Source organism: Clostridium sardiniense (genome assembly GCF_019753795.1).
GTDB lineage: Bacteria > Bacillota > Clostridia > Clostridiales > Clostridiaceae > Clostridium > Clostridium sardiniense.
On record NZ_JAIKTU010000005.1, the window covers coordinates 57,672 to 115,342 of the forward strand.

Genomic DNA, 57,671 nt, shown 5'->3' on the forward strand with positions numbered 1-57,671 from the left:
GTCATAGGTTCCACTGCCCCAACTAAAAGTTCACTTTCAATTGCAATTAAAACTGTTGCTACAGCAAGAACTAATATAGATTTTTTAAGTGACCATTTAGCTATTTCTCCATTCTCTTCATGTTCTACTTCATATATATCCTTATGAGTAAAGAATGAAAATACTAAACTTAATATGTAAATTGCAAACATTATAACAGCAACTATGATACTTAATCCTTCATATTTTGTATTTAATAGCTCTGGACTAACTGTATGTGTAAATATAGCTGGTATACTTAATCCTATAACTGAAAATAAAAGCATACTTGAACTTATATCTATAACTTTCTTATTAAATTTTTGAGTCTTAAATTTAAGTCCTCCAACTAACATACTTGCACCTAGAACTAACAGTGTGTTTCCTATTACTGACCCTGCTATTGATGCTTTAACCACATCAAACAAACCACTCTTTAATGCAAAGAACGATATTATAAGCTCAGTTGCATTCCCAAAAGTAGCATTTAAAAATCCACCAAGTTTTGGTCCTGTATAAAATGATATTTCCTCTGTAGCCTCCCCCATAAGTCCAGCAAGCGGAATTATAGCAAGTGCTGCTAATATAAATAATATTGTAGGTGATAAATGCATAAACTCACCAATTATACTTATAGGTATAAATATTAATAAGTACTTCAAAAATTTCATGTTAATACCTCTTTCTTCTTTAGTATATTCTATTTTTTATTATTTTTTTTATTATTATACAATATAATTGTTAAATATATATAAATAGCTTAACTCTCGTATTTACTACGTTTCCCATAATACTTTTAAAATTTATTAACTTAAAAATCTATGTTTCAATGGTATTTAATGCAATTTTTTTAAAATTAATGTTGACACTAAGATTTTATGGAGATATAATGAGTTCAAGCAGTCAAACAAAGCACTGCTAAATAAATTAATAACTAAAGACAATGAAGAGAACAAGTAGGAATACCTAAGCTTAACAGAAAGTTGCCGGGTGATGAGAGGCGCTAAGACATTTATTTTGAATACATCTCGGAGTCATGCATTGAACTCTATTTATTAGATATTAGGTGTTATCGGTTAAGTATCGTTAAAAACTTTTAATGAGGTTATATACTAATTAAAGTATATAATAAATTAAGGTGGTACCACGTGAGTAATCTCGTCCTTATTATGGATGGGGTTTTTTTGTTATATAAAAAGATTTTATACTCACACATTTGAGGCAAAAAAAAACTATATCAAATTAATATTTATAACAATGTATCTAATGTTATAACTTCACTACTTCAATCGTCCAAAAAAGAAGTATAATTAAAAGTTATTAAGCAAATAGTACTTAGTGTCATAAATAAAAATTCGTATAGCAAATAAAAGAGCCCACAAAACTGCATAGTTATTGCTCTTCTACAATATCATTATTTCACACATATATTATATTGTTTTATTTAAAGAAGGTCAATAATTAATGCAAAAAAAATAAAAAATACATTAATTATTGGAGGTTTTAGTAATGGAAAGAAATGTTTTAGATATCCTAAAAGAACGTGGATACATTAAACAGTTTACTCATGAAGAGGAAACAAGAGAATTATTAGGAAAAGAGAAAATTACTTTCTACATTGGATTTGACCCAACAGCTGATAGCTTACATGTTGGTCACTTTATCGCAATGATGTTCATGGCTCACATGCAAAGAGCTGGACATAGACCAATTGTATTAATTGGTGGTGGTACTGTTACTATCGGAGATCCAAGCGGAAAAACTGATATGAGAAAAATGTTAACTGATGAACAAATTCATCATAACGTTGAATCAATAAAGAAACAAATGGAAAGATTTATAGATTTCTCAGATGATAAAGCAATATTAGTAAATAACGCTGATTGGCTTAGAGGATTAAACTACATTGATTTCTTAAGAGAAGTTGGTGGACACTTCACAGTTAATAAGATGTTAGCAGCTGATGCTTTCAAGAAAAGATTTGCTCTTGATAGAGGTTTATCATTCTTAGAATTTAACTACATGTTAATGCAAGCTTACGATTTCTTAGTATTAAATGAAAAGTTCGGTTGTAAAATGGAGCTTGGTGGAGACGACCAATGGTCAAATATGATTGCGGGTGTTGACTTATTAAGAAAGAAAAAAGGCGAAAGCGTATACGCTATGACTTGTAGCTTACTTACTAATAGCGAAGGTGAAAAAATGGGTAAAACTGTTGGAGGAGCTTTATGGCTTGATCCTGAAAGAGTTTCACCATTTGAATTCTTCCAATACTGGAGAAATATAGCTGATGCTGATGTTGAAAAGTGCTTAAAACTTTTAACATTCTTACCAATAGATGAAATAAATGAATTATGTGCTCTTGAAGGCGCAGCAATTAACGAAGCTAAGAAAACTTTAGCTTTCGAAGTTACTAAATTAGTTCATGGTGAAGAGAATGCTCAAAAAGCTTTAGTTGCTTCACAAGCTTTATTCGAAGGTGGCGTTGATTTAGAACACGTTCCAACTATCGAAATAACTGAAACTCATTTAGGTAATAACTTATTAGATGTATTGGTTGAATTTGATGTATTCCCATCAAAATCAGAAGCTAAGAGATTCGTAGCTCAAGGCGGATTAGCAATAAATGATGAAAAAGTTTCTGATATTGCAAAAACTTTAGAAAAAGAACACTTCGAAGAAGGCTTTGCAATGATTAAAAAAGGTAAAAAAGGTTTTACTAAAATAATAGTTAAATAGTGATTTATTAAGTAATAATTTATTTAGGGGATAAATTATTCTGTAATAGATACTATAACAAATAATAATGTTTTAAACGGAAATAGCTAAACAATAATGCTAAAATAATTTTAAAATAAAGATTCGGAAAATTTTAATTTAGTTAATGCTTAATAAATTAAAATAAAAATTTAAATATACACACTGTTCATAAAAGATAATTTAAAATAGATAAATAAATTTTAAAATAATGCTTAAAATAATGTTTAAATAAGTCACTCATTTATAATCAAATAGATAAATAATGCTTAAAAGGGTATCGATGTAATGCTTTGTCGATACCCTTTTATTTTTCATGTTAATAATATATTAATCTTCTCGGCTTCATCAACACTATGTCTATTATAAATGTATAATTATAATGTGTATTAAAATATAACACTGGAGTTGATAAAATTGAATATGACAATAATAAATCAAGTTATAATACTATTTTTAATTATGCTTGTTGGAGTATATGCTAGGAAAAAGAACATAATTTCTGAGGAAAGTAATGAATCTCTTTCTAAGTTTTTATTAAATATAGCACTTCCCTTTTTGATCCTTTCTTCATTTGATTATAATATATCAAAAGAGGAAATATTTAATGCAGAACTTATATTTTTATATTCTACAGTTATACATCTTTTCTTAATCTTTATAACAAAGATATTATGTATTAAGTTTGACAAAGATACTTCAATTGTATCTAGATGTGCTCTTATATTTTCAAATGCAGGCTTTATGGGCTACCCTTTAATGGCTGGTTTATATGGGAAAATTGGAGTATTTTATACAGCAATTTACGGAATTCCTTATAATATAATTCTTTTTACTTACGGAACTATATTATTTAGTAAAACTAATTTAAAGAATAACTATAAAGATGCTTTAAAAAAGATAATTTTAAACCCAGGTATTATAGCGATATTTTTAGGTATAATTCTGCTTATAACTAAATTTAAATTACCTGACCCAATATCCGAGACAATATCATTAATCGGTAACACTACTACTCCACTTGCCATGATTATAGTTGGGGCTATGCTTGGCAATTTAAAACTTAAAGAAATATTCAAAGGAAAAATTATATATTACATAAGTTTTATAAAACTTATATTAATACCTGTAATGGTATTTCTTTTAATAAGCCTTTTTAATGCAAATCATTTTTTAAAAAATATTTGTGTACTACTAGAAGCTACGCCTGCCGCAGTTGTATGTTCTGCATTTGCAGCACAATATAATATACAGAAAGATCTGGCGGCTAAATTAGTCTTTGTAACTACTCTATTTTCAATTATAACTATTCCTATAATTATGAGTATCTTTTAATTATAATTATACTTACTTATATAAAAATAAGGCAACATTATATCAATTATAATGTTGCCTTATTATTTTGTCATTCTTTTACTATATCAAAATAAAAAAAGTAGCAAAGTAATAAACCTTGCTACTTTAATATAATATACTATCTTACATCATAGATTTTATCTAATTTCTTTTGAATAGCTGTGTGAATCTTGTCCATATATTCATTGAATACTTCTTTATCATTTATAAATGGTGAAAGTACACAAGCTCTTAGGATAGTAACCTTTTCTTCTTTATCCCATTCTTTTTCAGTTATTCCACATCTTTTAACAAAGTTAAGTGGGCTATTTCCGTAGTCTGGTACAGCGAAATCAGTATGTGATGTAATGAAGTCATTATTGTATAATCCTCCATCAACATATGAAGCTTCATCATAGAAATCATGATTTAACTTATTCATTTTAGCTAAATCTGTATTTCCTTCTTCATTAAATACAAAGTCTACCATGTTGAAATCTGGTCTTGTTAAATTGTGCATCTTTATAGTTTTATCTCCAACCTTAAATTCTTTTCCTTCAAGGTAAGTATAGAAATTATATGCACCTTCAATACCTGCTCCTATAAGTTTTCCGTATCCTGTAATATTTAATGGTAATATTCTATGTGCAGTCCAAACTGATGCTGCAGTAGCTCCTGCTTTTGATCCTTCAAGCATGAATGCTCCAAGTAATGCAGGAATATCCATTCCTTTTTCAAATACGTAAGTTGCAAAGTATGAAATTGAATCTCTCATTCTCTTATCTTTTATTACTATACCACCAGCTGAATATGGTACATATCCCATTTTATGTGGATCGATTGTTACTGAATCAGCTTCACTTATAGCTTTAAATGCTTCATAAGTATCATCTGAAGGCCATTCAGTTTCTTTATTTAAGAATACTCCATGTTCTAAATATTTTTCTTTTAATTCATCCTTAGCTATGAAATTATAATCTTCATCTAAGAATATTGATCTTGCATATCCACCGTATGCAGCATCAACGTGTACATAGAAATGTATTCCTTCTTTAGCTAACTTATCTCTTACAGCTATGATTTTGTGTATATCATCAACTGCTCCTTCTTCTGTTGAACCAACAACTCCTACAACTCCTAGAGTTGGAATTCCTTGTGCAGCTAATTCTCTGATTTTCTTTTCAAGAACTTCTGTGTTCATTCTAAATTTATCAGTAACTTCTACAGCTTCAACATTGTCTAATCCAAGACCAATGATATCAGCAGCTTTAAGCCATGAATAGTGCTTAGTTTGTGGAACTAACCATTTACCTAATTTTTGAATGTTTTTACCACTTCTTGCTGATTTATCTTTTAAATCATCTAATTTTTCTGGAACCTTAGCTACTAAATCTAAGATTTCTTCAGTTGACATATTTAATAATTCCCATTCAGTTTTTCCGGCTACAAGTTCTGGGCAAACTTCACTCATTGCAAGTGGTAATGATTTTAAGTTTCTTGCATACCAAATACCTTCTAAATTAGCTATTGATCCATCAGCACTGATGTGTCCCCAACCAATTCCATCTTTATATCCCATAAGTCTTGCAAAATCAGCTCCAACTTCTTCTTCCATTTGTGAAGTTCCTGGTGATGATTCATACGCAACGTTGTTACCATTGTATAACATTGCAGCGAAGTATCCTAAAATTGCTGGCATTAAAGTTTCTGAGTTCATGTGTCCTAAGAATCTTGGTGAATGCCATGGTAATGATTTTGATCTAAGTTTAACTGATAATTCTGTTAAAACTTCTTCCATTTTATCTGAAGTCATTCCAAAATCTTTTTCATTCATATCGTTCTTTTTGATTATTGGCATATCTTCTGGATGATAATTTTTTCTCCATTCACTATGATCTTCAAATAACATCTTTAAATACTTTTCGAAAGTTTCTTTGTTTTCTGACTTTGGTCCTAAAAATAATGCTTTTAAGTTTAAATCTTGTCCATTCATTTATATCTTCTCCTTCGTAGACTCAATTAAAACTATATGACCATTTAAAATGAAACTAATGCAATTCATTTTAAATTACCACACGTTTCATTGAGGGCTTTATAATATTTATTAAAATCATATGACATCTAAGATAATGCTAAGACTTAAATGTCATATGATGTTTTACTATATTAATAGTATTTTTAATGCTTTTATTGATAATTTATTATTTTACTTTTTTCCATTCAGGTTTTCTAAAGTGGAATATAATAAGTGGTATTACCACACTTACTATTGTTCCAATTACTTGGAATGCTATATATCCAGGACCTTCACTTGCTGGTAATATTGATGGTGGTATTAAACTTACTAATATAGTAATTGATACACCAATAATTGCAAGTATTGCAACAATCCACATTAATGAATTTCCTTTTGCTCCAAGTCTAAATGGTCTCTTAACATCTGGTCTCTTATATCTTAATACAATTGCTGATATGGCCATTAAGATATATGCAACACAATAAACAATAGTTGTTGTTATTGTAATCATAAAGAATGCACTGTTAACATCTGATGTTACTAAGTAAGTTATTGATATTAATGAAATAACTATAGCTTGTATTAAAACAAATGTTATTGGTACTCCCTTTTTTGTTCTCTTTTGGAAAAATGGTGGTAAATTCCCTTCTTCAGCAACTTTAATCATTGCTTTTGATGGTCCAAGTACCCAAGCACTTAATTGTGCTAGAACACCAATTGCTATCATAGCTGATATTATATTATTAAATATTGATGGTATTCCTAAACCTTCACAGTATATAACAAATGGTTGAGTTATATTTGATAGTTCCATCTTACCCATTGGAACTGCATTTGCAACAGTTAAACCTGCAATTAAGTTAACTATTACTAATAAAATAACTGATGCTATAACAGCTATTGGGTAATTTTTCTTAGGGTTTTCAATATTATTAGCATGTACTGATGATATTTCTACCCCTGCAAATATAAATATAATTCCTGAGAAATATGTTAAAGTTCCGAAATCGTGGAAATTAGGTATAATTTTATCTGCGCTAAATGTTCCTAAATAACTACCTGGTTGAATACCAACTTTAATTGCATATGCTATACCTAATACAACTAATGCTATAAATGGAATATAAACACCTATTAAAGAACCTATATTACCAACAACCTTAACCATGTCAAATTTAAGGTTTAATAAAGTAACACCCCAATAAGAAATAATAATTACTATAAATACGAATATGTGGTTTTGTGCAAGTTTTGCATCACCTACAACATAACCAAGTAAAACTCCAACTGTTGAAGCAACCATTACCATTCCAAAGAACATTTGAACCCATAAAAGCCATGAAGTTACAAATCCCCATCTTTCACCTAGCGCTTCTGTAACCCAAACTTGAGGACCACCTTCTTCTGGCCATCCAGTTGCAAGTTCTGCTGCTATAAGTGATATTGGAATAGCAAATACAATAACTGCTCCTACTAAATAAAAAATTTGAGACCAACCATTAATAGCTAATGTAGGTACACTTCTTACTGTACCAAAGAAAGCCATAGTAATCCCAATAAGTTGGAATAGTGTAAGTTTTTTAACACTGCTCATAAGAATAATTCCTCTCTTTCAATATTAAATTTTTAATCTTACAATCAGTGATTTTTGTTTTATTACCAATGCTTTTAATAAATTTAATGCTTTAATAATCTATATCTGGATTTAACAAAACAATAATCACTAAACTGTCGTAGCTTGGCTACATCTTTATCTTATACCTTAGCGAGTTATTGTCAAATTGCCCAGATTTAATTGCGTATATTTAAAAAAAATTTGTTTACTTTTTAATACTTTGTTGATTTTTTATTCATGCAAAATTTTCCCATATATACATATAATTCATCTTATTGAAAAGATTTTGATTAATAGTTCATATTTGATTAATTTTTCTGTATTAATATGGATAAACATTAATATTTACATGATTACTTTATTAATAATGTGAAAATATAGCTTTGTAAATCAATCTTTTAACATCACTGCCTTAATAATACATTTATTGTATTATTAAGGCAGTGATTATTCTTTACTTATTCTTCTTTAATTCTTCTTCCATTCAGGTCTTCTAAATTTAAATATTAATAATGGAATTATAACACTTACTATTGTTCCAATTATTTGGAATAATATATAGAAAGTATGTTCACTCTCTTTTAATATTGATGGTGGTATTAAACTTACTATTATAGTAAGGATAACTCCGAACAAAGCAAGTAAAACTATTACCCACATAAAGCCATTTCCATGTGAACCTAATCTAAATGGTCTATTAACATTTGGTTCTTTATATCTTAGCAATATAGCAGACACCCCTATTAAAATATATACTATACAATAAAGTATAGTTGTTGTTATTGTAATCATAAAGAATGCACTATTTACATTTGGAATTGCTACATATGCTAATGTAAGAAGAGATACAACTATAGCTTGTATTATTACAAAAGTTATAGGTACTCCCTTATCTGTTCTCTTTTGGAACAATTTTGGTAAATTTCCTTCCTCAGCAACCTTAATCATTGCTTTTGATGGTCCAAGTACCCAAGCACTTATTTGTGCCAATACCCCAATTGCTATCATAGCTGATATTATATTATTAAATATTGCTGGTATTCCAAGTCCTTTGCAATAAATAACAAATGGTTGTGTAATATTTGCAAGTTCCATATGTCCATCAGGAACTGCATTTGCAACAGTAAGTCCTGCAGTTAAATTTAATATTGCAAGTACTATTACTGATAAAATAACTGCTATTGGATAATTCTTCTTTGGATTTTCAATATTATTAGCATGTACTGATGATATTTCTACTCCTGCAAATATAAATATAATTCCTGAGAAATAAGTTAAACTTCCCAAATCATGAAAATCAGGAATTAGTTTGCTTGCACTAAAAGTTCCTAGATAACCATTAGGATTTAATCCAAATTTAATTAAATAAGCTATTCCTAATGCTACAAGTGCTATAAATGGTATGTATACACCTATTACTGCCCCCCAATCACCAACTATCTTAACCATATCAAATTTTAAGTTTAATAATGTAACACCCCAGAATGATATAAGTATACAAAGTGCTACGAAAACATTATTTTGTGATAATGTTGGATTGTTTACAACATATCCAAGTAATACCCCTACTGTAGTTCCTACCATAACCATACCAGTCATCATTTGAACCCATAAAAGCCATGAAGTTACAAAACCCCACTTTTCTCCAAGAGCTTCTTTAACCCAAACTTGTGGTCCTCCTTCCTCTGGCCATCCAGTTGCAAGTTCTGCTGCTATTAATGATATCGGAATAGCAAAAATTACTATAGCTCCAACAAAATAAAATATCTGTGTCCATCCATTAATAGCTAATGTAGGTACACTTCTTACAGTTCCAAAAAACGCCATGGTTATACCAATTAATTGGAAAAGTGTCAGTTTCTTTACACTGCTCATATCTCCTTACTTCCTCTCGTAATACTTTATCTCATATGATAATAAAATCATTAAGGACAAGTACGTATTTTTTAACTTTATGATAAACCTTTAACTTTCATTGTCAAACATAGTATTAATTATCATTTTTTTGTATTTTAACTTTATCTTTATATACTTAAGAAAGTTAAATATTTTTTTATATTTCTCAAAGTCTTTTTATTAATATCTTCTTTTTTTAATCATTAAATTCATATATTATTAACACTAATCTATAGTTTATCTATAGCTACTATTTTTTGTATGAAATTTATCATAATAAACAATTAATAATATTTACTAAAAAAATCCCCCTTGTAATCTTTTTCATAGTATCTATTGGATACTTTATTCCAATAATTATATATTATATATACTTTTTTCCTATTCTATCATTTATCAAGTACCTTTTTTATTAAACTAATAATTCTTCCCAGTATATACCCTTTATTCAAATATTGTTAATTTTTGCACTATATTTACTAAACATCTATTATTTAGTCGTAATAATTCAAGTCAATGTAATTAATATAATAATATTTCTTACATTGGCTATTTTTAAATATATTAAGGAGATGTTTTTAATGGAAAATACTACTGATGTAAATTTAGATGCCCTATTTTTAGGACCAAAATCTGAAAACGAGGATTTTTTCTTAAAAAATCTAACAAAAATGTTTAATCAACATTCTCAATGGAGAAAAAACTTTCATCCAGAAGATGGTGATGTAATACTTAATGATACAATTTCATCTCAAGACTTTATAAATACACAAAATAAAACTGAAAATATATTAGAAGAACTTTCTTCTAAATTAAGATCTAACATGATGCCTTGGCATTCAATGAGATATATAGGTCATATGAATACAGATACACTTATGCCTTCCTTACTTGGATATTTTGCTGCTATGCTTTACAATGGTAACAATTGTGCTTATGAAGGTGCACCTGCAACTACTATTTTAGAAGGTGAAGTTGGTGAAGACTTCTGTACTCTTATGGGAATAAATCCTCAAACAGGTTGGGGACACATAAGTGCTGATGGTACAACTGCAAACTTAGAGGCCTTATGGTATGCAAGAAACTTAAAATCTATCCCACTTGCCCTTAAAGAAGTTTCTCCTGAACTTGTTTCCGGAAAGTCTGAGTGGGAATTATTAAACATGTCAGTTGATGAAATATTAGATTTATTAGAAAAGAATCCTAAGAAACTTGATAAAATAAAATCCAATTCTGCAAGAGCTGTATCTTCTATCATACCAAAACTCGGAAAGTTATTAGTTCCACAAACAAAACATTACTCATGGCTTAAGGCCGCAGATATATTAGGTATTGGCAGTGACAATTTAATTGAAGTTCCAGTAGATAACCATTTCAGGATGGATATAACTGCCCTTGAGAACATAATAAATAATTGTATAAAAAATCAAGTTCCTATTTTAGGCCTTGTTGGTGTGGTTGGGTCTACAGAAGAAGGTGCTGTCGATTATATAGATAAAATAGTGGCCCTAAAAGATAAATTTTCAAAGCAAGGTATTAACTTCTATTTCCATGTAGATGCTGCTTTTGGCGCTTATGCACGTTCAATATTCCTAGATGAAAACTTTAATTTTATAAAAGAATCAGATCTAAAGGAAAAGTTTAAGGAACATAATATATTCCAAAACCCTGATGATGTAGATTGGCCATCTTCTTCAATATATAATGCTTTTAAATCTATGGACAAGGCAGACAGTATAACCATAGATCCTCATAAAATGGGTTATGTTCCTTATGCAGCAGGTGGAATATGCATTAAGGATAAAAGAATGAAAGATTGCATATCATATTTTGCTAATTATGTTTTTGAAAAAGGTATGGATATTCCAGTTTTATTAGGTGCTTTCACTCTAGAAGGTTCTAAAGCTGGTGCATCTGCCGCTGCTGTTTGGGCTGCTCATAAAGTATTACCCCTTAATATCACAGGATATGGTAAATTAATAGGCTCTAGTATAGAGGGTGCTCATAATATTTATAATAGGATAGAGTCTCAAAAAACCTTTGAGGTTCGTGGTAAGAATTTAGTAGTACATGCTTTAGTTAATCCTGACTTTAATATGGTAGATTTTGCTTTTAATATAGAAGGAAATACTGATTTAAAGCTCATGAATGAATTAAATCATAGATTCTATGAGGAAGCTTCCTTCTGTACAAAACTATTTACAAATGATTTTATAACATCTCATACAGTATTTGATTATGTAGATTATGGTGATAGTCTCGTAAATTTTGTAAATAAATTTAATATATCAAAAGATGAATGGGATAAAGTTCATCAAGTAAGTGTATTAAGAGCTACAGCTATGAATCCTTTCTTTGCAGATAGGGAAACCTTCAATACTTATAATGAAAAAATTAGTGAAGCTATAGTTAATGATTTAAAATTAGTCTTAAGTGACCTTGATATAAAATAATATTTAAAGCTAAAAAGGACCTCACAAAATGTGAAGTCCTTTCTTATATAAGAAATTTATATTATCTTACGTCGTAGATATTTTCTAATTTCTTTTGGATTGCTGCATCTACCTTATCCATGTATTCAGCAAATGTTTCTTTGTTGTTTATGAATGGTGAAAGTACGCATGCTCTTAATACAGTAACCTTTTGTACTTCATCCCACTCTTCTCTTGAGAATCCAAGTGATTTAACAAATGGGTATGGGCTGTTTCCGTAGTCTGGTACTGCGAAATCAGTATGTGAAGTGATGAAATCATTATTGTATAATCCACCTCTTACATATGAAGCTTCTTCATAGAAATCGTGGTTTAAGTGATTCATCTTAGTTAAATCAGTGTTTCCTTCTTCATTGAATGCGAAGTCAACCATGTTGAAATCAGGTCTTATTAATGTGTTAAGTATAACCTTCTTGTCTCCAACCATGAATTCTTTTCCGTTGAAGTGGTTGTAAAGGTTGAATGAACCTTCAATTCCAGCTCCGATAAGTTTTCCGTATCCAGTTATGTTTAATGGTAATGTTCTGTGAGCTGTCCAAACTGATGCAGCTGTAGCTCCTGCTTTTGATCCTTCAAGCATGAATGCTCCAAGTAATGCAGGGATGTCCATTCCTTTTTCAAATACGTAAGTTGCAAAGTATGAGATTGATTCTCTCATTCTCTTATCTTTTATAACTATACCACCAGCTGAGTAAGGGATGTATCCCATTTTGTGAGGATCGATAGTTACTGTATCACATTCGCTTATAGCCTTGAATGCTTCATAAGTATCATCTGAAGGCCATTCTGTTTCTTCGTTTAAGAATACTCCATGCTCTAAGTATTTAGCTTTTAATTCATCTTTAGGAATGAAGTTGAAGTTTTCATCTAAGAATATTGATCTAGCATATCCACCGTATGCAGCATCAACGTGTACGTAGAAGTTTATTCCTTCTTTAGCTAATTTATCTCTTACAGCTATGATCTTGTGTATATCATCAACTGCTCCTTCTTCTGTTGAACCAACAACACCAACAACTCCTAGAGTTGGGATTCCTTGTGCAGCTAATTCTCTTATTCTCTTTTCAAGAACTTCTGTATTCATTCTGTATTGTTCGTTAACTTCTACAGCTTCAACTTGGTCTAAACCGATACCGATTATATCAGCTGATTTAAGCCATGAGTAGTGCTTAGTTTGTGGAACAAACCATTTTCCTAATTTTCCTAAGTTTTTACCGCTTCTAGCTGATTTATCTTTTAAATCATCTAACTTTTCTGGTACTCTATCAACTAAGTCTAAGATATCTTTAGTTGACATGTTTAATAATTCCCATTCAGTTTTTCCTTCAACTAATTCAGGTGCTACTTCTCTCATTGCAAGTGGTAATGATTTTATGTTTCTTGCATACCAGATAGCTTCTAAGTTAGCGATTGATCCGTCAGCACAGATGTGTCCCCAACCTATTTCATCTTCGTATCCCATAAGTTTTGCAAAATCTGCTCCAACTTCTTCTTCCATTTCTGAAGTTCCTGGTGATGATTCGTAAGCAACGTTGTTACCATTGTATAACATTGCAGCGAAGTATCCTAATATAGCTGGCATTAAAGTTTCTGAGTTCATATGTCCTAAGAATCTTGGTGAATGCCATGGTAATGATTGTGATCTTAACTTTCTTGATAATTCAGTTAAAACTTCTTCCATTCTGTCAGCAGTCATCATGTAGTCTTCTTCACACATGTCTGCTTTCTTTATTATGTTCTTATCTTCTGGATGGTAGTTTTTTCTCCATTCGCTGTGATCTTCAAATAACATTTTTAAATGTTTTTCAAATGTATCTTTGTTTTCTGACTTTGGTCCTAAAAATAATGCTTTTAAGTTTAAATCTTGTGCGCTCATTTATAAGTCTCCTTTTCATATGCTTTGTAATATATTACAAACCATATGACCATTTAAAATGAAAGATTAACCTCAGTTTAAATAATCATACGTTTCAAATATATTGATTTAATGCTTTTTGTTTTAAATAATGCTTTTTTGTTTTTAAATAATGCTTTTAATTTATAATAAAATAATGCTTAAATTATTTATTATCTACTTTTTTCCATTCTGGTTTCTTACATTTGAATATTATAAGTGGTATTACTACACTTACTATTGTTCCAATTACTTGGAATGCAATATATCCAGTATGTTGTTCTTTTGGTAATATTGATGGTGGTATTAAACTTACTATTATAGTGATTGCTACACCGAATAAAGCAAGTAATGCAACTATCCACATTAATCCATTTCCTGATCCTAATCTGAAAGGTCTTTCAACATTAGGTGCTTTGTATCTTAAAACTATAGCTGAAACTGCAATTAAGATATAAACTACGCAGTAAAGTATAGTAGTAGTTACAGTGATCATAAAGAATGCACTGTTAACATCGTCTGTTACTAAGTAAGTTATTGATATTAATGAAATAACTATAGCTTGTATTAAAACGAATGTTATTGGTACTCCATTTGAAGTTCTCTTTTGGAATACTCTTGGTAAGTTTCCTTCGTCAGCAACTTTAATCATTGCTTTTGATGGTCCAAGTACCCATGCACTTAATTGAACTAATACACCTATTGCTATCATAGCTGATATTATGTTTGAGAATACTGATGGTATTCCAAGACTTGCACAGAATATAACAAATGGTTGAGTTATATTAGCTAATTCCATTTTTCCCATTGGGACTGCATTTGCAACTGTTAAACCAGCTATTAAGTTAAATATAACTAAAAGAATAACTGAACCTATAACAGCTATTGGATAATTTTTCTTTGGGTTTTCAATATTATTAGCATGAACTGATGATATTTCTACCCCTGCAAATATAAATATAATTCCTGAGAAATAAGTTAAACTTCCGAAATCACTGAAGTTTGGTATTAACTTGCTTGCGCTGAATGTTCCTAAGTAACTATCAACTTGGATTCCGTTTTTAAAGAAGTATGCTAAACCTAGTACTACTAATGCTACGAATGGAATATAAACACCAATTATAGCACCCCAGTTACCAACGATCTTAACCATATCGAATTTAAGGTTTAGTAAAGTAACTCCCCAATAAGAAATAAGTATAACGATAAATATAAATACATGGTTACTTGCTAATTCTGCATTTCCTACAACATAGCCAAGTAAAACTCCAACTGTTGAAGCAACCATAACCATTCCGAAGAACATTTGAACCCATAAAAGCCATGATGTTACGAATCCCCATTTTTCTCCTAGGGCTGCTTTAACCCAAACGTGAGGACCTCCTTCTTCTGGCCATCCTGTTGCTAGTTCTGCTGCTATTAATGATATAGGGATAGCAAAAACAACAACTGCTCCTACAAGGTAAAAGATTTGAGTCCAACCGTTTATTGCTAATGTAGGAACACTTCTAACTGTACCAAAGAAGGCCATTGTGATTCCTATAAGTTGGAAAAGTGTAAGTTTTTTAACACTGCTCATAAGACTACTTCCTTTCATGAAAATATTTAATTTTTTAATCTAGAGTAAATTATTTATATGTATAAAGATATATTATAGTTATATAATCTACTCCAAAATTTACTTCATATTAAAACATAATGTGTTTTCTACGAAGCACATACTCTATATTATTCTCTTTTATTTTTTTGTCAAATTACCAAAGAATGTGTCGAACACAGTTTGTTTATATTTTTTACATTTAAGTAATTTTATTTTCATTTTATTCATTTAAAATGCTATTAAATCTAATTTATATTCAGTCTAATAATAGATTTATTTAGTTTTTTTAAATATTTGTTCATAAATTATTGGTGATACCAATATGAATTCGTTTTTATATTTTACCTTTTTATTAACTAAATTTAGTCTTAGTAAACCGTTTTCTCTACTGTTTTATTCATAAAAATAAATAAATATTGTATAAATACTTCTTAAATTAACATAAAATACAATATATAGAAATTTTATTGTAAATATTATTACAAATGTTTTTCAATATTATGCCCATATGTCTATAGTATTTTTTTACATTTTTGAAGGTTTTAGTATATTTGTATAGAATACTAAAATAACATCTTTATTTTGTGGGGAGGGAATTTATGAGTACAAAATCTGATGCTGTTAAAATTAGTTTAGGAATAATCGCGCTGTTTGGCTTTTTAGTAGTGTTTGCTCTTTTCTATCAAAACTTCTTTTTGTAAATTTTAACCAAACAAAAAAGTGCTTTGTTTTAATCAAACAAAGCACTTTTCTTATTATATAATTAACACATAATAAATATATATCATTCTTAAATTATGTATTCAATTCATATTTTTAACATTTTAATAACTATTATAAAATGTATATTTATTAGTTTTATATACCACTTTTATTTATAAAAATTATAGAATCACACTAGTAATATAAAACTAATACATATTTAAGCTTCTTCTTTCTTCTTATTAGTTAAAAATAATGCAAGTACAAATCCAACTGCAGCTATTATTGCTGATGCAATAAATAACTCTGCAAATCCACCATTTAAGGTTTGTTGGAAAGTATTTTCTATTGCAACCCTTGCAGCATCCACTTTAGTTAAATATTCTGCCTTCATTCCATTAAATACTGCATCTACAGTAGTATGTGGTGGTATATGGCCTGCAAGACCTTGTTCTATTGCAGGTTTTGCTTTATCAAACATGAAACTTGCAAACTCTTTCATTACGCCTGTAATACTTGTTACATCAGCATTTTGGAATGAGTTTAGTATATTTTGTGGAACATTTCCCATTGCATGTCCCATATTTGCTGATGCTCCCTGAATTGGTGGCATAACTTCCATAAGTTTTGTTGGCATTTTATCCCCAGCTTCAGCTATAAAGTTTACTAATATATTAGGTGATACTGCAATACCAACACTTTTTATAAGTGATAGTGTTGCCTGTGCTGATCCTGCTTCTTCTTTTGGTACATTTACTTGCATCAAATAATTAAGTGGTGTACCCATTGTTAGTCCCATACCAGCACCCATTATACAAAGAGCTATAATTAATAAAGGTGCATTATCTGACTTTGAGACAAATAAAGCTAAAGTAAGAGTTCCAACTACTGTACACCCAAAACCTACTAACAGTACCGCTTTTGCTGAATATTTATCTATAAACTTACCACCTATAGGTGCTGCTATTCCTGAGAAAATAGCCATTATTGTTATTAGATATCCACCTGAGCCTTGGCTTAATCTTAATGTATTTTCACCAAATTGAGGTATAAATACAACACTCATCATTCCACATCCAACAACTAAACTCATGATTAAAGTTATACATATATTTCTGTTTGTAAAATAACCTAAGTTTATTATTGGATCTTCTGCTCTATTTTCACGATATATAAATATAGGTAATAATACAACAAATACAATTAAGTAAGGATATACATCAATTGACTTTAATGATGCTGAGAAGCTATGGAAATTTAAATTTGTAACTCCATACATTAATGATAAAATCATTATTGCTACAATTATACTTCCCCAAGTATCCATTCTTTTTTTAGTATGCTCTACTTCTACGATCTTTATCTTAAGAGCCATTATAATAACTACTATACATATAGGAACATTTATAAAGAATAATAATCCCCAGTTATCAGCACCAAAGCCTTGTATAATTCCTGATCCTATTGATGGTCCAAGAGTTGTAGCAATACCATAAGTTGCACCAACTAAACCTAGTGCAGCACCTCTTTTTGCTTTTGGGAAACTTTCTCCAATAAACGCTGTAGCTATTGGCATTATTCCACCACCACCAATAGCTTGTATTACTCTAGCTACTAGTAAGAAATTATATCCTCCAACATAATCTGATATACCACATAAGGCTGAACCTATACCAAATAGAGTTATTGAAAATACAAACATCTTCTTCTTTCCATACCTATCTGATAATTTTCCTGAGATAGGCATTACAACTGCATAGGCCAGAGTATATATTGTAATCATCCAAATAGAACTATCTGCACTTACACCTAATGCATCTGCAATAATAGTTCTAGCCGGTGATACAATACCAGAATCCATACCTCCAATAAATATACCAAGTAAAAACATTATCATTAGTGCTTTTTGTGTCTTTTTACTATAGCCATTCTCATTTTCCATTTTTCTTCCTCCTTTGTAACTGTTATTTATATTTTTTATAAAAATAAACTAAATTATTAATTAGAGTATTTAGAGGTTAATATACATATTAAATCTTCAAAAGAAAAGGTTCTACTTTTTATAATAGTAATCATATTGCTAACTATAAACTTACTAAGTACTCTCTCATTTAATGCTGATTGTATATCGCCATTATTTATATGATATACAATAATCTCCTCTGTTATATCGTATAAAGGTCCAAATATACTATCAATGTTATGATTTGGCTTAGACTTCTCTTCCTTATATACTTCAAAAAATATCCCCATATGATTTGAGAAATAATTATCCACAGCATCATATATAATCTTCATTTTTTCTTCGAAGCCTTTATCTAACTTATTAATATCTTTAAGTTTTAAAATAACCTCTTTCCAATCACCCCTAATTATCTCTAGGACTATTGAATGTTTATTTTTAAAATAATTATAAACTGTTCCAAGACCTATCCCGCAACTTTGAGCTAAATTTCTCATACTCAATTTACTATATCCATCTTCTTTAATCATAAATCTAGCTTCGCTTAATATTTTCTCTTTAGGATTATCTAATATCTTTGGCATCTATTAATCACCCTCTTTATGAACCATGTTCAAATTATAATTTTATTCCATCTCTAATTCAATAGACAAAGTATGATATTTCTGTTAATTGATAATTATTATTCAAAACTATCTATAATTTGTTAATATATAATATATTTTTTGTTGCGTAACCCTGAATAATTATCTCCTATTTCCATTAACTAAATTGACCATTAAATTAATTATTATAGTTACCTACCTAATAATTAATTTATCTATTAATCCATTATAATTTATAAATATCCTCTATGAATATATTTCTTTATTTATCATAATATTACTTTTATGGATTTAATTAAATCTCTTTTAGTAACTTTTCAAAAAATTTAACAATATTATTACGGTTTATTTCTTTTATTAGCGAAAAGTTGTTGTATAGTTTTTTTGGGGCTAAAGTTAACTATACTTTTAGGAGGATAAAAAATGAATGAGAATAAAAAACTTAAAGAGATAGAGGAAATCTATGAGAAGATAAGTCCCTTTGAATTTAAGAATGAGTTAATTAAAGTTGCAAAAAAAGAGCTTGATGGAAGTAAGCGTTCATTGCTTGATGCTGGAAGAGGAAATCCTAATTGGACAGCTTCCACTCCTAGACAAGCGTTTTTTACATTTGGACAATTTGCTGTACTTGAAACTCAAAGAGTTTGGCAAGAAGGTGATCTTGCTGGTATGCCTCACCAAAAAGGAATTTATAACAGATTTAAAGAATTTGCTGATGAAAATATAAATGCACCAGGTATGGAGCTTTTAATAAATATAATTGAATATGGAATAAATAAAAAAGGATTTGACCCTGATAGCTATGTATATGAGTTAGCTGATGGAATAATTGGAGATAATTATCCATTTCCTGATAGAATGCTAACTCATACTGAAAGCATAGTTCATGATTACTTAGTAAAAGAAATGTGTTCTGGCGATATTAGTGATGGAAACTTTGATATCTTTGCAGTAGAAGGGGCAACTGCTGCAATGTGCTATATTTTTGATTCATTAAAAGCTAATGAATTATTATGTAAGGGAGATAAAATTGCCATAATGACACCAGTATTTACTCCTTATTTAGAGATTCCAAATATTCCAAGATATAGTTTAGATATAATCCAAATAAAGGCTGAGGAGTATTCAGCCAATGGAACACCTTCATGGAGAGTACCACAAAGCGAATTAGATAAGCTTAAGGATACTACAATAAAAGCTTTATTTATTGTAAATCCAGGTAATCCATCATCAGTTGCATTAACAGATAAAAGTAAACATAGTTTAATTAAAATAGTTAATGAAGATAATCCAAATTTAATTATAATATCAGATGATGTGTATGGAACATTTGTACCTAATTTCCGTTCATTAATGGCTGATCTTCCATATAACACAATTGGAGTTTATTCATTCTCAAAATATTTTGGAGTAACAGGATATAGATTAGGAACAATAGCACTTCAAAAAATTAATGTACTTGATGATTTAATAAAAAATCTTCCTTCTGATAAAAAAGAACTTATACGCTCACGTTATAAAGATTTATGTACTGATTGCGAAAACATACCATTTATAGATAGAATTGTAGCAGATAGTAGACAGGTCGCCCTTAATCATACAGCTGGCCTTTCAACACCTCAACAAATACAAATGGCATTTTTCTGTGCCTTTGCTTTATTAGATACAGATAATAACTATAAAAATCTAACAATAAATATATGTCGTCGTCGTAAGCAATTATTATTTGATGGATTAGGTGCTGAATTAAAAGATGATCCATATAGTGCTTATTACTATACAGAATTTAATATACTTGAATGGGCAAAGATTAGCTTTGGTTCTGATTTCGCAGACTATCTTAAGAATAACTATAGTTTAGTTCATATACTTTATCATCTAGCTAAAGATTGTTCTGTAATATTATTATCTGGAAGTGGTTTTGATGATTCTGAATGGTCACTTAGAGTATCTCTCGCTAATTTAGATGATCGTGAATACTATAGAATAGGTAAGATTATGCGTAATTTAATGATAGATTTAATATCTAGATGGCAAGAATCTGAAAATTCTACTAAGATATCATCTTAGTTAAGTTTTCTATATTTAAATTTGAAATTTATAAAAAGAGCCTAATACTATAAGTATTAAGCTCTTTTTTCTTCAATAATCTTTTTTAGTATAATAAATTTTATTTTATCATAAGAAAACTCTTCTGAAAGTTCATCCTTTATAGGTTTTACTCTATAAAATCCAATCTTATCTACAACTTCTAATACTTTATTCTCTTCTTCATTATTAAATAAATCTGAAAAGTCTATTTTAAAATCTATATCATTTCCTGCATTCATATATTGCTCTATATGAGATATTATTGTTGTTATAGCAAGACCTCTTTCCTCTGATATACAGTTAAAATCCTTCCCCTCTTTTATCATATTGATTGTTATTTCATAAGATTTTTGTTTTCCATTGTTACTTCCTTTAGATTGTTTTTTATCATTACCTTTATCACTTTTTTTATTGTTATCTTTATGGCTCCATTTAACCTCTATATTGTTTTCATCTATATACTCTTTTATCTTATTTAAGAATTTGTCCCCATACTTTTCTATCTTCTTCTCTCCAACTCCACTTATTTCTATAAGCTGAGTATTATTTATAGGCATTCTAACACTCATATCTTTAAGTGTATTATCCCCAAATACTATATATGGAGGTACTCCTTCTTCCATAGCAATATCTCTACGAACATCTTTTAATATAGCAAATAAGTCATTATTCGTATCAAGCTTTTGAATTTTCCTCTCTTCTTTAAATAATACTTTTTCATTCCCTTTTATCACTTCTAATGACTTGGTGTTTTGCTTAACTACAGGATATTCTCCACCATAATTTATATATCCATGAGATATTAATGTATTTATAAAATCCTTTAATTCTTCTTTTGAGTAATCCTTCATTATTCCATACGTAGTAAGTTCATTAAGTTTAAAGTCAATTATCTTTTGATTTTTAGACCCTCTTAAAACATCTACTATCATCCCTATTCCATATGGTCTTTTCATTCTATAAACACATGATATAACCTTTTGTGCATCTATTGTTTTATCAACAACTTCAGCAGTTGATTCACAATTACTACAATTGTTACAATCTTCTTTAAGCTCTTCGCCAAAGTACTCTAATATAAACCTTCTATAGCATCCATTACAATACACTAAATCAGTCATAGTTTGAAGTTTTGATAATTCATTCATTTTTCTCTGTGGATTAAGTGTTCCTGTGTCTATAATATATTTTTGTGTTTGTACATCACCTGGTGAAAATAATAATATACATTCTGATTTTTCTGAATCTCTACCAGCTCTTCCTATCTCTTGATAATATCCTTCTATATTCTTAGGCATATTAAAATGTATTACATATCTTATATTAGGTTTATCAATCCCCATACCAAAGGCATTCGTTGCTATCATCAAGCTGCTTCTATCATATACAAAATCTTCTTGATTTTCTTTTCTCTCTTCATCTGAAAGTCCAGCATGGTATCTTCCAACACTTACACCTTTTGAACTTAAAACCTCATATAATGAATCTACTTCTTTTCTTGTAGCACAGTATATTATTCCTGATTGATCCTTATTTTCTATAACATAATCTAATATATATTGTTTTTTATTAACACCTTTTTCTATAATTATCTTTAAATTTTCTCTATCAAATCCAGCTACAAATACTTTTGGATTATTAAGATTTAAAAGCTTAACTATATCATCTCTTACTTCTTTAGTTGCTGTTGCTGTAAATGCTGATACAACTGGTCTTTTATTTAACAGTTCTATAAATCTACTTATATGTTTATAACTACTTCTAAAATCATGTCCCCAAGTTGACACACAGTGTGCTTCATCTACTGCTACTTGAGATATATTTATATTAGATATTATATTTAAAAATTCCATTGATTCTAATCGTTCAGGAGCAACGTAGAGAATTTTTATGTCTCCATCTTCTATCTTTCTAAAAACATCTCTTATTTCTAAAGTTGAAAGAGATGAATTAATATATGCTGATTCTATTCCAACGCTATTTAAAGCATCTACTTGGTCTTTCATAAGAGATATCAGTGGTGAAATTACAATTGTTATGCCATCCATCATAAGAGCTGGAACTTGGTAACATATAGACTTACCTCCCCCTGTTGGCATTATGGAAACTACATCATTTCCACTTACTATTTCATTTATTATTTCTTCTTGTCCTTTTCTAAAATTACTATATCCAAAATAACTTTTTAAAACCTTTAATGCATTCTTCAAAATTACTCTCCTCTTTATTTAAATCATATTATTATTATAGACCAAATTTTAAACTTATAAAAAGGAATTACAACCTGTAATCCCTTTTTATAAGTTTATTTTAAATAAGTGACTATTCTAAAGAACCACTTATCTATTCTACAACTAACTTTTTAAAATACTCTTCATCTACTGTCTTATTAAGTAAGTACAGATTTCATCTACTACTTCATCTACATTCTTTTCAGATGTATCAAATTTTTCTGTATTCATATCTTTATATAAATCTAAGTAATTAAGACTTCTCTCTAAACAAGCTATATCTCTCTTACCCTCATCTATATCTTTAGAAATTCTTGCTTTTAATGCACTCTTAGAACATATTAAAGTTATCTTTTCAAGATCATATCCTCTATTATTAAGCCCTAATAGAATTTCTTCCATTATAGATTCATCATGAATTACCCAATTAAAAATAATATTTTCTATATTAGAATTATTCATAAAATTATTTAACAGAAATATAATGTTTTCTTTAACCATTTTCTTATTCTCTTCATTTACAATAAAGGGATCCATCATCCAGCACCAATCCCCATCTAACCAAACTGAATTATTTAATCTTTTGTTTAATTCTTTGCAAGTTGCTGTTTTACCAACACCCATTGTCCCATTTATAACAATTAACCTCTTCATAATAAATAATTCCTTTTTATAATATAAATACTATTTTTTATTTACTCTATCTAAAATCTTTTGGTATACATTTTGCATAAATGGTTCTTTCTCTGTATATTTCATAAGATCTTTTATAGGAAGCCATTTAACTCCGCTATTTTCATCTTCCTTCATTCTAATTTCTTCATCTTCATCACCTTCAAAAAGATAAGCAATTGATAAATGTAGATGTGGTGATACAAATTCACCTCTTTTTATATGCCCATTTACAGGAAGAACATCTAATGAAGCTATTCCATTATAAAGAAGTCTTGCATTCTTTAATCCTGTTTCTTCTTCAAGTTCTTTAAAGGCTACTTTTAAAAAGTCTTCATCCCCATCCATATGTCCACCAGTCCAAGCCCATGACTTATAAATATTATGGTAAGCCATAAGTGCTTTATCCTTTTCTTTATTGACTACAAATGCTGAACTTGTTAAATGGCAAACTACATTCTTTCTTGTAAATATATCTTCAAAATTATTTATACACATAAGTATACTTTCTTTATCCTTTACCTCTTGTTCATTTACAGGTATATACTCCTCTATTTCCCTTTTCCAATTCATAAATTGCTCCCCACTCTCTTTAGTTATTCATTTTTTATATGTCATTATATATTTCTTTCCATCATTACTACATCATCCACAGATTCATATTCATTTTTCTTATAAAACCCTTCTGTCTTATCTGTTCTTGATGTAAGTAAATATATATAATTTATACCTTTATCTTTTAATCTATTTGTAAATTCATTTAATACTTTCTTGCCTATTCCTTGTCCTTTTTTACTATGATCTACACAGAATTCTTTTATATTAAAATGCATGGCATCATAATAGTACTCATGATTTCCAAGAATCATTCCTACAGGCTCCTCATCCAAATAACAAACTAAACCATATGATCCTTCACAATTTATCATCTGTGTTAACCTTTTTGTAGCACTTTCTTCTGTCCATCTATCATTCCATGGCTCTGAATTAAATGATTTAATGTAAAAATTAACTACACTTTCTAAATGTTCTAAAGTAATCTCTTCAAACCTCATTTCTATTACTCCTTTTAAATAATATACAAACTTATTAATTACAACTTTACCTCTTAACATTATATCACATTACTTATAATTCTATTTATGCTATAATATAGGATGTATTTCAAAGGGGGACAATATGAAAAAGAAGGATATTTTTTTAATTATGCTTTCTGCATATATAGGACTATTAACTATATCAAATATTAACTTAAAGGAAAATAATGAGGCTTTAAACTCAGAAATAAATAATTTAAATTTATCAATTAACACTATAAATTCACATATAAGTGACATATATTCTAAAATGGAAGTTTTGAGTACTCCAACACATTTATTAAGTAGCTATAATTTTGAAATAAAAGATAAAAAAATATATATAACAGCAGATATAACCTCGCCTTCCAAACCATCTAAAGTAGTGGTTAAATATAAAGATTCTACTAAAGATAACTGGATGGAAAAAGAGATGACTACTACTGAATACCCACACTATTTCACTAGCATTGATTTTGATCCATCAAAGGACTATAATTTTTCTCTATACTTTATAGAGAGCAATAAAGTATATCCATTTAAAATGGATAACTACTCATTTAAAGCTTTAGCTAAATCTTCTATAGTTCATTCTATAAATTTATACTATAACCCTTTTAATAATTCTATAGGCAATGATTTTTATTTTTCAACTAATCTAAGAGGCGATAATACTAATTTGTTTAATGTAGTCGACTTAACCTATAGAATAGTTTATAATGGAAATTTAATTAAAGAATATACTACTAAAGATTTTGACAATAGAAATAATGGAGCAAGCAACACATTTTTACTAAGCTCTACTATTCCTTCAAAAGATATAAATAAAGATATTGATAGTTCTTTACTTAAAGGAGAGTTTGTTGCAAAAGATTTAGCTGGAAACATCTTTAAAGGAACATCTTTAAATAATGATTTAGATATAACATTATCTGATTCTAATAAATAAAAAGCCCACAGAATACTATTAAACTACGATTATTTTAATTTTTAAATTACTATTTATCATTTATATATGATAAATAGTACAATATAGGGTATAAGCATATATGCTTATACCCTATATTTATTATAATCTATCTTATTTTTATTATTTATGTAATATTATACTTATATTTCTATAAATATAATGTTTTAAGATACATGTTCTTTTATTTAAACATCTCTCTAAAACTTTGTTTTTCTTTATTGTTCTCGAATAAATTCAAGAAATCACATATCTCAACTCCAAAATCTATAAATGAATTACCAATTGCAGTTATTACATTACAATCTCTAACTATATCTACATTAACAAAGTTCTCTCTATTAAAAGGATCCTCTTCTCCAAATATAATTTTGTGTCTATTTGACCACTTCTTTATTGGAGTTGTATATTGTACATTATCTAATGCAGTTGATTTAGCTAAGTATACTGTACCAGCCCCACAAATTCCTGCAATTAACTTATTATTATCTTTAAAGTATAATATTAAATCTTGAAGCTCTTCTCTATAGTCCCCATTCCAACCGCCTGGAATTATAAGACCATCAAATTCGTCATACTCAATATCTTTTAATATCATTTCTGGACTATATATAAATCCAGTTTGTCCTTTAATACTTCTCTCTTCATAAGCCACAGTAACAACTTGTATATCTTCTTGAGTATTTAAAAGATGTGATACAAAGGTAACTTCATAATTAGTCATATTTTCAAAAATAAATAATGCTATTTTTATCAAAGTTTTATCCCCCACTATTCGCGTTATATTTTCCCATTTTTTACTATAATTATATCTTAATTCTACTCTAAATAAAATATATTAAAATTAGCTTTTATATTAAATATTTTATCTATTATTTAATTAACTCATTTCTTTTTATATATGGATTTATATATCTATCCTTCTTTAATGTTTTATTGCCTATATTAATTGCTTTGCTTGGACAAATATTTATGCAAGCCATACAATCTATACACTTCCCATTCCATATTGGCTTACTTTCTTTTAATTTCACATTACTTACTGGGCAAATTTTTTCACAAGTTCCACAACCTGTACAATTACTATTCACATTAAATTTCTTATCTTTATTCTTATATTTGTTCTTCCAAAGAGAATGAACAAAATTGCTTACTGCTTGTTTTCTAATCTTTAAATTCTTATCATCTTTATTTTCTATAGATGTTATGAAATCATTAAGCTTACTTTTTTCATCTTCTATAGATTTAATTGCTCTATCTTTTGAAGGATTTCTTCCTGCTCTTATATAGTTAGATATATATTTTATCTCTTCAAAGTTATTAAGTCTAAGCCCCTTAATGTTTAAGATTTCATTTATTCTTACAAAACCATTCTTAGAAGATCCACCTCCTGTAACTTGTACTGCAAAAATATAAGGACTACCTTCTAATTTTAGTTTTTCTAAGAATTCTTCAACAACAGATGGAAGACTAAAGCAATGTAATGGATATATTATCCCCACCATATCACTATCACATATAAGATTTTTCTCTTTCATTGCTCTTGGTATAGGTATTAATTCTACTTCATCTATTTTATTTTTAATTTCCTTTCCAACATACAGACAGTTACCTGTTGATGTGAAATAATATATTTTAATCAAATTTATCACCTACTATAATTTATTAATATATTTTTGTAATCTATAGAAATAATTATAAAGTATACAGTCTTATATTATCTATTAACTTTTTAATTGTATTTTTAAATTAACAATCTAAATTTTAAATATTATCTGTTTATTTAATTTTTTTCAATTACATTATTTTTCATATTTTGTATACTATATTTTTCTAATTTGTGTAATAATTCAAAACAAATTATTTACTACTTAAAATCTTCAATAACTTATTATCTAATAATATTATGAAAGTAAAATGAAAATTTTCTTAAATAATTTTATAACTATAGAATAAAACTTATAAGAGTTAATATTTCAATATATATTTTAATATTTAATACTAAATAAATTATATAAAAAAGTAGTGCATATAAAAATATATACACTACCTAATTTAGTTATTACTTAAATGTCTTCGCCATCAAAACTCTTATATTTTGGAGGATTTTTATCATTACCTACATTATTTTGTTTTTGATGTAATCTTTGTCTTCGTTCACCTTTTTGCATAGGATTTCCAAGGTTATCTTTCTTTGGCATGGCTATCACACTCCCTTCAAATATTATCTTTCTCCTTATCATATTTAAAAATTCATGTAAAAAATAAGATATAAAAGAGTTCCTTAAGGGATTTATTGACCGTATTATGGAGCCTAGTATTAATTTATAATTAAAAAGACATTGAAGTTACTATTCAATGTCTTTAAATGCCTTTTTCTTAATTAAGTTTTGTGTATCTAAAAGAACATCCTTCATAATTAATTATTAAGATATTCCCATTAGTATAGAAAACTGGTGTATCTTTGTAATTATCATCATTCTTATGCTCTTCATCAGTAACTACTACCTTATATACCGGACCTTCTGTATCAAGTCCAAGCAATGCAGGTTTCATTATATATAAATTCTTATCATTATAATCGATGATTTTACCATCTACCTTACTTATTCTATAATAAGGCTCTTTAAAATTTTTATCATAATAAATACTATCAAATATATTAAAGTATCTATGATCTGATATTATAATATTCTTTTTAGCTAACCCAGAATATTTTTCCATATTTTTTTCTGTTGGCTTTGAGTCTAATTTATAACTATACATAACTCCAGTTCCCCATATTCCTTTAATACTTTCTAAAACATTATTACTATCAATAGATCCTTTTTCATTCTTTTCTAGATTATCCTCTTTAACATCATCAATTTTATTATAATTTTGAAGTGCTTGTACCACTTTTTCTTCATCGCCGTTTTTAATGCAATATCTTCCTGCAAAAACTAATAATAATCCAATACCAACCCCTAAAATTGCCCTTCTCACTGGTCCACTCCTTTGATAAAATATATAAATTACTATTAAATATTACTATTTTTATATAAGCACTTCAAGAAAAATAATCTAATATTACAAGATAAATTTTATTATTATCAATAACTAAATTCTCTTTTAAAAATACAGGCGCAATTTCAACTAATTCTTTTCCAGAAATAAGCTGTGATGATATTGATTCTGACATATTTTCGTGTATTTTATCTATACTTTTCCTACTAAAATTATGACATATTATAAGCTTTCCACCTATCTTTAAAAGCTTACTTAAATGACTTAGAAACTTTTCCTTATCTACAAAATGTGGAAATGAATTAAATACTATTATAAAATCCCATTGTCCAGCTTCTATATTGAAAATATCTTCGCATAAATATTTTACTCTTTTATCATTATTTTTCTCTTTAGCTATTTCTATCATATTTTTAGATATGTCTACTCCAAGTACCTCTTTTGGATTATATTGCAATAAATATTCTTCTAATATCCCAGTTCCACAAGCTACATCTAATATTTTTGAATTCTCATGAATATCTATTTTCCTTATTATATATTCTATATATTTATGATTACTCCTTCTATCCCAATCCGATGCTAAATTATCAAAGAACTTCTTTATATCACACATTTATATAATTTCTCCTTTTTAAAAAGTTATATAATATAGGTATTAATATTAATTGAATTATAATTCCAGGGAATGCTGTAACAAAAGCGCCCATTAAAAATGCAGAAAAAGCAAATGTATTTTGTACAACTCCTAAAATAATAAAATTAGCTATACAAGATACTATTCTCCCAACTAAAAGAGTTACAATTAATGATACTATTATAGACCTTCTCTTTAATAAAATTCCTAAAGTTAATCCATAACATCCAAGCTCCAGGCTCATTATTATAGCTACTGGAAATATAGGTGGCATCCCAGTTAAAAATGATGAAAGTATTGGAACAATTAATCCACAAATCCCTCCATATTTTCCTCCACATATAACTGCACATATTAAAATAGGTATATGCATTGGCAAGAATGTATTGCCTGCCATATTAAAAGTATGGAATATAGACGGTAATATTACACCTATTGCAATAAACATAGATGTTATTAAAATTTTTCTTGTACTAAATTTATTCTTTAATCTTTTCATATAAATCACTCCTTTATATACTAAATTTATATTTTTAATCTTATATTTTTAGACATAAAAGAATTTATAAAAAAAGACTATAGATAAATTAAATTTATCTATAGTCTAATAATTATTTAGTACTCATTGCACCATACATTTCATTTTTTATATTAGTGATCTCTTTACTAGCACTATCATAATGCTTATTACTTAATAGTTGTTCTACTTCTTTTATTTGACCTTCTATTTTAGCTCTTGAACTTTTTTCTATTTTATTTAAATCAATACTCTTTAAATCCTCTAATTGTCTGTTTAATATTTGTCCATTATCTTTTTCAGCTTTTTCAATTAAAGCATTTAATTTTTGTTCAAGTTCAGGCATTACTTTTACATTTCTAAATGAGATTGCATCTTTTGATTGCTTTATTAAACTTTTATATGTTTTTTGTTCTTTTCCTATCATATATTGGTTAAATGCTGTTTTATGTCCATCTAAGTATGTTTGGAATTTCGCGATTTTTTCATTTTCTCTATGTGTATTGAAAATTAACAATCCTAATATAAGTATTGCCACTATAATTCCCATGATTAATTGCTTTTTTCTCTTTACATTCTTCATATCATTTTCACCTTCACTGTATTAATTTATCAATAATATGTCCGATTGTAATATCATATATCAGAATTGTAGATACAATATATTTATATTTTAAAATATTTGTTAATTATTTTTACAATTGTAATTTAAACTTATAAAATAACCTCAAATTCTTCAAAAAATCTATTTAGATATTCTTCCATATAATCTATTCTATTTTTTGCAATTCTTCGACCTATATTAGTTCCCATATCCTCTTCTAATCTAAATAGCTTTTCATAAAAATGATGTACTATTGACTTACTCTTTTCAGTTAAGTTGTAATGCCCACCATCTAAGTTTGTATGTGGATCATACATCTTTTCTCCTATATGCTCACCAAACATAAATGCTCTTCCTATTCCAACTGCTCCTAAAGAATCTAAATTATCAGCATCTTTTAGTATTATTGCTTCAATAGGCAAATCACTTTCTAGCTCATCCCCTAGGAAGCAATGCTTGTCTGTTGATTCTATACATTCTTTTATTTTTTTTATTAATTCCATATCTAATTCAAGCTTTATGCATAATTCATAAAATATTATTCCCATTTCATGAGAATGTTTTAATTCTACTTCATCATTCATTTGTAATCTATGAAGATCGTGCATATAGCTTGAAAGACATAGTACATCTTCATCACCTGATAGTCCTTCCTTCTCGTTTATAAGCTTTGCCATTTTATATACTCTGTCTAGATGATATATATCATGAGCCCCCTCCTTGCAATGCTTACTTAATAATTTTATCATTTCTTCTCTCACTGAATTGTAATACTTGCTCATACCCTAAATTTTCCTCACATTCTAATTTAAATATTGTTTTTAAATTCCTGCCAACTTTCTTATCTTATCCTCTTCTAATCTATATACAGTCCAATCACTCATTGGAATTGCTCCTATGCCCTTATAAAAATTTATTGACGGCTTGTTCCAATTAAGGCAACTCCACTCAATTCTCTTGCATCCGTTGTCAAATGCAATTTTAGCAATAACCTTAAATATTTCTTTTCCAATTCCTCTTCCTCTATATTCAGGCTTTATATAAATATCTTCTAGATAAAAACCTGATCTCCCTATAAATGTTGAGTAATTAAAGAAATAAAAGACATATCCTATTGGATTTCCATTAAATTCTGCTATCATAACATTAGCATCTTTTCTTATAAAAATCGACTCCCTTATGCTATCTTCAGTTGCAATAACTTCATCTAACATTTTTTCATAAACTGCGAGTTCTTTTATAAGCCCCAAAATTAAATTAATATCATTCTCTTCTGCTTTTCTTAATTTAAAGCCCTTAATATTTGTATCTATATATTCCATATATAAGCCCCCTTTTTACTGTTATATTATACCATATTTAATATGTCCTTATAACTATTTTATACTAACTACAAGAACAATATTATCAATTTAAAAATTTAAAAGCAATGTGTATATACACATCGCTTTTAAAAAAGTTATTCCATTGCTATAAAATTAACCTCTTGAGTATTAGGCATATCACCTAATCCATCTAAAAGGTCTGATATATCGCACTCTAAAGATGACATATCAATTGTTATACTTAAATTTGCAGAACCATTTATTGGTATGCCTTGATCTATTGTAAGAACATTTCCACCCTTATCTGAAATATAATTTAATACATCTGATAGGACACCTTTTTTATGTTCTATAATCATACTAAAAGTCATCTTACGACCTTGTATGCTCTCTGCAAAATCAAAGACATGATCCTTATACTTGTAATAAACACTTCTACTTATCCCTACTATTTTTGTTGCTTCGGTTATCTCTTTGATTTTTCCCTCTTTAAGTAAATTTTTAACCTCTATTACTTTTTCATATACCTCAGGCAAAACTTTCTTGTCTACAACTAAATAATTACCTTTCATTTGTTACCACCTTCTATAACAACTGCACCCTCATTATCTATAGAGAGAGTCAAAATAGAGTAATTTACCCCTTCCCTATCAAGCACTTCTCTCATCTTATTGCTAAAGCTATTTTTTCTATTAATAATTGTCATTATTGTTGGCCCTGCACCACTTAAAAAAGATGCTAGTGCTCCATTATTATATGATTCTTTTTTAATAATATCAAACCCTTTTATTAAATTTCCTCTATAAATTTCATGAAATCTATCATCGCATGCAAATTTAAGCAAATTATAACTACCATTATTAAGAGCTGTTACCATTAAAGCTGCCCTTCCAACATTATATACTCCATCTTCAAAAGATATTTTATTTGGAAGCACTTTTCTTGCTTTTTCTGTAGATAATTTAAAATCAGGTATTATTGGAATAAAATTCAAGTCATTTTTTGCTTTAACCTTATCGTAAATCACTTTGCCTTTTATCACTATAGCAACAACAATTCCTCCAAGGAGTGCTGGTACAACGTTATCTGGATGCCCCTCCATAGAAACAGCTAATTCTAATAACTCTTCCGTTGATAACTTTTGACCCATAATTTCATTTGCTCCAATAATTCCGCCAACAATGCAACTTGAACTACTTCCAAGACCTCTAGAAATTGGTATTTCATTTTTTAAAATAGATATTCTTAATCCTTTTATCTTATAATTCCTTTTTTTAAAACATTCAATCATCGCTTTATATATTATATTATCTTCATTACAGAACTCTTTTTCTATTCCAAAAAATTCTAATCCATTCTCTATTTCTTCAAAAGCATATTCATTATATAGATTTAACGCTACTCCTATAGCATCAAAACCTGGCCCCATATTCGCTGATGTAGCTGGTACCCTAACTCTAATCATATCATTCACTACCTTCCAAATATGATAGTAAAACCTCTTTCATAGAATCTTTTGCACACTCTTCATCATGCCTTATTTTTTTATCTTTTAACTTTGCTAAACATTTTGGTATCTTATTACTACTTTGTTCAAACAAAGCTTTTAAAACATCAAAGTCATCCATAAAATCCACATCTATTCCTAGTGAATTGCATATACTTCGTGGAAATTTATATGGACTTGCAGTTGAAGCTATAAGTACTGGTGTATTATCGCCAGTTTCTTTTTTGTACTTCTTATATACACTGTACCCTACAGCTGTATGTGTATCGATTAAATAGTTGTCTTTGAAAAATATTTCTTTTATAGCCTCGTATACTTCTTCTTTGGTAGAAAATCCCCCATAAAATTCTTCTAAGAACTCTTTCATCTTATCATTTACTTCATATACGCCTTTTGTAGTTAAATCATTCATAAGGTTATTAACCTCTTTTGAATCTCTTCCACTTGCTTCATAGAGTAATCTCTCTATATTTGATGAAATCAAAATATCCATAGATGGAGATTCAGTTAATATAAGTTCTCTTCTTCTATCATATATACCACTTTTAAAGAAATCTGAGAGTACTTTATTTTCGTTAGATGCACATATAAATTTATTAATAGGTAATCCCATTTGTTTTGCGTAAAATGCAGCTAAAATATTCCCAAAATTCCCTGTTGGAACAACTATATTTATTTCTTCTCCTATTTTAATCTTATTTTTATTGCAAAGATTAAAATATCCATAGAAATAATAAACAATCTGAGGTATTAATCTACCTATATTTATTGAATTTGCAGATGATAATAAATAGCCCTTTTTTCTTAATTCATCTTTTAAATCACTATCATTAAATATAGATTTAACACCATTTTGAGCATTATCAAAGTTACCATCAATAGCTATCACCTTAACATTTTTTCCTCTTTGAGTTATCATTTGTCTCTTTTGTATCTCACTTACTCCATTCTTTGGATAGTAAACAACTACTCTAAACCCTTCAATGTTTTTAAAGCCTTCAAGTGCCGCCTTTCCAGTATCCCCTGAAGTTGCTGTAAGTATTACTATTTCTTCATTTATATTACAAAGTTCTTTAGCCTCTTTCATAACTTGAGGAAGAAATAATAATGCAGCATCTTTAAATGCACAAGTAGGCCCATGATACAACTCTAAAAATTTTTTTCTAACTCTTACTTTAAATCTTTTATTATAAGCTCTATTTATAGCCCCATTAAGCTTATCTTTATCTATATCTGTAAAGAAATTTTTTATTATTTCAAATGCTAACTCTTCATATGTGCAATCTTTACTTTTAATTAAATTCTCATAAATTTTAGGAAAACTCTCTGGAACAAATAGCCCACCATCAGATGCAATCCCTTTAATTATTGCCTCGGATGAATTTATTCCTTGTTCAGCCCCCCTTGTACTCCTAAATTTCATTTAACCACCCCAAAAGTTTAATTCTAGAAATATACCCTTATTTATCATAATATCATGTACTCATCATGAATACAACTGTATTTTATTTAAATACACTTCTTTTTTTCATTTCCATCCTTCAATTCTATAATATACCATTTTGCATTTAACCTAGTTACTCGATTTTATTTCTCAAATAATTTTCTTATATTCTAACTCTAAATTCTAAAAATATAAAATTCCTCTACTGGTAATTTTATTCAATATATGATATTATTTCAATATATGCAATATATAAAATTAATCTAATTAAATTTTGTAAGGAGGAATACAAATGATAAAAATTTTTAAAAAATTGAGTGTTGTTTTAATAATAACAACCTTATTTTCTCTATCTTTAATTAGCTGCACTAATAGTAAAGTAAATAAATATATTGAATCTGGAAAATCATCTTTAAATTCTAAGCAATATGATGAAGCTAAAACTAACTTTGAAAATGCACTAAAAGAGGATAAGGATAATAAAGAAGCTTCTGATTTATTAAAAATAATAGAAAACTATGAATCTGCTAAGAAAAGTTATGAATCTAAAAATTATAAAGAAGCTGAAGAATATCTATCTAAAATAGGATCAGATTATTCAAATTATAAAATAAAAGAGGATATAGATAAATTAAAGGAAGATATAACCTTAAAAGAAGAAGCAATAAATAAAATATCTGATCAAATTAATTCTGTAGATAAGTTAATTAATGATAAAAAATTTACTGATGCAGAAAATGAAATCAAATCTATTAAATTAGATGATGCTGATAATGATCAAAAGAAAAAAATAGGTGATCAAATTAATAAAATAAACAAAGAAAAAGCTGAAGCTGATAAAAAAGCTAGTATAGAATCTAAACCTAATAAAAATACAAGTAAAAATACTACTTCACATAAAAAAGCTTCTTCTAAAAAAAGTTCTGCAAAGAATAGTACATCTAAATCTAATAGTAATAGTAAAACTAAAAAAGAACTTGCTTCTAACAAAAGCGTAACTTACACAAACAAAAAATTTGGTTTTACCTTTAAAATACCATCATCTTGGATAGGCCATTACTCAATAAAAGAGCGTGCTACTGGAGTTAGTATAGTTTTTAATGCAGCCGATGGTACTCCAGGACTATTGCTTGAAATAACTAATGACATTGAGGATGGACACTATTTAAATAATACTACATCTAAAACTATAAACGGCACCAAATATATATTAGGTCTACCATCTGATATAGGACTGGATCCTAATAATTCAAGCTATAAATTATATAAAGAACTTGAAAAAGACTATAAGATAGTAGTTGATTCATTTAAAGGAATATAATTAGTATAAAGTAAAAGAGAGGACTTCCATATAACTATTAATGTATTAAAAATAGTTATATAAGTCCTCTCTTTTACTTTATAGCTTATATTCCATTATCTATTAAATTTAGTATTATTCCACCCTTTATTGATATATTGTTATTCTTCACAAATTCCTTGCAATCTTCTATTTTTAATTTAATAACTTCTATTTCTTCATCTTCTTCTATATTATCTGTACTTATTTCTCCGCATACTCCCACCTTTACAATAGCTGTTGTTTCATCTGTCATTCCAACAGATGTATAGCTTGGTTTTAAAAATACTTCATAACTTGTAGCAGTAAGTCCTGTTTCTTCAAAAAGTTCTCTCTTTGCTGCCTCCTCCATATCTTCTCCTGGATCTATAATGCCAGCTGGAAGTTCATATATATAATCATCAATTACAGGCCTAAATTGTTTAATTAAAACTACTTCTCCTTCTTTAGTTATTGGAATTATCATAACCCCATCTGCCTTTGTATGATCTTTAGTCTTACAAGCAAGATCTTCTTCATCTCTTCTACTTGCAAAAAAATATTTTTTAGGATTCCCTTTTTTATTCTCAAGATCTAATTCATACATGTTTAAATATTTATTATTTGTTTGTTTTTTAATTCCTAATATTTTCATCGTTCTCTCCTCTTTCTTCTTCACATAATATTTTATACTTACATTTATTGCATTTATAATCCTCATCTCTCATTATAAACATCTCTTTATCCTTTGGTTTGTTAATCTCTTTATCAGAAAGCATGGCATCTATAACATTAATCTCTTGTTCTACTCTTAACTTAATTTCTTTAATTTCTTCATTTGTAATTTCAAATTCATAGTTCTCCCCTGTAAATAAATACTCTATTCTTCCTCTTATATTTTCAACTGGAATTTTATACTTTTCCATTACATAAAGGGCATATACTAATAGCTGCTCTTTATTATCTTCATTATGTTTACCACTTTTCCAGTCTACTATGATGCAATGTCCTTTATCATCAATATAAAGCATATCTATTATTGCAAAAACCTTAACTCCATTTATAAATATATAATCAAAATTTCCTTCATCAACTTCCAGTACTTTTAAGAAGTTCCCTTTTTGTATATCAAAAAACGTCTTGCTCTCAAAGAAGTTCTCTACACATTGTTCTATTCTTTCCTTTACTTCACTTATATCCTCTGAATCTAACTTTCCCTCATAATAATACTCCTGTAACATCTGTCCATTTGGATACTCATCCCACTGAAGCTTACTTCCTTTTCTACTACTTTTTCTAACTATATTATTTAATTTAAGTCTTACAAAAGATTTAAACTTATCTACATCTATCTCACTATCTTTATTATTAATTTTATATTTAACTATTCCTTTTATTCCCTCATGAATTATATCCCCAAAAGCTATCCATATATTGGTTAATTTTTTTAGTCTCCAAACTCTTTTTCTTTCTAATGATACCTCCGGCTCCCATCCCCTATGAGACCCATAATAAGTGTAATAATATTCTCTTAGACAAGACTTTATACTCTTTATCCTTGAAATACTCCATGACTTTTCTGGATAATCTTTAACTAAGAACTTCTCTTTCCTCATATTTCCCTCCATTATTACTTTATATATTAATTATTATACTCCTTGAAAAACTTTAATAAAATAAGGCCCTCTAGAAAATTTCTAATTTCTAAAGAACCTTATTACTAAAATCAATTTTTTAAATTCTCATAAATCTTATAAACAGCCATAGCTGTACTTAATGCTTTTGAATCATAGGCATATAAAATCTTATCAGGTTCTGTTCTTAATACACCTTCTATGCAAGCCTCTATACTTGTGTCCTCTGCCTTTACTCCAAAACGCTCCTTATATTTTTGTCTATATAATTTCATAATACATAACTCTTGATTAAAAAATTCTCTTCCATATATTTTGCTATACTCTTCTTTTATAAACCTTAAATGATAACCCATATTATAACCAACTAGTCTATCACTTCCAATAAAATTTAAGAATTGAGGCATAATATTTCTTATACTAGGTTTTCCCTCTAACATTTTATTAGTTATACCAGTTTCTGCTTCAACATTTGCTTGTAACTCCTTTTCAGGATTTATATATGTTTGGAATGTTTTAATTATCCTTCCATAAGATACTTTAACTGCTGCTATCTCTATAATTGAGTTGTTATTTGAAAACTTACCTGTTGTTTGTATACATATAGCAGAGTAATTATAAGAATCCCTTATTTCCCTTTCACTTCTCATTGTTATAAACTCTAATGTTCTAACCTGCTCTTCTACGTATTTATTAATATCTCTATAATTTAAAGTTAATGAATTAACTCCCTCATTAGATATTTCTTTAATCCTTGGAAGATATATATCCTTAATTTTAAATAGCCTTTCTGATAAATTACTTATAGATATATTTTTTTTATCGATTTTATTCTTTAAATCGTTTATTTCACTTTCCATAATAGATAGCTCATTTTTAAAGGTTAGAATTCTACTCATTTCTATCATTCTTTTATCATTTATTATTCTTTCTTCTTCATAATCTTTTTTATCTTCAATACATTCTGCTACTTCCTTACTATTTTCTTCCTCTTTATTCCCTTCTTCGTTATTCTGCTCTATTATGCCCCTATCTTTCCCCTCTTCTCTATTATCGTTCTCTTCAATCGCTGACTCTTTACCTCCAAGACTACCAGCCTCTTTTAATTCATCAAATGTCCCTTCCGTACTCTCTTCATTATCTTCTATATTTTTTTCTACTATTTCTTTATTCCTTTTTATCTCTTCTTCGTTGCTCTTTTGCATTTCCCTCTCTAGAATTTCTATGTCTTGTCTTTCTACCTCCTGTCTTTCTATTTCTTGTCTTTCTATTTCTTGATTTTTAATCTCTTTTAAATTTTTTTCCTTAGCCTCAATATTCTTTTTATATCTTTTAATAGTATTTATCTCTTTGTTTATATCGATATTTACCTTCGCACCACTTTTTAAAAATATCTTTAATCCTCTAAATACCTCTTCTGCTTCATTTATCTCCTCTTTTTCTATTTCTTTGTTATTAATTTTCTCTATTATTCTCTCGCCCTCTTCTTCTAAATCTAACAATCTTCTATTACATTCTTCACAAAGATTGTTCTTTAATTTTAAAAACCATCCTCTTTTAGAACAAACAGAACATTTTTTCATTTATTCACATCCTTTTATTATTTATAAAGGCTTCTCTTATAACCTCATTTCTTTTTAACCTTATCCATTCATACATTATTAATGAATCTATTATTTTATTGCATTCTTTAAATATATCTAATGTCATTTCCTCGCTAATTTTTGAATTCTCAGCTAACATCTTAATAGATATTTTTATCTTCTCTATTTCTAATCTTAAAAGTTCTAGCATAGAATCTTCACTAATTGAACTTTTATATAGCTCTTCTAATTTATTTTTATTGTCATTATCTATAGAATTCACTTTCTCACCTTCTGTTAAATTATTCATATACTTCTTAAGTCCTTAATCTAGTAAAGTCTCCTCTTCTACAGAATATACTTTAGAGTACATCTCTAAGATATCCTCCAACTTAAATTGAAGTAACATTTGATTACTAATTACATTTCTTAATGTCTTATCTAAAGATTTATTTACATCATTTATATCTTTTAAAGTAAAGCCAGAATTCTCCTTTTCTTCCTCTTTTAATGTTTCTAAAATATATTGCATCTTCTCTGCTTGGACATTAATTATATTACTAAGTCCCATATCCTCCATAGCAACTGATGCTATAATCATATTTAATGCTTCTTCTGTACTTATATTAATTTGTGGATTCATATTTGGTATATTAGGCATAGACATGTCACTTCACCTCCTAATATATTTATATATTTTACTTTTCATAATAATTCCTATTTATTACAAATAAAAAGTGAGGAATATAACCCCTCACTTTTTTAGATATTATTATGTTCTATTTAATGTTAATTATATAAATATAACTTATTTATTTTATATTTTTTTCTGGTAGAAACTCTTTCAACTCTTCTAATTTAAGTTGTAATAATAATTGATTTCTTATTACATTTTTAAGTGTTAAGTTTAATGCTTTATTAGTATTTAATAAATCTTCAACTCTAACACCTCTAGGCTGTGGTATAGGATTTCCATCTCCATCTAATAATGTACCTAATAAATATTGTATCTTCTCCCCTTCCACATTAATTATATGACTTAGTCCAATCTCTTCCATCCCAATTGAAGCAAGCATTAAATTTAATGCTTTTTCTCTATCAAAATCTACTTGCGAATTTAAATCCGGTATCTTAGGTAATGACATAAACTTTTCACCTCATAAAAATTTAGCATTTCATTTATATGTTATTCTAAAAATAAATATTTGTTACTACTGTCTATGTTGCAAGATATAAATCTTAAAATCTTCTTATAAACTCTATCAAATCTTAAAAAATACTAAATATTGTATTTTTTCAAAATCATCTTATTGTAATGTTAATTAAAGTAGCATATACTAATTTTATCTTAATTCAATTTTTATAAATATTTATTGGAGGAATACTATAAATGAAAAGATTATACAAAGTTCCAGGGCACGGTAAAATAAGTGGTATATGCCAAGGGTTATCTGAATACCTTAATGTTGATGTAACAATAATAAGACTTTTATGGATTGTCTTAGCTTTCATTTCTTGTGGTACTGCTATTTTCGGTTATATAGCCTGCATATTCATAATTCCTAATAAAGAAGATGTAATAAATAATGACAACAACAATTTCACAAAATATTAAGGTCAAGAAATTGATCTTTTTTACAAAACTAAATTATCAGAATTTTTTGAATATAATTACTTTCTATGAGTAAGACTACTTATTTCCTCACTCTCTCTTTTTCGACAAAAATATATCGATAAATTTTTAACAATATCTATTGCAACCCTATATACTTCATTGTAAAATATAAACTGTCGGTATTCTTTTACAGAAACTGAACGCAAAAATCAAAAATTTATCAATTGTTTTTTGCCGAATTATATCCTAAATGGGGGAATAAGAACGGAGGTTACAAAATGGAAAGAAGTACAACAAAAAAAGTTTTAGGTCTTCGCCAAATGGTAATTGTAGGTATGCTATCAGGTATATCAATATTTATGGGGTTAACAGGACTTGGATTTATTCCACTTCCATTCATGAAGGCAACCATAATGCACATACCAGTTATAATTGGTGCAATAGTTGAAGGACCTATAGTAGGGGCATTAGTCGGAGGAGTATTTGGATTATTTTCAATGTATCAAGCATTTACAGCTCCAGGCCCAACATCATTTGTATTCTATAATCCAATAGTTGCAATTGTTCCAAGAGTTTTAATTGCAATTGTTGCATACTATGTTTATAGAGCACTAAAAAACAAATTTAAGAAAGATTCGTTACCAATAGGTATAGCTGCAGTACTTGCAACATTAACTAATACTGTAGGTGTTTTAGGATTAACCTATGTTTTTTACTTAGAAAAATATTCACATGCTTTAGGTATAGCACCTTCTGCAACAGGGGCAGCACTTGCAACTGTTGGAGTTACAAATGGTATTCCAGAGGCCATATTATCAGCCGTAATTACAATACCAGTAGTTGCTACACTTAGAAAGATTAAAAAATAATAAATTCACGCTCCTATATTTTTTATAGGGGCTTTTAATATATAATGGAGGTTTTAAATTTATGAAAGAAATAAAATTTACTGATATAGATAATATAAGACTTGGTCATGCACAAAATGAAGAAGGTTGTACTGGGTGCTCTGTAGTTATATGTGAAGAAGGCGCAACAGGAGGAGTCGACGTGCGTGGTGGTGCACCTGGAACTCGTGAAACTGATCTTTTAGATCCCTCTGAAATGATTGAAAAAATTCATGCAGTTATTCTATCTGGAGGAAGTGCCTTTGGCCTTGATGCTTCATCTGGTGTTATGAAATATCTTGAAGAGAAAGAGGTCGGCTTTGATGTTAAGGTTGCCAAGGTTCCTATAGTATGTTCAGCAGTACTTTTTGATTTAGCTTTTGGTGATCCAACTATACGTCCTAATAAAGAAATGGGATATAAAGCTTGCTTAAATAGTGAAGCTTATAATGGTGATATAAATGGTAATATAGGTGCTGGCTATGGAGCAACTGTAGGAAAAATACTTGGACCTCAAACAGCTATGAAAGGTGGCCTTGGAACTTATGCTGTCCAAGTTGGAGATCTTAAAGTTGGTGCTATAGTTGCTGTAAATTGTTTAGGTGATGTTGTTGATCCTAAAAATTTAGAAATTATTGCAGGCGCTTTAAATAAAGAAACTAATGAATTTTTAAATAGTGAAGAAATTTTAATAAATAATATAAAAACACCAAGTGACCCTTTTAAAGGTAACACTACTATCGGATTAATAGTAACTAATGCTAAGTTTACAAAAGCTCAAGCAAAAAAGATTTCTTCAATGGCTCATAATGGATTTGCAAGAACTATGAGACCAGCTCATACAATGTTTGATGGTGATACAATATTTACTATGGCGACTAATAAAGTTGAGGCTGATGTAACAACTGTTGGTATGCTTGCAGCTAATGTTATGGAAAAAGCTATATTAAGAGCTATAAAAGAAGCAAATACTTTAAATGGAGTTATATCTTTTAATGATTTAAAAAAATAGAATAATATTTCATTAAGACGCTAATAATAGGAAGGTTCCTGTTTAATTACAAATGTTGATATACACATTTTTTCCTTATGTCTAATTACTTTCCAATATTGGTTATAATATTATAGTTTATAAAAAGTAAACTGACGCAAACTATGAGTGTAAAGTAAAACAAACAAACTTTACGAAATATTTATAAGATATAAGGAGGAATGAACCATGGGAAGAAGTTCATCAACAAAATTAGTTCCAGAAGCTAAAGAAGGATTAGCAAAATTCAGAAATGAAGTAGCTAATGAAATGGGAGTTCCATTCACTGACTACAACGGAGACTTATCTTCAAAACAATGCGGAAGCGTTGGTGGAGAAATGGTTAAGAGAATGGTTGAACAATACGAAAACAAAATCAAATAATCTCTTAATTAAATAAAAAAAATGGTAGAATTAATTTTCTACCATTTTTTTATTATAAGCTATAATATTTTTATCAATTTTTTATCTGACAATTTATATGTTTCATCTGAACTTTTAGCAATATCGTTATTATGAGTAACCATAATTAAGCACTTATTTTCTTCTTTCACAATATCTCTAAATAGCTTAATTATGTCATTTGATGTTTTTTTATCTAAATTACCTGTTGGTTCATCAGCTATTATTATTCCAGTTTCTGAAACTAATGTCCTTGCAATTGCTACTCTTTGTTGCTGCCCTCCACTAAGAGTTAATACCTTTTGATCTGCCTGTTCTTCTGTAAGACCTACCTTTTTTAACATATCTAAAGCTCTAGCTTTCTTATTATCAACCTTTAACCCTTTTATAGAAATAGCTGAAATTACATTTTGTAGTGCAGTCATATAAGTAAGTAAATTATAGCCTTGGAATATTATTGATACATACCTATTTCTATACTTAGTAAGACCTATTTTCTTTATACTTTTATCCTTGTATAATATTTCACCACCTTTATTCTTATCTAGACCGGATATAAGAGATAAAAATGTAGTTTTTCCACTACCTGATGGTCCAATTACAGTATAAAATTTCCCATTCTCAAAATTTACACTTAAATCCTCTATTATTTTGTTATCATTATCATACCAATATGATACGTTTTTTAATTCTAATATTTTTTCATAATTCATTTACTTCACCTCTAATCATGCTTACTTAAAATTTCTTTTGGTTGTAATCTCATTATTCCAATTGAAGGAATCATAACACCTATAAATGATATTAGTATTGCAAGTCCGCACATTTTTGCATAGTCATCTCCTGAAACGCTAACATCCAATGAATCTATTGTCTCTACTTTAGATTTATTATATCTACCTTCTCCTCTTTCTTTCATATCACCTCCTCCAGATGCACTCATGTCTGGTACTCCTTGCATACCTTGCATTCCAGGCATACCATAATTACTATTCTGTTCAACTGTGGTTTCCTTTGCAAGAAGCACATTACCTATTTCTTCACTTATAGAATTACCTAGTATAGCTGATGTTCCAAAGGCTAATGCTAATATAATAAGTATCTCAACTCCAAATTGTGCTATTATCTTAAGCTTCTTCTCTCCTAGGGATAAAAGAATACCTATTTCATTTCTTCTTTCCTTTATTGAAAGCATAATTATAAGGCCTAATATCACAGCTCCAGCAATTGATACAATAATTACTGTCATCTTAGCAAACGATGCTATATTCTCTATAGGTCCCATCATTGTTTCATAGGCTCTGCTATTCGCATCTAAAGTATATGTGTTAAAATCTATATCAAGTTTTTTACCTTTTTCTAAGAATGACTCTACATTTATAGGATCATTTAAATAAAATTGCGCGTTATCAACTTTATCTTTATAATCTGTTCCTTTTAAAGTATTAGAAACTGTATATGGTACATAAATTTTATTATATGGATTCATTGCTTCATTTCTCATAGCTCCTTCTGATATTTCTGAGCTATTTTGATATATACCAATTATCTTAAGTTCTACTGTTTTTGTGCTATCTTGAGTAGACTTAACCTTTATTTTGTCTCCTACTTTTAAGCTATTTTGATCTGCTAATGTCTTCTCAATGACAGCAACATTTTTATCCTTATCATCACTAGTAATACCACTTCCATCAACTAAAGTATCCTCCTCATTTATAAATGCACTTACATCTTTTAAATTTAAAATACCATCTAAAGTAACATCTCCCATTACTCTACTTTCTCTATTAGGATTCTTCATAAAACCTTGTTCTTCTTCATTGCTATTTGATTCTGTGCTAGTTATTGGAGTAAAGCCATCAGCAGTACCTTGAGTAGATGAAGTTACATTATAACTACTTATATTATCTAAGGTTAATACCTTATCTACATCCTCTAAAGATATTGGAGTTCTTTCTAATTTAAATCCTTTCTCTCCTCCTTCTTCTCTCATCTTTTCCTTAATCTTCTCCATATTAGGTGACAAAATGACTGTTGCACCAAGCTTTTGCCTTGCAAGTACTCCTGCTTTCTCCGTAGCACTTTGAATTGAAAATCCTGCTAATACAAATACACAAATAGATGTCATAACTAAAAATAGTATTGTCGACTTTCCAATTCTTTCTTTCACACTTAAAAATCCTCTAAATAAAAAATTCATGTTTTCCCCTCTCTCTTTGCAAGTTATGTACTTATCTTAAAGTACCAAACTGTAAGTAAAGTGAAGTCAACATGAATTCTATGTGAAGTTTACTGTTTATTTTTAAAATCTAAAAAAAACTTAAATTTTTCTCCTTGAGTATCTATGCCATAATTAATATCTCCATGAGTATCTAAAAGAGTTTTTACTATATACAATCCAAGTCCACTACCGCCTGTTTCTTTATTTCTAGATTTCTCTGCCCTATAGAAAGCTTTAAATAAAAGATCTGTTTCTATGTTATCTAAATTGTTTGCATAATTTATTATCTGAACTCTTCCATTTTTATTTATATCTACTTCTATGTCTTTATTGTCTAATGAATATTTTAAGCTGTTATTAATAAGATTTGATATAACCTTTTTTATTATATTTTTATCTCCTCTTATTTTTAACTTACCATATTCATTTAACTTTATATTTAAATTCCTCTCATTTTTAAAGTATTCATATCCTGAAATAATATCAATTATCAAATCATTTAATATAAACTCTTCGTAATTTAAATCTATGCTCTCTTCATATTTTGCAAGATTTATTATCTCTGAAACCAGAGTTCTAAGATCCGATACACTATCTAAGCTTTCTCTTAAATATTTATCCCTATCTTTATAAGGACCTATTTCATAAATCATTCCTTCTATTTGACCATTGATAACTGTTATAGGTGTTTTAAGTTCATGAGAAATTGCCTTTATAAAATCTCTTCTTCTTTTATCTTGAAGTTTTTCCTTCTCGATATCACTTACAAGTTTCTCATTAGCTTCTTTTAAACTAAATATTGTCTCTTCAAGGTTACTACTTATAGAATTTATACTATTTGATAATTCTGCAATTTCATCCTTTCCCTCATAAGGAAGCTTTTCATTAAAGTTTAATTTGGAGATCTTCTTAGCAACACTATTGATTTTAAGTAAAGGCTTACTAATTACAATTGAATATATATACTGTGATAAAACTCCTATTCCTATTGTTATTAAAATTATAGCGGGTAATATTCTAATCATTACCCTTCTCATATCATTTAAAAATTTAATTGGAACATTTGTTGTAATTATGCATTCTCTACCTATATCTTTAAAATAAAACTGCTTACTAACTTTTATATCATTTTGCTCATTAAACTTGTCATTAAAGAAGATATCTTTTCTTCCCTCTTCTTTAGGTGGCTTCCCAAAAATTCTATTTGAAGAATATACAATATCTCCATAAAGAGTTGTTATTAAAACCATACCTCCATTATCATAAGAATATTTATCTAAGATCTCTGTATAATCAATATTAGTATCATTTTTACTCTCTAATGTTGTAATTAACTCATTTGTCGAAGTTTTAACATTATTCTCTTTTATATCTAAATATATCATTGGAACAATTAAAAATAATATACTATATATAACTACCGATGTTATTAAAACTACTGTGCTAGATATTACAAATAGTTTTTTCTTAATCCCTATCTTATCCCATTTATTCCTTAAGTACATATCCAACACCCTTTACTGTCCCTATATAATCATACTCTATCTTCTTTCTTATATTCTTAATATGAGCATCGATTACCCTCATATCGCCATAATAATCATACCCCCACACTTTATCCATTAACATCTCTCTTGAAACTACATTAGGATACGACTTCATAAGTATATTAAGTATATTAAATTCTTTAAGGGTAAATTCTACTTCTTTATTATCAATATAAACCTTATATGTATTTAAATTTATATATAAATTCCCAAAGGATAATTCATCTTTTAAATCATTTGTTTTCTCACTTCTTCTAAGCACAGCTTCTACTCTCTTAATTAAAACATTAAAAGAAAATGGCTTAGTTATATAATCATCTGCCATAGCATCGAACCCTTTTATCTCATCTTCTGCTTCGCTAAGAGCTGTTAAAAATATTATTGGAACATCGCTTTCCTCTCTAATTAAATTACATAACCCATATCCATCAAGCTTTGGCATCATTATATCTAATATTACTAGATCATAATTATCCTCCTTAAATTTTGAATATCCAGATAATCCATCAAAAGAGCTATATACCTTATATCCCTCACTTTTTAAAAATTCAATAATAAGTTCATTTATTTTTATATCATCTTCTACAACTAATATCTTTTTCATAGTACCCTCCTTTTTGTTAATTTTATCATTATCTTATATATATTTATTAAACTTCACATAGATTTCACATTGAAATAACTCATTTTAATATATTGTTATAAAATGCTTAACCATGTATAATAACTCTTATACTAGTTAAGGATACTATATATCTTTAACAAATAATAAGGAGGTTTATTTTTGAAAAATATTAATACCAAGTTAAAGCCTTATATTCTACTTTCTACATATATAATAGTTTTAGCATATGTAGTTTTAAATATATCAACGGTTTGGACATTTTTTGGGAAGATACTTGGGATTCTTAGTCCATTCTTAACTGCTATTGGGATAGCTTTTGTTTTAAATATTCCAATGAGACTTTTAGAAGATAAAGTATTCTTTTTTATGGATAATTCAAAAAAATTTCCATTTTTAAAATCATTTAAAAGACCAATTTCTATTGTAGTTACACTTTTACTTGTTGTTGGCTTATTAGCTACTTTAATAACATTTATTATACCTCAACTTATAACTAGCGTTTCAACACTTATTGATAGTGTTCCATCATATGTTAAATCCTTTGAAGAATTAGTTACTAATAATCTTGGATCTATTGCAGGCTTTGATAAAATATGGTCCGATATAATAAATGCTTGGAAGGATATTTTTGGTTTTGCTAGTCAATTCTTAGGATTTACTATAAACCATATATTTAATTTAACTGTTAGTATAACATCAGGAGTAATTAATTTCTTCTTATCAATAGTTTTCGCCATTTATATGTTATCTAGTAAAGAACTCCTTATCTTCCAATGTAAAAAGTTTCTATATGCACATCTTAAGAAAAGACATGCAAATAAAATACTTAAAGTTGGACGTGTAGCAAATGAGACTTTCCAAAGATTTATTGGAGGTCAATGTACTGAAGCAGTTATAATCGGAACTCTTTGCTGTATTGGTATGCTTATATTAAGAATCCCTTATGCTCTTTTAATAGGATTTATAGTTGGTATCACAAGCTTAATCCCTATCTTTGGAGCATTTATAGGTACAATACCATCAGCTCTTATAATACTTATAATAAATCCAATAAAAGCAATTATATTTTTAATATTTATAATTGTTCTTCAACAGGTTGAGGGAAATCTAATTTATCCAAAGGTTGTTGGAAATTCTATAGGACTATCTGCAATTTGGGTAATGTTTGCAATGCTTGTTGGTGGAAGTTTACTTGGATTCTTAGGATTACTTCTTGGTATTCCTCTATTTGCAGTTATATATAAGCTCATTAGAGAGAATACAAATAAAAGAATATATAATAAAGGGCTTACCTTTGAAGATATAGATAATAAATAAAAAATAGAGTAGTTACAAAAATCAATTTGTAACTACTCTATTTTAATTTTTTTCTTAAGCTTTTCATTCAAGTTTATTTTTATAATACCCAATTCTGTAGAAATAGCTATTGATTATTTATTCTTACTAAGTATTTTCCTAGCCATGTCCAAAAGCTCCTCACTAACTTCATGAGTCGCTATAACCTCTTTTATCTCAGGAACTTCATTCTGTAATGTTGTCTGAACTACATGCTCAAGTGTAAACTTAGCAGATGGACAACCACTACATTGACCCAATAATTTAACAGTAACTACACCATCTTTAACATCTACTAATTCTATATCACCATTATGCTCTTTAAGAGCTGGTCTTACCTTTTCATTGATTATACTATTAACTCTATTATACATACTATAAAAACTCTCCTACTCTATTATTGTCATTATTTCTTCCAAAGGCTTTCTTGGCGGTCTCTTAAAATCAGTACTTAAAGGAACTCCAATTGGAGTCATTGCTATCAATGAATAATCTTCTTTTTCAAAGCCTATAACTGCATTTATCTCCTTAGCTGCATAATCTGGTCCTGTTATCCAACATGTTCCATACCCCATATTTGCTGCTGTAAGCATTATATTTTCTAAAGCAGCAGATACTCCCTGTATTCCAGGGGCAGTATTCCATAAATCTTTAATTTCTTCCTCAGGGGCACCACTTAATTTTAATTCTTCATATCCTGTTGGGGTATACTTCCTAGCATATACTAATATCAATGTTTGCGCACTCTTAAAAGTTAGCTGATATTTTATGCCATTTAAGAATTTATTCTTAATAGTTTCATCAGAGATTTTATCACATATATCTTTATTTTTCTTTTCAATAGCACTAGCTATCTTATCAACTTGATCTTTTCCCCTTAATATTACAAAGTGCCAATTTTGACTATTCTTACCTGAAGGAGCATAGGAACCAGCTTTAATTATTTCTTTTAAAGCATCTATTGAAACTTCCTCATCCTTAAATTTTCTAACGCTATGCCTATTATATATGTAACTATTATCCATAAAAACCTCCTTATTGTATACAATTTCATAGTTTTATTTTAACCTAATTAAATAAATAAAGAAATATATTTATTTATCAAAAAGGACTTCTCATTCTTGAGAAGTCCTCCAATAATTTAATATAAACTCTTATATATATCGCGAATTTCATCTCTAGAAAGTGGTACATAATTATTTGCTAAAAGTCGTTGTTGACCTGCTATAACATTGTCTGTAAAACTTTCTATTTCTTCTTCCTTCATTCCATATTCCTTAAGAGGTTTTCTCTCTAATAATTTATCAAGAAGCCTTGCAAGTTCAGCATATACATCAGCATCCTCACTAACACCTAGTGCATTTGCTAAAACTTTATTTATCTCTTTAATTTTTCCATCTGGATTCTTCTTGTTATATGTTCTAAATACCTCAACAAAGAATTGGTAGTTAGCTTCACCATGAGGAACATGATAAACTCCACCTAAAGGATAAGATAATGCATGAACAGCTCCGACCCCTGTATTTCCAAAGGCTATACCAGCATAGTTACTTCCAATAACAAAATCCTCTATTATTTCTGTTCTATGAGCTTCACCGTATTTTATTATTTCTTTATATCCTTTTATAATAAGATCTATTGCCTTAACACTGAATATTTCAGTGTAAGGATTAGATTTTGGTGATACATATGACTCAATAGCATGAATTAAAGCATCTATTGAACTTGTTACGAAGAATTTAAATGGAAGTCCCTTAACAAGCTCTGGAATTAATACAGCATATTCTGGATATAACTCATCTGTTGCAAGTCCCATTTTAGTATGCTTTGATTTTATTTCTGAGATAGATATGTTAGTAACTTCACTACCAGTACCACAAGTTGTTGGAACAATTATTAACTCTTTTTCCTTAACTATTGGCACAGTTTTTTCAAATAACTTAACACAATCTCCCTCATCCTTAAGTGCTAGAAGTTTAGAAATATCTATTATACTTCCTCCACCAATAGCAATTATTCTATTATAGTTCTTACCTCTCATCTCTTCCATTATTGCATTTATCATTTCATCAGATGGCTCTCCAAGTCCAAATCTTTCTTGGAATATAAAATCTGATTTTAAGTTAAGATCTTGCATAAATGGTGTATAAAGAAATTCATTTGTAAGAATTAAATCTCCTTCACCTATATTAAACTCTTTTGCGAACTCTTTAAAAGTATCAAATTTATGAAGTTCAGGTTGAACCTTTAGTACTCTCATATCTTAGACCTCCTTACCATTTAGTTTATTATGCCCAGATTTCCTCATCAGTTGGAACTTTAGCATCTTCAATAACTCTTCCAATTCTTGATACATTTATTAAGTGCTTGTAATCAAGGTTTTCTGATATTACATTGTTACCCCAAGTTCCACATCCTAATGTTGTAGTTGGTGCAAATCCATTAGTTAAAGATCCTCCAGCTGTTGTTGATGATGGTGCATTAACAACTAATCTACTTACTGTTAGATTAATTCCTGCCTTATCTATATTCTCTGGATTATTAGAATGAATAGCAGCTGAGTGTCCTTTTCCTTCTAAGTTTAGATTAGTTTGTGCAATCCTTATAGCATCATCAAATGTTTCATATTTAAATGAAGCCATTACAGGACACATTTTTTCCTTACATAAATCATCCTCTGCTCCGATTCCTTCAGCCTTTAATAATATAACCTTAGTTTCTTCTGGAACTTCAACTCCTGCAAGTTCTGCAACCTTTTGTACTGATTGTCCAACAACATCCTTATTTATATGTCCATTAACAAAGATTGTTTTTCTGAATTTATCTACAACTTCTGGATCATCTATATAGTAAGCTCCATTTGAAACTGCAGCTTTTATAACTTCATCATATTTATCAGCAGGTGCTATTATTGTTTGTTCTCCAGAACATATTATACCGTTATCAAATTTTCTTCCAGCTATTATTTTTGCAGTAGCATCTACAAAATCTACATCTCTATCAATAATAACTTGTACATTTCCTGCACCAACTCCATAAGAAGGTTTTCCACTTGAGTAAGCAGCCTTAACTACTCCCATTCCTCCAGTAGCAAGAACTACATCTACAGCCTTCATAAGTTCATTAGTCTTTTCTATAGATGACTCTCTTATTATTTGAATAGCATTTTCTGGACATTTAACTCCTTGGTCTTTTAGTGACTTCTTTATTAAATCTACTGTATAAGCACTACATTTTTCTGATCTTGGGTGAGGTGCTATTATTATTGCATTTCCACCTTTGATCGCAAACATTGAGTTACACATTGGAGTAACTATTGGATTAGTAGTTGGTGTTACTGCTGCTACAACTCCTACTGGTTTAGCAACCATAGTAAGAGCTTTCTTTGCATCTCTTTCTATAATACCAACAGTCTTTTTATCTCTTAAATTATTCCATATAGTCTTAGATTTCCCCTTATTTTTAGCTACCTTATCTTCATATACTCCCATTCTTGTTTCTTCAACAGCCATTTTAGCTAATTCTTCAGCATTATCATAAACAGTCTTTCCTATAACTTTAACTATAGCATCTAGCTCCTCTTGAGAATATGTAGCTAATTCAGCTTGCGCAACTCTTGCCTTTTCTACCATTTCTTCGATTAATTTTTTGTTATCCATATTAATTCCTCCTAAAATTCATTTTAATTTATTTTCTTAAGCTTCCATGTACTCTTCAGTTATCTTCATACTACCTGTGTCCATAAATCTAGAATGCCATGACAATGCTTCTTCTAGTATATGTGGAGTATGCTTTGCACCTCTTTCATTTGCTCTATTATAATAATCTAACAACATAGGTTTATAATCTGGATGGGCACAATTATTAATGATTTCTAATGCTCTCTCCTTTGGACTAAGCCCTCTTAAGTCTGCAATACCTTGTTCAGTTATTAAAACCATTACATCATGCTCTGTATGATCTACATGAGATACCATAGGAACAATTGATGATATAGCTCCTCTTTTTGCTGTTGAAGCTGTTGTGAATATTGTTATATAACTATTTCTAGCAAAATCTCCTGAACCACCTATACCATTCATCATTTTAGAGCCCATTATATGAGTAGAATTCACATTACCATAAATATCTACTTCTAGAGCTGTATTCATAGCAATAACTCCAAGTCTTCTAGCTACCTCTGGATTATTACTAATCTCTTCTGGTCTTAATATTATTTTATCTTTAAAGAAATCTATCTCTTTTAAGAATCTTTCAAATCCTTCTGGTGAAGGGCTAATAGCAGTTGTAGATATAATATTGGCCTTACCGCACCTTAATAAATCTAACATTGAATCTTGTACAACTTCTGTATAGCATGTAAGTCCTTTAAATTCAGATTCACACAATCCATAAAGTACAGCATTTGCAACACTTCCTACTCCTGATTGTAGTGGAAGTAAATTTTCTGGAAGTCTTCCTTCTTTAACTTCTTTTCTAAAAAACTTTAATATATTATCTGATATTTTTCTTGAAACCTCATCTGGTTCAGTAAGAGGTCTTGCCTTATCTTTCATATCAGTTTTTACTATTGCTACTATCTTATCTAACCCACATTCTATGTAAGGTTTACCTACTCTATCTCCTGTTTTATTTATAGGAATAGGTTTTCTATATGGTGGATTTTCATTGATATATATATCTGCCATCCCTTCAAGCTCCATTGGTTTAGCTGTATTAATTTCAACAATTACCTTATCTGCACTTTTAATGAATGCTGGAGTATTTCCAACTGCTGTTGTTGGGATTATATCCCCATCTTCAGTAATTGCTAATGCCTCTACAATAGCTAGGTCTACTTTTGGCAGAACTCCACAATTTAAATATTGTGTTGAATGGCTTAGATGCATATCTAAATACTCTACATTACCTGCATTAATTTCATTTCTTAATGTAGAATTTGTTTGATATGGCAATCTTTTATTTATTATTCCAGCCTCAGCCCATGCTCCATCAACCTCTGGGCCTAATGATGCACCAGAATATAAGGTTAATTTCATTTTTTCACCTGTTCTCTTTACCTTTTCTGCAAGTGTTAGTGGTACTATCTTTGGATAACCTGATGGTGTAAATCCACTTACTCCTATGACCATTCCATCTTTTATATAATCTGTTGCCTCCTCAGCGGATACAACTTTATTCAATAGTTCTTTGCTTCTGATTCGTTCCATATTAATCATATGTACCCTCACTTTCTCCCATAAGCTTTCTCATAAGATTCCCTATAACTTTTCTCTTTCTAATTCCACTACCATAGTTGATTCAATATTTTCTTCTGACTTTTCTTCTGATTTCTTCGCACTAAAGCTAATATATGAACCAACTATAATAAATCCTATTCCAATTATCATAGTTGGAACAATATCTTCTCCAAGTATAATAACTGCTAATATTGTCGCTAGTGCTGGTTTAATTAGAAAAACCATTGATGCTGTAACAGCTGATGTTAGCTTGATAGCTCCAAGATAGAATATATATCCAAGTGCCTTGATGAAAATTCCCATGTATAATAGCACTAAAATGCTTTGGAAATTTATTCCTGATAGTATAGGTCTTCCTGTAGCTATTAATATAGCTAGTAACATTATTGATCCAAAATAGAAGACAAAGCAGTTAAATATGTATCCACCGTATTTTGCTATTTTCATCTTACTTACTACTGCAAATAACGCCCAAGCTATCGCAGCTCCTAAAGAAAGACCTATTCCAATTAAATCTGTTCCTCCTTCAGAACCTTGAATAATTTTGCTTGGATTAAAGATTATAACAACACCTATAATACTTATTATTAAAGATATTAAAGTTTTTTTATTTACCTTCTCTTTTAAAAGGAAGTATGCAAAAGGTACTGTAAATACCGCATTAGCACTAAATATTACTGCACTTGTTGATGCTTGAACGTATTTTCCCGCAAGGGATAATAAACTCATTGATATTGGTATAGATAACGCAGCATTTATTGCAAAATATCCACAGTCCTTACCTTTAATTTTCATATTTTTCTGTTTCAAATCTTTAATAGCTGATGGAGTTAATAATACTGCTGCTATTAAAGATACTATGAAGTTTAATTGAAATATATCAAGGTGGTTTTGCATAAGCATTTTATTGGATATTTCTTGTGTACTATATAACAAAGCAGTCAAAACTATAAATATATATCCTTTTTTCATAAGGTTCTCTCTCCTTTAAACTTAAACTGAATTTATAACACTCAAAAAGTCAAATCAATTATGTCCATTTAAAAGTATACGTTTTCTAACAGCCTTGTTAATGTTTTAACAGTTTTCCGCAAATAAAAAATCATTTAAAATTTTGTATTGAACTTCTTTTCGAAGCTTTCTATTAATTCCGTTCTAAAATCTGGGTGAGCTATATTTATAAGTGCCTTAGCTCTATCCCTTAATGTTTTACCACGAAGTCTTGCTATTCCATATTCAGTAACTATATAATCAACATCATTTCTTGAAGTTGTAACAGTAGCTCCATCATCTAGTCTAGATACTATTCTAGATACTTTACCTCTACCTGCTGTAGATGGCATAGCAATTATAGATTTACCGCCTTTTGCCATCATTGCTCCTCTTACAAAGTCTACTTGACCTCCAACTCCACTTATTTGTTTATCTCCTATGCTTTCTGAACATACTTGTCCCATTAGATCTACTTGAACACAAGAGTTAATTGAAATAATATTATCATTTTTAGCTACAACTACAGGATTATTTACATAGTCTACTGGATACATTTCCACATCTGGATTATTATTTATGTAGTCATATAATTTTTTAGTACCCATAATAAATGAAACTACAGTTTTTCCAGGATGTAATGATTTCTTTTTATTTGTTATTACACCTGCTTCTACTAATTCTACTACTCCATCTGAAATCATCTCAGAGTGTATACCAAGATCTTTTTTATCTTTTAAGAATAGTAAAACTGCATCAGGAATAGCTCCAATCCCCAGCTGTAATGTGTCTCCATCATTTATTAATGATGCACAATTTTCACCTATAGCTCTTTCCACATCTCCTATTTTAGGTGGATGAAGCTCAATTAAAGGATATGAAGCCTCTACTATATAATCTAAATCCTTTACATTTATAAGTGTATCTCCACCTGTTCTTGGCATTTGATCGTTAACCTCTGCAATTACTATCTTTGCAGATTCTGCTGCTGGCTTTGTGTAATCTACTGATACCCCAAAACTACAATTACCATTTTCATCTGGTGAACTAACCTGTACTAATGCTACATCTACAGGCAAAAAACCTTCTCTAAACATTTTAGGAACTTCACTAAAGAAGCAAGTTGTAAAATCAGCTCTTCCTGAATTAACAGCCTCTCTAGTACTTCCTCCAACAAATATAGCATTATGTCTGAAATGCTCCTCCATTCCTGGCTGAGCATATTCAGCTCCTCCCATAGCAACCATATGAACTATCTCAACATCCTTATATTGATCTTTATTATCAACCATAGCTCTTAGGAGAATTCCTGGTTCTCCGCAAGCATGACCTGTAACAACTCTGTCTCCAGATTTTATTTTAGAGACTGCTTCCTCTGGTGTTACAATCTTACTCTTATAAGTCTCTCTCCATTCCATTAGTCATCTCTCCCCCTTTGGCTATATACTGAACTAATCTTCTATTCTAGCAATAGCTTTAGCAAGTTTTTTCTTCTTACCTAAGTTGGATTGTCTTGCTATCATTATTCTTTGAGCTTGTGGTGAACCTGCTCCATGCATTGATTCAGTTCTATAACCAACTGCTGCAGTTCCTAATGTAATATTTTCAATTAATCTTAAAATCTTCATTCTATCTATAGTTGGTACTGAGTCTACTCCAACTAAGTATTTTTCAACATAATGTCCTACCTTCTTATTTCTGAAATCTTGTTCTGAAGGCATTGTAACCATTATTCCACCTGCTATATCTTCGGCAAGTCTTGCAATTTCATATGGGAATCTTGTAACATTTTGCTTACATACATTAGCAAGAAGTAAATCTATTAAATAGTTACCTGCTTCAGTCTTATCTCCTTCTGCTGAACAAGCTATTCCACATGCAAATAAAGTTTCATTTAAATGAGTCATTTCTATAAGCTTATCTTTTATATGAGAAGCTTTTGCTGCTCCGTTATAATCAGCAGCTAATGCAGCAGCTCCAATTAAAACATCACCAACTCCAACTTTACATCCACCGTAACTTTGTCTATGGTATCCTGCAAATCTTTCAACTAGCATTCCAGCAAATTCAGTTTCGCCATCTAAGAATATTCTCTCATTTGGAACAAAAACATCATCAAATACTACTAGCGCTTCTTGTCCTCCAAAATTATAGTTACCTACATCTATGTCTGCTCCTTCTTCTAGCTTTCTTGTATCACATGATTGTCTACCCATTATAATTACTATTCCTTCAGTATCTGTTGGTACTGAGAATGATATAGCATAATCTTT

General features: G+C 28.9%; 53 protein-coding genes and 1 other annotated feature (2 of these 54 cut by a window edge). Of the genes, 11 read left to right on the top strand and 42 right to left on the bottom strand.

What is annotated here, in order from left to right; genetic code table 11:
* On the bottom strand, positions 1-689 hold the 5' portion of the coding sequence (cax, locus tag K5V21_RS07020; protein WP_204594691.1) for a calcium/proton exchanger. Its footprint begins 358 nt before the window's first position; the window shows 689 of its 1,047 coding nt (coding positions 1-689); its start codon is at positions 687-689; its stop codon lies off the left edge, out of view.
* Positions 690-952: 263 nt separating this feature from the next.
* Positions 953-1,187 (top strand) — a binding site (T-box leader).
* Positions 1,188-1,527: 340 nt separating this feature from the next.
* Between cax and tyrS the strand changes: the two genes are divergently transcribed.
* Together tyrS and K5V21_RS07030 are read left to right on the top strand one after the other, a co-directional pair.
* Positions 1,528-2,757 carry a tyrosine--tRNA ligase gene (tyrS, locus tag K5V21_RS07025; protein WP_221860301.1) on the top strand — a complete coding sequence of 410 codons (1,230 nt, stop codon included), beginning with the start codon at positions 1,528-1,530 and terminating at the stop codon, positions 2,755-2,757.
* A gap of 441 nt (positions 2,758-3,198) precedes the next feature.
* Positions 3,199-4,110 (top strand): AEC family transporter, encoded by a 912-nt coding sequence (locus K5V21_RS07030; protein WP_245000681.1) that lies wholly within the window; start codon positions 3,199-3,201, stop codon positions 4,108-4,110.
* Between the two features lie 139 nt (positions 4,111-4,249).
* Here K5V21_RS07030 and tdc (K5V21_RS07035) read toward each other — a convergent pair whose 3' ends face one another.
* The 3 genes from tdc (K5V21_RS07035) to tyrP (K5V21_RS07045) form a co-directional block, all read right to left on the bottom strand.
* Positions 4,250-6,103, bottom strand: a complete 1,854-nt coding sequence (gene tdc, locus K5V21_RS07035) for a tyrosine decarboxylase (RefSeq protein WP_221860305.1) — start codon at positions 6,101-6,103, stop codon at positions 4,250-4,252.
* 208 nt (positions 6,104-6,311) lie between these two features.
* Positions 6,312-7,721, bottom strand: coding sequence for a tyrosine-tyramine antiporter (gene tyrP / locus K5V21_RS07040; protein WP_221860307.1), 1,410 nt, complete (start codon positions 7,719-7,721; stop codon positions 6,312-6,314).
* A 489-nt stretch (positions 7,722-8,210) separates the two neighbouring features.
* Positions 8,211-9,617 (bottom strand): tyrosine-tyramine antiporter, encoded by a 1,407-nt coding sequence (gene tyrP / locus K5V21_RS07045; RefSeq protein WP_221860309.1) that lies wholly within the window; start codon positions 9,615-9,617, stop codon positions 8,211-8,213.
* Positions 9,618-10,219: 602 nt separating this feature from the next.
* Between tyrP (K5V21_RS07045) and K5V21_RS07050 the strand changes: the two genes are divergently transcribed.
* Positions 10,220-12,091 (top strand): pyridoxal-dependent decarboxylase, encoded by a 1,872-nt coding sequence (locus K5V21_RS07050; protein ID WP_221860312.1) that lies wholly within the window; start codon positions 10,220-10,222, stop codon positions 12,089-12,091.
* Between the two features lie 61 nt (positions 12,092-12,152).
* Here K5V21_RS07050 and tdc (K5V21_RS07055) read toward each other — a convergent pair whose 3' ends face one another.
* From tdc (K5V21_RS07055) to K5V21_RS07070, 4 genes are all read right to left on the bottom strand, one after another.
* Entirely contained in the window at positions 12,153-14,006 is a 1,854-nt protein-coding gene (gene tdc, locus K5V21_RS07055) for a tyrosine decarboxylase (protein WP_221860313.1), read from the bottom strand.
* 184 nt (positions 14,007-14,190) lie between these two features.
* The gene (tyrP, locus tag K5V21_RS07060; protein ID WP_221860315.1) at positions 14,191-15,603 is read right to left on the bottom strand and encodes a tyrosine-tyramine antiporter; all 1,413 of its coding nucleotides are present in this window, start codon (positions 15,601-15,603) and stop codon (positions 14,191-14,193) included.
* A 943-nt stretch (positions 15,604-16,546) separates the two neighbouring features.
* Complete coding sequence (locus K5V21_RS07065) at positions 16,547-18,268, bottom strand: MFS transporter (protein ID WP_221860317.1); 1,722 nt, start codon at positions 18,266-18,268, stop codon at positions 16,547-16,549.
* Between the two features lie 56 nt (positions 18,269-18,324).
* On the bottom strand, positions 18,325-18,873 hold the full coding sequence (locus K5V21_RS07070) for a TetR/AcrR family transcriptional regulator (RefSeq protein WP_221860318.1): 549 nt from the start codon (positions 18,871-18,873) through the stop codon (positions 18,325-18,327).
* Between the two features lie 444 nt (positions 18,874-19,317).
* Between K5V21_RS07070 and aspD the strand changes: the two genes are divergently transcribed.
* Positions 19,318-20,964: an aspartate 4-decarboxylase gene (gene aspD / locus K5V21_RS07075; protein ID WP_221860320.1), complete on the top strand. Its 1,647-nt coding sequence runs from the start codon at positions 19,318-19,320 to the stop codon at positions 20,962-20,964.
* 56 nt (positions 20,965-21,020) lie between these two features.
* Here aspD and recQ read toward each other — a convergent pair whose 3' ends face one another.
* The 4 genes from recQ to K5V21_RS07095 all read right to left on the bottom strand — a co-directional run bounded on the left by recQ (position 21,021) and on the right by K5V21_RS07095 (position 24,943).
* Complete coding sequence (recQ, locus tag K5V21_RS07080) at positions 21,021-23,195, bottom strand: DNA helicase RecQ (RefSeq protein ID WP_221860322.1); 2,175 nt, start codon at positions 23,193-23,195, stop codon at positions 21,021-21,023.
* 168 nt (positions 23,196-23,363) lie between these two features.
* Positions 23,364-23,873: an AAA family ATPase gene (locus tag K5V21_RS07085; protein ID WP_221860719.1), complete on the bottom strand. Its 510-nt coding sequence runs from the start codon at positions 23,871-23,873 to the stop codon at positions 23,364-23,366.
* 27 nt (positions 23,874-23,900) lie between these two features.
* Positions 23,901-24,461 (bottom strand): NUDIX hydrolase, encoded by a 561-nt coding sequence (locus tag K5V21_RS07090; protein WP_221860324.1) that lies wholly within the window; start codon positions 24,459-24,461, stop codon positions 23,901-23,903.
* Between the two features lie 44 nt (positions 24,462-24,505).
* Positions 24,506-24,943, bottom strand: coding sequence for a GNAT family N-acetyltransferase (locus K5V21_RS07095; protein WP_221860327.1), 438 nt, complete (start codon positions 24,941-24,943; stop codon positions 24,506-24,508).
* 124 nt (positions 24,944-25,067) lie between these two features.
* Here K5V21_RS07095 and K5V21_RS07100 point away from each other — a divergent pair, with 124 nt between their 5' ends.
* Complete coding sequence (locus K5V21_RS07100) at positions 25,068-25,913, top strand: hypothetical protein (RefSeq protein ID WP_221860329.1); 846 nt, start codon at positions 25,068-25,070, stop codon at positions 25,911-25,913.
* A gap of 202 nt (positions 25,914-26,115) precedes the next feature.
* On the opposite strand, the gene K5V21_RS07105 is transcribed toward K5V21_RS07100, so the two are convergent.
* The 12 genes from K5V21_RS07105 to thrC all read right to left on the bottom strand — a co-directional run bounded on the left by K5V21_RS07105 (position 26,116) and on the right by thrC (position 34,950).
* Complete coding sequence (locus K5V21_RS07105; RefSeq protein WP_221860331.1) at positions 26,116-26,688, bottom strand: DJ-1/PfpI family protein; 573 nt, start codon at positions 26,686-26,688, stop codon at positions 26,116-26,118.
* A 115-nt stretch (positions 26,689-26,803) separates the two neighbouring features.
* Positions 26,804-27,574 carry an EFR1 family ferrodoxin gene (locus tag K5V21_RS07110; RefSeq protein ID WP_245000674.1) on the bottom strand — a complete coding sequence of 257 codons (771 nt, stop codon included), beginning with the start codon at positions 27,572-27,574 and terminating at the stop codon, positions 26,804-26,806.
* 423 nt (positions 27,575-27,997) lie between these two features.
* The gene (locus K5V21_RS19505) at positions 27,998-28,132 is read right to left on the bottom strand and encodes a clostri-philic family protein (RefSeq protein WP_279381512.1); all 135 of its coding nucleotides are present in this window, start codon (positions 28,130-28,132) and stop codon (positions 27,998-28,000) included.
* Positions 28,133-28,310: 178 nt separating this feature from the next.
* Positions 28,311-28,916: a hypothetical protein gene (locus tag K5V21_RS07115; RefSeq protein ID WP_221860333.1), complete on the bottom strand. Its 606-nt coding sequence runs from the start codon at positions 28,914-28,916 to the stop codon at positions 28,311-28,313.
* A 64-nt stretch (positions 28,917-28,980) separates the two neighbouring features.
* Positions 28,981-29,553 carry a class I SAM-dependent methyltransferase gene (locus K5V21_RS07120; RefSeq protein ID WP_221860335.1) on the bottom strand — a complete coding sequence of 191 codons (573 nt, stop codon included), beginning with the start codon at positions 29,551-29,553 and terminating at the stop codon, positions 28,981-28,983.
* Entirely contained in the window at positions 29,546-30,073 is a 528-nt protein-coding gene (locus K5V21_RS07125; protein WP_221860337.1) for an ECF transporter S component, read from the bottom strand. Before K5V21_RS07125 ends, K5V21_RS07120 begins: the two co-directional genes overlap by 8 nt.
* Before the next feature lie 112 nt (positions 30,074-30,185).
* Positions 30,186-30,674: a hypothetical protein gene (locus K5V21_RS07130; protein WP_221860339.1), complete on the bottom strand. Its 489-nt coding sequence runs from the start codon at positions 30,672-30,674 to the stop codon at positions 30,186-30,188.
* A 131-nt stretch (positions 30,675-30,805) separates the two neighbouring features.
* On the bottom strand, positions 30,806-31,477 hold the full coding sequence (locus tag K5V21_RS07135; protein ID WP_221860341.1) for an HD domain-containing protein: 672 nt from the start codon (positions 31,475-31,477) through the stop codon (positions 30,806-30,808).
* Positions 31,478-31,516: 39 nt separating this feature from the next.
* Positions 31,517-32,017, bottom strand: coding sequence for a GNAT family N-acetyltransferase (locus K5V21_RS07140; RefSeq protein WP_221860343.1), 501 nt, complete (start codon positions 32,015-32,017; stop codon positions 31,517-31,519).
* 137 nt (positions 32,018-32,154) lie between these two features.
* Positions 32,155-32,592 carry an ACT domain-containing protein gene (locus tag K5V21_RS07145; protein WP_204594714.1) on the bottom strand — a complete coding sequence of 146 codons (438 nt, stop codon included), beginning with the start codon at positions 32,590-32,592 and terminating at the stop codon, positions 32,155-32,157.
* Complete coding sequence (thrB, locus tag K5V21_RS07150) at positions 32,589-33,485, bottom strand: homoserine kinase (protein ID WP_221860346.1); 897 nt, start codon at positions 33,483-33,485, stop codon at positions 32,589-32,591. Before thrB ends, K5V21_RS07145 begins: the two co-directional genes overlap by 4 nt.
* A gap of 1 nt (position 33,486) precedes the next feature.
* Positions 33,487-34,950, bottom strand: a complete 1,464-nt coding sequence (gene thrC / locus K5V21_RS07155; RefSeq protein WP_221860348.1) for a threonine synthase — start codon at positions 34,948-34,950, stop codon at positions 33,487-33,489.
* 313 nt (positions 34,951-35,263) lie between these two features.
* Between thrC and K5V21_RS07160 the strand changes: the two genes are divergently transcribed.
* Complete coding sequence (locus K5V21_RS07160) at positions 35,264-36,292, top strand: tetratricopeptide repeat protein (protein ID WP_221860350.1); 1,029 nt, start codon at positions 35,264-35,266, stop codon at positions 36,290-36,292.
* 85 nt (positions 36,293-36,377) lie between these two features.
* Here K5V21_RS07160 and K5V21_RS07165 read toward each other — a convergent pair whose 3' ends face one another.
* From K5V21_RS07165 to K5V21_RS07190, 6 genes are all read right to left on the bottom strand, one after another.
* On the bottom strand, positions 36,378-36,944 hold the full coding sequence (locus K5V21_RS07165; RefSeq protein WP_221860352.1) for an NUDIX hydrolase: 567 nt from the start codon (positions 36,942-36,944) through the stop codon (positions 36,378-36,380).
* A complete protein-coding gene (locus K5V21_RS07170; protein ID WP_221860354.1) occupies positions 36,925-37,905 on the bottom strand; it encodes a PD-(D/E)XK nuclease family protein in 981 nt (326 codons plus the stop codon). Before K5V21_RS07170 ends, K5V21_RS07165 begins: the two co-directional genes overlap by 20 nt.
* Before the next feature lie 110 nt (positions 37,906-38,015).
* Positions 38,016-39,506 carry a 3'-5' exonuclease gene (locus K5V21_RS07175; protein WP_221860356.1) on the bottom strand — a complete coding sequence of 497 codons (1,491 nt, stop codon included), beginning with the start codon at positions 39,504-39,506 and terminating at the stop codon, positions 38,016-38,018.
* 4 nt (positions 39,507-39,510) lie between these two features.
* Positions 39,511-39,816: a hypothetical protein gene (locus K5V21_RS07180; RefSeq protein ID WP_221860358.1), complete on the bottom strand. Its 306-nt coding sequence runs from the start codon at positions 39,814-39,816 to the stop codon at positions 39,511-39,513.
* A 15-nt stretch (positions 39,817-39,831) separates the two neighbouring features.
* On the bottom strand, positions 39,832-40,173 hold the full coding sequence (locus K5V21_RS07185; protein ID WP_221860360.1) for a hypothetical protein: 342 nt from the start codon (positions 40,171-40,173) through the stop codon (positions 39,832-39,834).
* Positions 40,174-40,318: 145 nt separating this feature from the next.
* The gene (locus tag K5V21_RS07190; protein WP_204594723.1) at positions 40,319-40,651 is read right to left on the bottom strand and encodes a hypothetical protein; all 333 of its coding nucleotides are present in this window, start codon (positions 40,649-40,651) and stop codon (positions 40,319-40,321) included.
* A 245-nt stretch (positions 40,652-40,896) separates the two neighbouring features.
* Here K5V21_RS07190 and K5V21_RS07195 point away from each other — a divergent pair, with 245 nt between their 5' ends.
* From K5V21_RS07195 to K5V21_RS07210, 4 genes are all read left to right on the top strand, one after another.
* The gene (locus tag K5V21_RS07195) at positions 40,897-41,121 is read left to right on the top strand and encodes a PspC domain-containing protein (protein ID WP_204594724.1); all 225 of its coding nucleotides are present in this window, start codon (positions 40,897-40,899) and stop codon (positions 41,119-41,121) included.
* A 278-nt stretch (positions 41,122-41,399) separates the two neighbouring features.
* Positions 41,400-41,990, top strand: coding sequence for an ECF transporter S component (locus K5V21_RS07200; RefSeq protein ID WP_204594725.1), 591 nt, complete (start codon positions 41,400-41,402; stop codon positions 41,988-41,990).
* A gap of 61 nt (positions 41,991-42,051) precedes the next feature.
* A complete protein-coding gene (locus K5V21_RS07205; protein ID WP_221860362.1) occupies positions 42,052-43,020 on the top strand; it encodes a P1 family peptidase in 969 nt (322 codons plus the stop codon).
* Positions 43,021-43,227: 207 nt separating this feature from the next.
* Positions 43,228-43,422 carry an alpha/beta-type small acid-soluble spore protein gene (locus K5V21_RS07210; protein ID WP_204594727.1) on the top strand — a complete coding sequence of 65 codons (195 nt, stop codon included), beginning with the start codon at positions 43,228-43,230 and terminating at the stop codon, positions 43,420-43,422.
* Positions 43,423-43,481: 59 nt separating this feature from the next.
* Here the strand turns inward: K5V21_RS07210 and K5V21_RS07215 are convergent, their stop codons facing one another.
* The 4 genes from K5V21_RS07215 to K5V21_RS07230 form a co-directional block, all read right to left on the bottom strand.
* Positions 43,482-44,153 carry an ABC transporter ATP-binding protein gene (locus K5V21_RS07215; RefSeq protein WP_221860365.1) on the bottom strand — a complete coding sequence of 224 codons (672 nt, stop codon included), beginning with the start codon at positions 44,151-44,153 and terminating at the stop codon, positions 43,482-43,484.
* 11 nt (positions 44,154-44,164) lie between these two features.
* A complete protein-coding gene (locus K5V21_RS07220) occupies positions 44,165-45,640 on the bottom strand; it encodes an ABC transporter permease (RefSeq protein ID WP_221860367.1) in 1,476 nt (491 codons plus the stop codon).
* An 89-nt stretch (positions 45,641-45,729) separates the two neighbouring features.
* The gene (locus K5V21_RS07225; RefSeq protein WP_221860369.1) at positions 45,730-47,166 is read right to left on the bottom strand and encodes a sensor histidine kinase; all 1,437 of its coding nucleotides are present in this window, start codon (positions 47,164-47,166) and stop codon (positions 45,730-45,732) included.
* The gene (locus K5V21_RS07230) at positions 47,150-47,812 is read right to left on the bottom strand and encodes a response regulator transcription factor (RefSeq protein ID WP_221860371.1); all 663 of its coding nucleotides are present in this window, start codon (positions 47,810-47,812) and stop codon (positions 47,150-47,152) included. Before K5V21_RS07230 ends, K5V21_RS07225 begins: the two co-directional genes overlap by 17 nt.
* Before the next feature lie 180 nt (positions 47,813-47,992).
* Here K5V21_RS07230 and K5V21_RS07235 point away from each other — a divergent pair, with 180 nt between their 5' ends.
* Positions 47,993-49,150, top strand: coding sequence for an AI-2E family transporter (locus K5V21_RS07235; protein ID WP_221860373.1), 1,158 nt, complete (start codon positions 47,993-47,995; stop codon positions 49,148-49,150).
* A 113-nt stretch (positions 49,151-49,263) separates the two neighbouring features.
* Here K5V21_RS07235 and K5V21_RS07240 read toward each other — a convergent pair whose 3' ends face one another.
* From K5V21_RS07240 to K5V21_RS07275, 8 genes are all read right to left on the bottom strand, one after another.
* Complete coding sequence (locus tag K5V21_RS07240; RefSeq protein WP_221860375.1) at positions 49,264-49,542, bottom strand: NifU family protein; 279 nt, start codon at positions 49,540-49,542, stop codon at positions 49,264-49,266.
* 15 nt (positions 49,543-49,557) lie between these two features.
* The gene (locus K5V21_RS07245; RefSeq protein WP_221860377.1) at positions 49,558-50,193 is read right to left on the bottom strand and encodes a nitroreductase family protein; all 636 of its coding nucleotides are present in this window, start codon (positions 50,191-50,193) and stop codon (positions 49,558-49,560) included.
* A gap of 116 nt (positions 50,194-50,309) precedes the next feature.
* The gene (locus K5V21_RS07250) at positions 50,310-51,428 is read right to left on the bottom strand and encodes a 4-hydroxybutyrate dehydrogenase (RefSeq protein ID WP_221860379.1); all 1,119 of its coding nucleotides are present in this window, start codon (positions 51,426-51,428) and stop codon (positions 50,310-50,312) included.
* 28 nt (positions 51,429-51,456) lie between these two features.
* Positions 51,457-52,827, bottom strand: a complete 1,371-nt coding sequence (locus tag K5V21_RS07255) for an aldehyde dehydrogenase family protein (protein WP_221860381.1) — start codon at positions 52,825-52,827, stop codon at positions 51,457-51,459.
* Positions 52,828-52,863: 36 nt separating this feature from the next.
* On the bottom strand, positions 52,864-54,387 hold the full coding sequence (locus K5V21_RS07260; protein ID WP_245000675.1) for an acetyl-CoA hydrolase/transferase family protein: 1,524 nt from the start codon (positions 54,385-54,387) through the stop codon (positions 52,864-52,866).
* A gap of 42 nt (positions 54,388-54,429) precedes the next feature.
* The gene (locus K5V21_RS07265) at positions 54,430-55,380 is read right to left on the bottom strand and encodes a DMT family transporter (protein WP_221860383.1); all 951 of its coding nucleotides are present in this window, start codon (positions 55,378-55,380) and stop codon (positions 54,430-54,432) included.
* A 134-nt stretch (positions 55,381-55,514) separates the two neighbouring features.
* A complete protein-coding gene (locus K5V21_RS07270; RefSeq protein ID WP_204594738.1) occupies positions 55,515-56,816 on the bottom strand; it encodes an acetyl-CoA hydrolase/transferase family protein in 1,302 nt (433 codons plus the stop codon).
* A 33-nt stretch (positions 56,817-56,849) separates the two neighbouring features.
* On the bottom strand, positions 56,850-57,671 hold the 3' portion of the coding sequence (locus K5V21_RS07275; protein ID WP_221860386.1) for a 4-hydroxyphenylacetate 3-hydroxylase family protein. Its footprint extends 633 nt past the window's final position; the window shows 822 of its 1,455 coding nt (coding positions 634-1,455); its start codon lies off the right edge, out of view; the stop codon is at positions 56,850-56,852.

What these genes read in the sequence shown, in the direction of transcription:
- tdc (WP_221860313.1), bottom strand. Translation starts at nt 14,006, where the DNA reads ATGAGCGCACAAGATTTAAACTTAAAAGCATTATTTTTAGGACCAAAG.
- tdc (WP_221860305.1), bottom strand. Translation starts at nt 6,103, where the DNA reads ATGAATGGACAAGATTTAAACTTAAAAGCATTATTTTTAGGACCAAAG.
- K5V21_RS07180 (WP_221860358.1), bottom strand. Translation starts at nt 39,816, where the DNA reads ATGAATAATTTAACAGAAGGTGAGAAAGTGAATTCTATAGATAATGAC.
- K5V21_RS07185 (WP_221860360.1), bottom strand. Translation starts at nt 40,173, where the DNA reads ATGTCTATGCCTAATATACCAAATATGAATCCACAAATTAATATAAGT.
- K5V21_RS07135 (WP_221860341.1), bottom strand. Translation starts at nt 31,477, where the DNA reads ATGAGCAAGTATTACAATTCAGTGAGAGAAGAAATGATAAAATTATTA.
- K5V21_RS07240 (WP_221860375.1), bottom strand. Translation starts at nt 49,542, where the DNA reads ATGTATAATAGAGTTAATAGTATAATCAATGAAAAGGTAAGACCAGCT.
- K5V21_RS07130 (WP_221860339.1), bottom strand. Translation starts at nt 30,674, where the DNA reads ATGAAGAATGTAAAGAGAAAAAAGCAATTAATCATGGGAATTATAGTG.
- tyrP (WP_221860315.1), bottom strand. Translation starts at nt 15,603, where the DNA reads ATGAGCAGTGTTAAAAAACTTACACTTTTCCAACTTATAGGAATCACA.
- tyrP (WP_221860307.1), bottom strand. Translation starts at nt 7,721, where the DNA reads ATGAGCAGTGTTAAAAAACTTACACTATTCCAACTTATTGGGATTACT.
- K5V21_RS07205 (WP_221860362.1), top strand. Translation starts at nt 42,052, where the DNA reads ATGAAAGAAATAAAATTTACTGATATAGATAATATAAGACTTGGTCAT.
- K5V21_RS07215 (WP_221860365.1), bottom strand. Translation starts at nt 44,153, where the DNA reads ATGAATTATGAAAAAATATTAGAATTAAAAAACGTATCATATTGGTAT.
- K5V21_RS07245 (WP_221860377.1), bottom strand. Translation starts at nt 50,193, where the DNA reads ATGGATAATAGTTACATATATAATAGGCATAGCGTTAGAAAATTTAAG.
- K5V21_RS07125 (WP_221860337.1), bottom strand. Translation starts at nt 30,073, where the DNA reads ATGAAAAGATTAAAGAATAAATTTAGTACAAGAAAAATTTTAATAACA.
- aspD (WP_221860320.1), top strand. Translation starts at nt 19,318, where the DNA reads ATGAATGAGAATAAAAAACTTAAAGAGATAGAGGAAATCTATGAGAAG.
- K5V21_RS07095 (WP_221860327.1), bottom strand. Translation starts at nt 24,943, where the DNA reads ATGAGGTTTGAAGAGATTACTTTAGAACATTTAGAAAGTGTAGTTAAT.
- K5V21_RS07220 (WP_221860367.1), bottom strand. Translation starts at nt 45,640, where the DNA reads ATGAATTTTTTATTTAGAGGATTTTTAAGTGTGAAAGAAAGAATTGGA.
- K5V21_RS07145 (WP_204594714.1), bottom strand. Translation starts at nt 32,592, where the DNA reads ATGAAAGGTAATTATTTAGTTGTAGACAAGAAAGTTTTGCCTGAGGTA.
- K5V21_RS07195 (WP_204594724.1), top strand. Translation starts at nt 40,897, where the DNA reads ATGAAAAGATTATACAAAGTTCCAGGGCACGGTAAAATAAGTGGTATA.
- K5V21_RS07210 (WP_204594727.1), top strand. Translation starts at nt 43,228, where the DNA reads ATGGGAAGAAGTTCATCAACAAAATTAGTTCCAGAAGCTAAAGAAGGA.
- K5V21_RS07120 (WP_221860335.1), bottom strand. Translation starts at nt 29,553, where the DNA reads ATGTGTGATATAAAGAAGTTCTTTGATAATTTAGCATCGGATTGGGAT.
- K5V21_RS07030 (WP_245000681.1), top strand. Translation starts at nt 3,199, where the DNA reads ATGACAATAATAAATCAAGTTATAATACTATTTTTAATTATGCTTGTT.
- K5V21_RS19505 (WP_279381512.1), bottom strand. Translation starts at nt 28,132, where the DNA reads ATGCCAAAGAAAGATAACCTTGGAAATCCTATGCAAAAAGGTGAACGA.
- K5V21_RS07160 (WP_221860350.1), top strand. Translation starts at nt 35,264, where the DNA reads ATGATAAAAATTTTTAAAAAATTGAGTGTTGTTTTAATAATAACAACC.
- K5V21_RS07050 (WP_221860312.1), top strand. Translation starts at nt 10,220, where the DNA reads ATGGAAAATACTACTGATGTAAATTTAGATGCCCTATTTTTAGGACCA.
- K5V21_RS07255 (WP_221860381.1), bottom strand. Translation starts at nt 52,827, where the DNA reads ATGGATAACAAAAAATTAATCGAAGAAATGGTAGAAAAGGCAAGAGTT.
- thrC (WP_221860348.1), bottom strand. Translation starts at nt 34,950, where the DNA reads ATGAAATTTAGGAGTACAAGGGGGGCTGAACAAGGAATAAATTCATCC.
- K5V21_RS07100 (WP_221860329.1), top strand. Translation starts at nt 25,068, where the DNA reads ATGAAAAAGAAGGATATTTTTTTAATTATGCTTTCTGCATATATAGGA.
- K5V21_RS07270 (WP_204594738.1), bottom strand. Translation starts at nt 56,816, where the DNA reads ATGGAATGGAGAGAGACTTATAAGAGTAAGATTGTAACACCAGAGGAA.
- K5V21_RS07070 (WP_221860318.1), bottom strand. Translation starts at nt 18,873, where the DNA reads ATGCCAAAGATATTAGATAATCCTAAAGAGAAAATATTAAGCGAAGCT.
- tyrS (WP_221860301.1), top strand. Translation starts at nt 1,528, where the DNA reads ATGGAAAGAAATGTTTTAGATATCCTAAAAGAACGTGGATACATTAAA.
- K5V21_RS07090 (WP_221860324.1), bottom strand. Translation starts at nt 24,461, where the DNA reads ATGAATTGGAAAAGGGAAATAGAGGAGTATATACCTGTAAATGAACAA.
- K5V21_RS07225 (WP_221860369.1), bottom strand. Translation starts at nt 47,166, where the DNA reads ATGTACTTAAGGAATAAATGGGATAAGATAGGGATTAAGAAAAAACTA.
- K5V21_RS07175 (WP_221860356.1), bottom strand. Translation starts at nt 39,506, where the DNA reads ATGAAAAAATGTTCTGTTTGTTCTAAAAGAGGATGGTTTTTAAAATTA.
- K5V21_RS07250 (WP_221860379.1), bottom strand. Translation starts at nt 51,428, where the DNA reads ATGAGAGTACTAAAGGTTCAACCTGAACTTCATAAATTTGATACTTTT.
- K5V21_RS07140 (WP_221860343.1), bottom strand. Translation starts at nt 32,017, where the DNA reads ATGGAATATATAGATACAAATATTAAGGGCTTTAAATTAAGAAAAGCA.
- K5V21_RS07065 (WP_221860317.1), bottom strand. Translation starts at nt 18,268, where the DNA reads ATGGAAAATGAGAATGGCTATAGTAAAAAGACACAAAAAGCACTAATG.
- K5V21_RS07165 (WP_221860352.1), bottom strand. Translation starts at nt 36,944, where the DNA reads ATGAAAATATTAGGAATTAAAAAACAAACAAATAATAAATATTTAAAC.
- K5V21_RS07260 (WP_245000675.1), bottom strand. Translation starts at nt 54,387, where the DNA reads ATGATTAATATGGAACGAATCAGAAGCAAAGAACTATTGAATAAAGTT.
- K5V21_RS07230 (WP_221860371.1), bottom strand. Translation starts at nt 47,812, where the DNA reads ATGAAAAAGATATTAGTTGTAGAAGATGATATAAAAATAAATGAACTT.
- tyrP (WP_221860309.1), bottom strand. Translation starts at nt 9,617, where the DNA reads ATGAGCAGTGTAAAGAAACTGACACTTTTCCAATTAATTGGTATAACC.
- K5V21_RS07190 (WP_204594723.1), bottom strand. Translation starts at nt 40,651, where the DNA reads ATGTCATTACCTAAGATACCGGATTTAAATTCGCAAGTAGATTTTGAT.
- K5V21_RS07170 (WP_221860354.1), bottom strand. Translation starts at nt 37,905, where the DNA reads ATGAGGAAAGAGAAGTTCTTAGTTAAAGATTATCCAGAAAAGTCATGG.
- K5V21_RS07200 (WP_204594725.1), top strand. Translation starts at nt 41,400, where the DNA reads ATGGAAAGAAGTACAACAAAAAAAGTTTTAGGTCTTCGCCAAATGGTA.
- K5V21_RS07265 (WP_221860383.1), bottom strand. Translation starts at nt 55,380, where the DNA reads ATGAAAAAAGGATATATATTTATAGTTTTGACTGCTTTGTTATATAGT.
- thrB (WP_221860346.1), bottom strand. Translation starts at nt 33,485, where the DNA reads ATGATTAGAGTTAGGGTACCAGCTACATCAGCGAATATGGGGCCAGGT.